This is a genomic window from Rhizobium sp. Root1334 (assembly GCF_001426665.1).
Classification (GTDB): domain Bacteria; phylum Pseudomonadota; class Alphaproteobacteria; order Rhizobiales; family Rhizobiaceae; genus Pararhizobium.
Map to the genome: position 1 here is coordinate 225620 of NZ_LMEY01000023.1, position 55768 is coordinate 281387.

The window sequence follows — 55768 nt, forward strand, 5'->3', positions numbered from 1 at the left end:
GATGCCGCCGCCGCGCTGGTTCTTCTCGACATAGACGGAGTGCTCAACCGTATGGCGGTAACCGTCGAAAGCGCGCCAGTCGCCAAACGAGGCATAGCCGGCAATGGTGCCGTCATCCGTAACCGCGACAAGAACCGGATAGCCGAGGCGTTTTCGATCGGCCAACCATGTGGCGCGATTGACAAGATCGACCTGTGTATCGTTCCAGATCGCCGTCGTGTTGAGCACGGCATCATTGTAGATGTCGCGGATGGCAGGCAGGTCGGTTTCTTCGGCGTCGCGCAGGTGCATCAGTGGTCTCCAGCAGTTTGGCGAAGCTCTAAGCCGCGATAGAGGCGTTGTACAGCCGGTAAATCCTGCCCTTGCGCAAACTGCTTATGGATTACCGGCAAGCTCCGCCGCTGCAATTTCGGCAACGCGAAGCGCCGGTGCCGGATCGCCGCCATCTTCAAGAAACCACGCTGCGGAAAGTCCGGCATAGGCGACGATCCAGCGCAGCAACCGCTCCGGCGCAAGGCCCGATTCTTGTGCCACGATGGGAAGCTGGCGTCGCAGTCTTGCCGGCTCCTGTGTCGATGGCAGGTCGGGATTGCAGAACAGGTTGGCATAGTCATAGCCACGCTCGCCAAGCAAACCTTTCGGGTCGATGGCCAGAAAACCGCGGGCTTCGAAATCGAGAATATTGCTGTGATGGATATCGCCATGCAGCGCGCCGATCTCCCGGGGTTCGGCAAGCAACGCTTTTGCCACGGTGGCAGAGGTGCTGAACTTGCCGCCATGCGCCAGCGAGGCCAGTTCCAAGGCGCGGAACCAGATATTGAGAGGAACAAGCTCGGGATAGGGTTTTGCGGATGGCCTGTGCAGGGTTGCGACGGTTTCGCAGATGATCCGGCTCGCAGCCTCGTCTTCGCCCGTCATGGCCATGGACAGCAGAGAACGCTTGCCTTCAGCTCTCTCGAGCAAGATGGCGTCATCCTCACTGGCATAGACCTTGGCTGCACCTTGGCCGTTCCACCATTGCAGCAACAGGCCGCCGCGTTTCTCTTCGGCAATGGTCGCCACCTTCAGCATTGCAGGCAGACCTTGCCAGCGGACGGGCAGGAGGAGGCTGGACGGCGTGACGACTGGCACGCCATCAGGCTGCAAGGCCCATGCCTTGATGAAATGGTCGAACATTGCAGGCACCTTCACTCCGTGATTTCCCCAATGAGAGAAACGGTGGTTCGCGTCCTCTTCTCCCCTATGGGGAGAAGGTGGCCCGTAGGGCCGGATGAGGGGGCGGCTGGCTCCGAAATCACGGCCGTACCCCCTCATCGCCTTATCTCACTCGGCACTCTCGTGCCGACCCTCCCCCTCAAGGGGAGGGTGGATAGTCAAGCAACCTGCTGTTCAAGCACCGGATAATCCGTATAGCCCTTGGCGCCGCCGCCGTAGAAAGTCGCCTGATCCGGCATATTGAGCGGTGCATCGTCTTTGAGGCGTTCAACCAGATCCGGGTTGGAGATAAACGGCTTGCCGAAGGCGACGAGGTCGGTCTTGCCGTCCTTGACCGACTGGATGGCGAGGTCGCGGTCGTAACCGTTATTGGTCATCCAGGCGGCCTTGCCGCCGGCCTTTTCATAGGCCTGGCGCAGCGCCGCATAGTCGAACGGCTTGTCGCCCTGCTGGAAGTCGCGTGGGCCACCAGTCGCACCCTCGATGATGTGGATGTAGGACAGCTTGTACCTGGCCAGTCCTTCGACGACATAGGTGAACAGCGCCTGCGCATTCGGATCGGAGGAATCATTGGCAGGCGTCACGGGCGAAATGCGGATGCCGGTGCGGCCTTCGCCAATTTCCTTGGTGATCGCATCGACAACCTCGAACAGGAAGCGGGCGCGATTTTCGATCGGGCCGCCGTACTCGTCGGTGCGGACATTGGAACCCGAGCGGAGGAACTGGTCGATCAGGTAGCCGTTGGCGGCATGGATTTCGACACCATCGAACCCGGCATCAACAGCAGCTCGGGCGGCCTTGCGGTAGTCTTCGATGATGCCCGGGATCTCGGAGAGTTCCAGCGCGCGCGGTTCGGACGTTTCCGCAAAGGTGCCGGTTCCGTCAGCGTTGATCAGATAGGTCTTCGACTTTGCCTGGATGGCCGAGGCCGATACCGGCTTGCCGCCATCCGGCTGCAGCGTCGTGTGCGAGATACGGCCGACATGCCACATCTGCACGACGATCTTGCCACCTGCCTTGTGCACCGCGTTGGTCACTTGTCTCCAGCCGTCGAGCGCTTCCTTGGTGTAGAGGCCGGGAACGTCGGCATAGCCCTGGCCCTGATGGGTGATCGCAGTCGCCTCGGTGATCAGCAGGCCGGCGGAGGCACGCTGTTCGTAATAGGTGACGTTGAGCGTGTTCGGCACGGCGCCCGGCGAGCGGTTGCGCGTCAGGGGAGCCATCACGATGCGGTTGGCAAGCTCGATATCGCCGATCCTGATCGGGTCGAAGAGGGAAGTCATGGGAAGTCCTTTTCGTTTGCTGCGGGGTGTTTATCTTGGGAGGATAAAATGTTGGGCAACGTTGGCGGTCAGAGCGTGTTGCCGATGTCCTTCAGGAACGCTGCGATTGTGTCTTCGTTCCGCTTGTAGAAAACCCATTGGCCAACACGTTTGGTGCTGACGAGATCGGCGCGCTGCAGGATCGACAGATGGCCGGACACGGTCGATTGCGACAGGCCGCAGCGCTCGAACTGGCTGGCACAGATACCCATATCCAGCGGATGATGCTGGCTGGAAAAATGCGCTTCCGGTTCTTTCATCCAGCCGAGCATTTCGATGCGCTTGGGATGCGCCAGGGCTTTGAGAATTTCGTCCTTGTCCATCAGTCTACTCTGTATCGCTAAATTCCGATATAGCGATACGTAAATCGGTATTTTCCGATATTCAAGTCACGTCTTCGTGAAAAATGCCTGGAGGGGAAATCCGGGCAAAAAAAGAGGGCCGCTGACGAACAGGGCCCTTTTAGATGTGAAGGTTATAGAACCTCCAGAGGGGAACAGCTGCTGCGGTGGTACTGGGAGGAAAAGACCACCATGTGCATCAGCTGAACTGGATATGGGAAAGGTGCCTAAAAACTTCAATGCCGCTCGGCAAGAAATATTGCAACCTTAGGGATGTCTTTGAAATCTGGGCAAAAAAAGAGGGCCACAAGAAAAACTTGGGCCCTTTATAGTTATGAAGGTAATTAAACCTCCAGAGGGGAACAGCTGCTGCGGTGGCACTGGGAGGAAAAAAGCCACCAAGATGCATCAGCTGCAGTCGGTATGATGGTTTTTTGGGCTGTTCGCAATGATTTAATCTGCATGACAGCCATGTGCCGGACGCACCCCTGCGTAATTTTCAGGCGGTTTCTATTCCTTGCATCCCTTATAAAGCAGAGGATTTGGCAAAAAATAAGTTAAAACAACAGTTTGTCTAGGAGAAAGGTAGAGAGTGTTTTTTGTGCAGGTGCGAAGGCTGCATCAGAAGGCCCAGTTACGTGCCTTCGCAACGATGAAATCACGGAAGACTTTCAGCTTGGCGGCGTTCTTCATCTCGTCCGGATAGCAGAAATAGGTATCGAAGGACGGAATCTCGGCACCGATCGGAAGTTGAATCAAGCCGGGATCGCGGCCGACGATGTAGTCGGGCATCATGGCGATACCGATGCCGAGCAGGCAGGCGCGCTTGATCGAGGTCTGGCTGTTGATCTGCAGATGCGAGGGGCGGGGATTGTCCGAATCCCGGCCGGCGATCTCCAGCCAGTTGACGTCGAGCAGGTAGTTGGGCGCCGGCTCGCCGAAGGTGATGATGCGGTGGTTGTCGAGATCCTCGATCGACTGCGGCTCGCCATACTTGTTGATGTAGGAGGGGGCTGCGTAGACGTGCATGTGCACGGTGAACAGTTTGCGCTGGATGAGGTCGGACTGCTGTGGCTGGCGCAACCGGATGGCGCAATCGGCATGGCGCATGTTCACATCCAGTTCCTCGTTGTCGAGGATCAGCTGAACCTGCATGTCGGGATAAAGCGCCAGGAATTCCTGCACCTTGTCGGTCAGCCAGCCTTGGCCGAGACCCACCGTCGTGGTGATACGCAGCTTGCCGGATGGCTTGTCGGTGTTCTCGGTCAGCTGGACCTTGACGCTTTCCAGCTTCATCAGCACTTCGTGTGCCGTGCGATAGAGGATTTCACCCTGTTCGGTGAGGATCAGGCCGCGGGCATGGCGATGAAACAGCTTGATGCCGACATCCTGCTCCAGTGAACTGACCTGGCGGCTGATGGCCGATTGGGACAGATGAAGCTTGTCGGCTGCATGGGTGAACGATCCCGCTTCCGCCGCCGCATGGAAAATACGCAGTTTGTCCCAGTCTAGCGGCATGCCGTCCCCCAATAAATGCTCGTGGCGGAAAACGGCCTCGTGTTTTCCGCCATAAGGCTAATTGTCTGTTCCCACTCAGGAACGGTCTTCGACCGATCCCATTCTTCGCGGCTTCTATTCGGCCGCAATTGCGACAGGCATATGGCCCGCCAGATATTTTTCCGCTTCAAGAGCCGCCATGCAACCCATTCCGGCGGCGGTAATGGCCTGGCGATAGATATCGTCGGTCACATCGCCTGCGGCATAAACGCCCGGCACATCCGTGGCCGTCGAATCCGGCGCCGTCCAGAGATAGCCGTTCGGCTTCAGGCGTAGCTTGTCCTTGAAGAGTTCGACCGCAGGCGCATGGCCGATGGCCACGAACACGCCGTCGATCGGCATGTCGCTGACTGCGCCCGTCTTGGTGTTGCGCAGCTTGACGCCGCTGACCGAGGCCGGCATTGGGGGCTTGGCCGCCGCACCGGTATATTCGGTGACTTCATGATCCCAAACGACCTTGACGTTTTCCTTGGCAAACAGCCGCTCCTGCAGGATTTTCTCGGCGCGGAAGTGATCGCGGCGGTGAACGACCGTCACGGTCTTGGCAAGGTTCGACAGGTACAGCGCTTCCTCGACGGCAGAGTTGCCGCCGCCGACAACAATCACGTCCTTGTTGCGATAGAAGAAGCCGTCGCAGGTGGCGCAGGCCGAGACGCCGAACCCCTGGAAGGCTGGTTCGCTCTCGATGCCCAGCCACTTCGCCTTGGCGCCGGTGGCGATGATCACCACGTCGGCCGTCCAATCGGTGCCGCTGTCGGTTTTCAGCTTGAACGGGCGCACCGACATATCGACATCGGTGACGAGGTCGTTGACGATCTCGGCGCCGACATGCTGCGCCTGCTTGAGCATCTGCTCCATCATCCACGGTCCCTGGACCGGATCGGCATAGCCCGGATAGTTCTCGACATCCGTGGTAATCATCAGCTGCCCGCCCTGTTCCATGCCGGCGATCAAAACCGGGTTGAGCAGCGCGCGTGCCGAATAGATGGCGGCGGTATAGCCGGCCGGGCCTGAGCCGATGATGAGAACTTTGGTGTGTCGGGCAGTCATGGTCCGGGTCCTTCGATCGCTATGACGGTATAATGCCGCCCAGCTTCGTCCTGGGTTGAGAAAATCCTCTCTAGTCTAGGGATTCCCCCAGCCCTGTTTCAAGGGCGAGGCTGCTGATACACACAGATGTGTTGCTCCATTGCCCCGGTTTTACGAGGTTTTTGTGCATGACACACAAACTCTCTCTCGTTTTTCCATCCTAATACGTGTTACCGACGAGCCTTGTGACAAGTGGCCGATCGGGATCGAACTGGCAGTGAAAATACGGCAATCCTCATATCCGTTCAAAAACCCGGACGATTTCGATTATAGCCGTACGCTGTTTCACCGGCTCCGGACCTGGCTCGATAGTCGCCGCGTCTCCGCCCGGCTTAAAAGCAGAGCCGAAACGGTACCGCTCGCGCTTTTGTCGCCTGTCACCTTCTGGCCGCTGGCGGATAGCGACGTGCCTTTGCTTTTCCTGGCGCACAACGACCTCAAGTTCATGCGCTCGCTGCTTGCCCATTACCGCGCGCTCGGTGTCACCCGTTTCATCTGCGTCGATGATCAATCCGACGATGGCACGCGCGAATTGCTATGCGCTGAGCCCGATGTCGATGTCTGGACCTCGACGGTGCGTTATGGCGAAGCCCGCCGCGGAAAGCTCTGGCGCGAAGCGCTGTTTGCCCGCTATGGCAAGAACCGCTGGTATCTGAATATCGATGCGGACGAGTATCTCGTCTACGACCGCTGTTTTGAAAAGCCGTTGCCGGACCTGATTGCGCAATTGGAACGTCTCGGGCTTCGCCGGTTTGCGGCGCCGATGATTGATATGTATCCGGGTGGCAGCGTCAGTGCTTTCGCTTTCGACGGTTCGACGGACGTCATGCCTTGGGCGGTTGCCGGCTGTATCGATGGCAACGGCTACATTCTTGAGAAGACAAAGCGCTTTCTCAGTCTCGCCGGTGGCCCGCGCCGGCGCAAGTTTGCAGCAGAAGCTGAAATGATGAAATATCCATTGATGTATTGGGACGACGAGTGCAGTTTCGGCATCAGCATCCATCAGCCACTGCCTTTCGATCGCAATTTCTCGGCCATTTCAGGCGTGCTGCTGCATTTCAAATTCTTTGCCGATTATCATGAGAAGACGCGGGCTGCGGTGGAGGACAAGCAGTATTTCGGTGGCGCTCGTGAATATCAGCGCATTCTCGACACTGTCGAGGCCAGCGGCGATCTTGATTTTGTCTATGACGGAACCTTGAAATATGCCTCGCCGGAGCAACTGGTCGAGCGTGGTTTCATGCGGTCGATCTGGTCCACCGGCCAGGGCGGGGGGATTTAACGGCGGATGCGCATCGGATCGCTGACCCATTGTTATTGGCTGCTTCGCGGATTTCTGTTGCCGGGACATTTGCGCATCGGCCGCAGAGCCCAGATTCGCTCGGGCGCGGCCATCGATGCCTATCGCGGCCGCGTTGTCATCGGCGACCGGTTCAAGATTCACAAGGGCGGGTTCATCGACGCGCAGAAGGGAAGCATCGAGATTGGCTCGAACGTCTCGATCAATCCCTATAGCATTCTCTATGGTCTTGGCGGGATCAAGATCGGCAATGATGTGCGCATCGCTGCCCATGTCGTGATCGTTTCCTTCGACCACCGTTATGACGATGTCTCCAAGCCCATTACCATGCAGGGTGTCATCGCCAAACCGATCACCATCGAGGACGATGTCTGGATCGGGGCCGGCGCGAAGATATTGGGGGACTCGCATATATCAAAAGGGTGTGTCATCGGCGCGAATGCCGTCGTCAAAGGCAAGACGGAGCCCTATGGAATTTATGTCGGCAGTCCGGCGAGGCTTGTGAAATATCGCGGGCAGTAACAAGAAAGGGTCTGCTCAGAGCGGACCAAGAAGAACAACGGGAAGCTCAACCATGGTGATACGCGTCGAACTTGATGCTATCGATATGAAAATTCTACGCGAACTCCAGAACGACGGGCGGATGACGAATGTCGAGCTTGCCGAACGCGTCGGAATTTCGGCGCCGCCCTGCCTGCGGCGTGTGCGAAAGCTGGAAGAAGCCGGCATCATCCGCGGCTATCGCGCTCTTTTGAATGCTCCGGCGCTTGGTTACGATCTGGTGGCCTTTTGCATGGTTGGGCTGAAGCATCAGTCCGACGCCAACCTGAAGGCATTTGCCAAGCAAACGGCCAAGTGGCCGCTGGTGCGCGAGGCCTGGATGGTGTCGGGCGAGTCCGATTTTCTGTTGCAATGCGTCGCCGAAAACCTTGCAGGCTTTCAGGATTTCGTTATTGAGGAGCTTACGGCCACGGAGAATGTGGACACGGTACGCACCATGCTGACCATTCGCCAAGTCAAGGATGTCAGCCTTATCGAGATCTAGATCTCCTGATTGGTCTGTTGCCCGAGATTTCCGCTTACCACGATAGGATCAGGTATTTTGAAAAGATTGCTGCGTTCGCTGCGCAAAAGCTTCCGGTACATGTTCAAGGTCCGTACCGTTCGGCTGGGCGGGGTGACGATCGATACGACTATTGGCCATATCCCGGAAAACGTCCGTGAGCTGATTTTCCGCGAAATCTACGAGGATACCGAGCGTGACCTGATCGGTAAAATCCTCAAGCCGGGTATGCGCACGCTCGAAATCGGCACTGGTATCGGCTTCGTCAGTCTGGTTGCGGCCCGGATCTGTGGAGTGAACAACGTGTTCTGCTACGAGGCCAATCCGGAACTGGAGCCGACGATCAGACGCAATTTCGCGCTCAACGGCATGGCGCCCAACCTGACCATGCGGGCGGTCACCGTCGATGGCGCCCCGATCACGTTTTTCAGAAGCGACAACATCATCTCGTCCAGCCTCTACGACCGCAAGCGCGATGATCAGCAGATCGTGGTGGAGAGCGAAGCGCTGTCCGATGTCCTGGCAAAGCACGATCCGTCGGCCTTGATCATGGATGTGGAGGGTGCCGAGATTGAGTTGCTCGGTGATGTCGATCTGAAGAACATCGCCCATATCATTGTGGAGCTGCATCCGCATATCGTTGGTGAAGCTGCGATATCAACGCTGGTTTCCAGTCTGAAAGCGCGCGGTTACGTCATGCGCAGCAGTAATCGCAAAACCTCCCATTTTGCCCGTGCGGCCTGAAGGGCGCCCTTTGATGCCAGCGAAACTCCCGCTCTCCGCCTTCATCATCTGCCAGAATGAAGAGGCCTATCTCGGCAATTGCATCGAGAGCCTGGAAAGCTGCGCCGAGATCGTCATCGTCGATTCGGGATCGACCGACGGTACGGCGGCGCTGGTGCAATCCTATATCGACAAGGGCTGGCCAATCCGTTTCCTGTTCGAACCCTGGCGCGGCTATGCCGGCCAGAAGCAGTTCGCGCTCGATCAGTGCCGTGAGCCCTGGTGTCTGAATATCGATTCCGACGAGCGGCTGGACGAGCCGCTTCAAGCCTTGCTGCCGTCGCTGCTGGAGGCTCCCGTAGATATCGTTGGCTGGCGTATTGCCCGCCGGCCCTATCTGATCGGCTATGGCTACACGCCTGATAAGGTACGCGAGCGCAAGAACCTGCGGCTGATCCGCAAGGGCAGGGGCGCCTACGATCTTTCTCAGAAAGTTCATGAAGGCATCGTCCCTGATGGCAAGGCTGGAGCGGCGGCGACCGGCAGCCTGTTGCATTACCGGCCGCTTATGCTGGACGAACAGATTCTCAAGGAAAACAAGTATTCTACCCTGAAGGCCGACCAGCAGTTTGTCGCTGGCAAGCCGCCACGGGCCTACAAGATGCTGTTCAGTCCCCCACTTTATTTTCTGCGGCTCTATTTTCGCAACGGGCTGTGGCGGTGTGGCTTTCCGGGCTTTATCGAGGCTGCGACCGGTGCCGTCTACGCCTTCATGACCGCAGCCAAGATCTACCAGCGGCACGCGTTGCAGCGGAAGCCGAATTTCGACGACATGGAGCGCGCACGCCGCGGCAAGTGAGGACGTCATGAAGGTTATGCACTATCACTTCGGCAAGGACGGCGGTGCCGAGCGCTTCTTTGTCAATCTCGTCAATGCCCTTCACGATCGTGGCGTCGAGCAGCGCATGCTGATCCGCCCGGACCGGAGCTGGCGCAAGGATCTGGAAGCGTGCGGGACTGTCTACGAGGGGGTCTTCCGGCGTATCTCGCTCTCGCGCTTTCTCTTGCAGGCTAGAATGAAGAGCGTGCTGCGCGAGTTTCAGCCCGACGTCATCATGGCATGGCAATTGCGGGCGAGCCGTTTCATGCCGAAATGGGATGCTTCGTTTCGCCTGTCGCGCCTTGGCGATTATCCCGAACATCTCGACTACTACAAGAACGTCCAGACCCTTGTCTGCATCACGCCCGATATGGCCGACAAGGTGCGGAAGATGGGCTGGACCCGCGACATCGAGGTGATTGCCAATTTCACCCGTGCAAAGCCGGTTGCTGCGGTTCAGCGCAGCGAGCTGCAAACACCAAACGATGCTTTCGTGGTGGCTGGCATGGGCCGATTTGTTCCCCGCAAGGGCTTCGACTATCTGATCCGGGCGATTGCCAATGCGCCCAATACCTATCTCTGGCTGCTGGGAGACGGCCCTGAACGCGACAACCTGATCAAGCTGGCCGCCGATCTCGGTGTCTCGGATCGTGTGCGGTTCCCTGGATGGAAAACCAATGCCTATGGCTATCTGGCCGCTGCAGATGCCTTTGCCGTCACCTCGCTGCATGAACCGCTCGGCAATGTCTGCTTTGAGGGATGGGGCGCCGGTAAGCCGACGATCGCATCGCGTGCGGAAGGCCCTTCATGGGTGATGACGGATGAGGCCGATGCGCTGATGGTCGATTGCGCCGACGCTGCGGGTCTCACAAATGCGATTGAAAGGCTGCGCGCAGATCCGGCTCTTCGCCAGCGCCTCAGCGAGGGCGGACAGGCGACATTGCGCGACCGCTTTTCCGAGGATGCGATCAGCGCCGCCTATATCGATCTCTTCAAGCGCGGGTCTGGCTTCCGATGAAGGTTTCGCACTTTCATTTCGGCAAGGATGGCGGGGCGGAGCGCTTTTTCGTCCATCTCGTCAATGCGCTAGCGCGCCGTGGCATCGAACAGACGGCGGTCATCCGGCCCAATCGCGTCTGGCGGCGGGATATCAATGCTGCTGTCGGGGTGACGGAGAGCCATTTCCGCAATCTGTCGCTTGATCGGGTTCTGTTGCCACGCAAAGTCCTGAGGATGGCGAGGAGCAGCAATCCGGACGCGCTGATGGCATGGGCGCCGCGGGCAAGCGAGCTGATGCCGGACTACAAGGGTTGCATCAAGGTTTCGCGGCTTGGCGATTATCCGACCCGGCTGCACTATTTCAAGAATACCGATGTGATCGTCTGCAACACGCCCGGCATTGCCGATCATGTGCGCAGTCTCGGCTGGACGCGCAGCGTCGAGGTCATCTCCAACTTCACCAGCACCGAGCGCGTCACACCGGTTGACCGCAGAACTGTCGACACGCCGGAGAATGCGCCCGTTGTCATGTCCATGGGACGTTTCGTTCCGCGCAAGGGTTTTGCGCTGCTGACCGAGGCCGTGGCCAAGCTGCCTGGCGTCTATCTCTGGATTGCCGGCGACGGTGAGGAGATGGAGAATGTCCGCAAGCTGGCCGCCGATATCGGTGTCACTGACCGCGTGCGGTTCCTTGGCTGGCAGAAGGATACCCGGCCCTATGTGGCCGCCTGCGATATCTTCGTCATGCCGTCGAGCCACGAACCGCTCGGCAATGTCATTCTGGAGGCCTGGGCACAAGGCAAGCCGGTCGTTTCCAGCCGTTCCGAAGGTCCGAGCTGGTTCATGCGCGATGGTGACAACGGCCTGCTCGCCGATATCGGCGATACCGATGGTTTCAGCCGGGCAATCGAGCGGCTGATCAACGACCGTCAACTGGCCGATCGTGTTATCCTGGGCGGCCAAAAGACCCTGATGGGCCAGTTCTCCGAGGAAGCGGTCGCCAACGCCTATATCGAACTGTTCAAGCGAAAACCTTAAGTCGCAGACGACAAAAGCTTTTCGTAGATTTCACCGATTTTTGTCGCTTCGCCCTTGATGCTGAAGCTGGCGATGGCGTGGGAAAGACCTTGTTCGCCCGCGCGCTTTGTCCGTTCCGGATCGTCCATCAGCGATGCCGCAGCGCCGGCCATCGCGGTCAGGTCGTTGGCGGGGACCAGGATGCCGGTTTCGTCCTCGCCCGTGACGAGTAGTTCGGAAAATGCGCCGACGTCGGTTGCCACTACCGGCACTTGCGTTGCCATAGCCTCCAGAGGTGTCAAGCCAAAACCTTCCCAGCGCTGTGGCGCGATGAAAAGATCGAGCGCGCGGTACCAGTCTGGAATATTAGTGTGTTCGCCGACGAACAGGATGCGTCCGGCAAGGCCTGCGGCTTTGACCTTTTCCTTCAGTTCTGTCTCGAACCCCTGATGCGATGGCGTGGCGCGGCCAGCGACCACGGCAATCCAGTCGGGCCGTTGTGGCAAAAGGCTGATCATGCTGTCGACGAACAGGTCGGTGCCCTTCTGATGGCGAACCCGGCCGAAGCAGCCGGCAATCCTCTTGTCTGACGGCAGGTTGAGGGCTGCCTTTGCTGCGGCCTTGTCATGTGCCGGGAAAAAGCGCTGCGTGTCGATGCCGTGCATGATCGTCGTACTCGGCACCTCCAGATAGGCGGCCGTACGGTTGCTGGTGGCGATCACCGCGTCCATCCGCCGGACGAGGAATTTGGTCCAGCCGGAATGTTTGCGCTGCGAAGCCGAGGTGAAGACGATCTTCAGTTTCATCCGCAGGATATCGCGCAAGACGATAGCGGGCAGCATTTCGATGTTGCGGCGGGCATGCCAGACGCGCAGCGCCCGGCTTTTCGGACGGCGCCAGAGGCTGAGAAGGGCTGTGTATCCGATATGTGGCAGGCTATCCGGCAGACCCGGTCCAAGAGCCGCCACTTTCTGGCCAAGTGCCCGCTGCACGGGGATCAGCTGGATGATGGTCGAGGTGACGCCGGAGAGGCGTTGCTTGAAGTTCGGTGCAATGATCTCGACGTCGCTGATATCTACCACTTGCCAGCCCTTGTGTGTGATTTGCAGTGCGCACCCTTCATGAGGCTCAAAGGTCGCTGTAGCGCTTTAAACATGCAGGAACAGAAAAAGCCCGGAGGCAGCTTTGCGCGCCGTCCGGGCTTTTCTATGGGCATGCCGGGGATCAGCCCCAGTTGATCGCGAGGATCTCGTAAGCCTTGGAGCCGCCGGGGGCGACGACTTCGATCGAATCGCCGACTTCCTTGCCAATCAGGGCGCGGGCAATCGGCGAGGAGATCGAGATGCGGCCCTGCTTCACGTCGGCTTCCTGGTCGCCGACGATCTGGTAGGTCTTGTTCTCTTCCGTGTCTTCATCGATCAGCTTGACGGTGGCGCCGAACTTGATCTTCGTACCGGACATCTTCGACAGGTCGATGACTTCGGCGCGCGCGACGTAATCTTCGACTTCGCCAATGCGGCCTTCATTGTGGCTCTGGGCTTCCTTGGCCGCATGATATTCGGCGTTTTCCGAAAGGTCGCCATGGGCGCGCGCTTCGGAAATCGCTTCGATGATCCGCGGGCGCTCTTCCTGCTGACGCCAACGCAGTTCTTCCTGCAACTTGGCGAATCCGCTCTGAGTCATCGGTACTTTATCGACCATTTCGCTGTCCTTCATAGTCCATGCTTGCCCGCTTCAAGCAGGGCTTAGCACAAAAGAAAACGGTCACCGGAGCGTTAACTCCGGAACCGTCGGAAACATTTGAATGACTCTTATAGCAGAAAGCGGAGTGAAAAAGCCAGATTAATCGGAGGCGGGCGCAAGCCGTGGGGTGTCCATCCAGCGCTGAAAATGGCTTGGAGGGAACAAATGACGGTAGTGCCCGTTGGGTGTTTGAGACGAGGACCAGATGATGCGAAACCAATCACCGGAACAGCTTGAAGGCCGGCTCAATGCCCACAGAAAACTCTTGGTCGCACTGGCTGCGTTTATCGCAGATGGCGCTGAGGGCCGGGCCTTTGTGGAGCGACTGAGGCGCGATGCCGAAACGGTTCTCGATCATGAGGAAGATCCTGGAGTGGAGCCCAATGGCAGTTTTGCAACTCAGCAGATCGCCGATGACGAGCTTCAGTCGATTGTCACTGCGGCGCTCCTGCGGGTGCAGGCGGTGGGACGTCAGGAACAGGCGCGCGGCGATGCCGCGCCGGAAAGCGAGGATCGATGATACAGGAAAACCACCGCCCTCTGGACAGGTTGAAGCTTTACCGGCTGGTTCCTGTTGCAAGGGCAGGGGATCCCAACTGGGACAATGCCGATAACCACGGCGAGGTGATTGTTCGCGCTTTTTCCGCCGCTGATGCCCGCGTCACGGCAGCGGAAGCAGAACTGGATTTTACCGAGATCGACGCTGCCCCTGCGGAGGGCAATTCGACGCGAGACGCCAGCGCTTTTCGCAACGAGCGGCTTTATGCCGTCGTTGAAATGCTGGACCAGTTGGGCGTTGCTGCGTCCGGACCGCGCGGCGTTGTCGATGGTGTCGTGTCCGTCGGCACGATCAAGCCGACACAGATTTCTTAAAAATCGCGAGGAGAGATACGATGGCCGCACGGTCGAGTCCAGCCGCCCGCACGGCGGAGAAGCAGCGTGATATCCAGGCTGAGGTGGCCAAGGCCGACGCCAGCGAAAAAACGAAAAAGCCTGCCAAACCGAAAGCCATGCAAGCTGGCGCGCGGGCTTATCCGGTCCCGCCCTTTCCCAGGCAGCACCAGCCGAAGCCGGGTGCCGAACACAGGCTCGACCCGGCCCCCTTCTATGAAGCGCCTTACTACAAAGGGTCCGGCAAGCTCGATGGAAAGGTTGCATTGATCACCGGCGGCGACAGCGGCATCGGCCGTGCGGTCGCAGTTCTTTTTGCCCGGGAGGGCGCCGATGTCGCGATCCTTCATCTTGCCGAAGGCAAGGATGCCGACGACACAGTGAAGGCGATCGAGGCGGAAGGACGGAAGGCCATGACCTTTCCCGGCGACGTGAAAGACCGGGCATTCTGCCGGAAGGCCGTTGCCGCCGTGGTCGAAGTCTTTGGGCGGCTGGATGTACTCGTCAACAACGCCGCCTTCCAGGTCCATTCCGCCGATGTGCTCGACCTTTCGGAGGAGCATTTCGACGAAACGCTGAAGACCAATCTCTACGGTTATTTTTTCATGGCACAGGCCGCGGTGCCGCACATGAAGGAGGGCAGCGCCATCGTCAACACGGGTTCGGTTACGGGCATCGAGGGCAGCAAGCAGTTGGTCGATTATTCCATGACCAAGGGCGGCATTCATGCCTTCACGAAGGCATTGTCCGGTCAACTCATCGAAAAGGGCATCCGCGTCAACGCCGTCGCACCGGGGCCGGTGTGGACGCCACTCAATCCTTCCGACAAACAGGCAGAGGACGTCGCCACATTCGGGGCCGACACGCCAATGAAGCGTCCCGCACAGCCGGAAGAGATTGCCCCGGCCTACGTCTTCCTCGCATCGCCCCAATGCTCCAGCTACATTACCGGCGAGGTTCTGCCGATCGTCGGTGGTTACTAGGCGTTCCGGCTAACCATCGACAGGATGGTCTGGTAAAGTTCGTCTTCGGCTTGAGCGGCGGTGATGTCGCCGGTCGCGGCGGCATAGGAGAGGGCTTCGGCGGCCCCAAGCATGGCCCAGAGACCGGCGGCGGCAATCGTGCCGGTGCCAGAGAAGGGGGCAAGAGCCGCCCGGCATTTTTCGGTGAAGACCGTCTCGTATTCGCGCTTGATCTTTTCCAGTTCGGGCGAGCCTGCCAGGGCTGCGCTGACGCCGGGAATTTCTCGCCCCTGCAGAAGAACGCATTCGATATAGGATGATGCAATCACCCGTGCCTTTCCGGAAAGGGTCGGCTCGCTGTCCTCAAGCGCCTTGTCCATCAGCGCCGTCTGACGCGTGTCGTATTCGCGGTAGAGCACTGCCAACAGTCCCGGCCGTGTGTTGAAATGGTCGTAGACCACGGGCTTGGTCACGCCTGCCTGTTCGGCCAGATAACCAAGCGTCAGTGCTTCGGTTCCCTCGGTGCGAACCACTCGCCATGCGACATCCAGCAACTGACGAAGCCGTTCCTCTCGCGACAGGCGCCGTCGTGTCGACGTGGTGGGAGCTGTGTTTTCCATGCTTGACACCGTTATGTACCAAAAGTAACTTACTAAAAGTATATAGCGTGCGACTTTCGCTCGCAACAGCCAAGCAGGAGTTTTCAACATGCATGCGCTTATCGTCGTCGCCCATCCCGACCAGGATTCGCTGACCCACACTATCGTCCGGCATCTGGCGGAGGGCATCGCCCAGCCGAATGATGATCATTCCTTTGAAATCGCTGATCTTTCAGCGGAAGGTTTTTCGCCGGAATTCACAGTGACCGACCTTGCCGTTCACCGCCGTGACGTGCCAATCCCGCCAGATATCGCCGCCGAGCAGAAGCGGATCGATCGTGCCGAAGCGCTCGTGCTGGTCTTTCCCGTCCACTGGTGGTCGATGCCCGCCTTGCTGAAGGGCTGGATCGATCGGGTGTTTTCCAACGGCTGGGCCTATGATGAGGGTGTGGGGATCAAGTCCGTGAAGAGGTTGCGTCATCTTAACGTTCATCTTGTCGGCCTCGGCGGCGCCAGCGCATCGACCTATGAGCGGCGGGGCTATCGCGATGCGATGAAGACGCAGATCGATCACGGCATCTTTGATTATTGTGGCGCTCCGGTGCTGACATCGGAACTGCTGCTCGGGTCGGAACCGGCGGATGTCGTCCGGCATCTGGAGGCCGCGCACACCATCGGCCGGGAGCTGTTCAATGCCCGTCCAGCCAAAGAAAATCAGGCGGCGTGAGGGCGAAAAAATCAGTTCTGCCGTAAAAATAGGGCTTTACCTCAACAGCGCTTGAGGTTGTATCAGTCTGGCTCCCTACTGGAGACGGAAGCATGACGACTGACAATATCCCTTACACAGACGAGCCGGTGAACAGCGCCTCCTCTGAAATGGCCGGAGGATGGGGTGAGCTGATGCAGCCGCGTTATCTCGTTTCGACGATAACGCTCTGCCTCGGCGTCGCCCTGTTCGCCTTCAACGAGTTCTTCATTTCCACGGCCTTGCCGACGGCGGTCGAGGAACTCGGTGGTGCCTCGCTTCTGTCCTGGGCCTTCACCCTCTATCTGGTCTTTGCCATCATCGGCGGCCTTGTCGCGGCCAATCTCAAGCGGCGGTTCGGTGCCCGCAACACACTGCTTGCCGCAGCAACCGTTTTCATCGCCGGCACGGTGCTTGCGACCACCGCTGCTGATATGAAAGAGGTTCTGGCCGGGCGGTTGCTGCAGGGGGCGGGTGAGGGTGTTGTCGCCGCTCTTTGCTATGCGCTGATCCCCGAGCTTTTCCCCTCCCGCCTCGTCCCCAAGGTGTTCGGCGCCGAGGCGATCGTCTGGGCCATGGCGGCGTTTTCCGGACCGCTGGTCGCCGGCGGATTGACCGAGCATTTTTCATGGCGGGCGGCCTTCTTCGTCAGCATCCCGGCGGCGGCCATCTTCATCGTCCTCGTTCTCGCCATCGTTCCGCGCGGGGTGTCCGGTGCCGGGAAAGTCTCGCCCATTCCGTTTGTGCGCCTCGTCGCAGCGGGGGCTGGCATCCTGATGATCTCGCTGTCCGGCATTGCTGGTGGAACAATGCCGATGACCGCATTGTTGATCGGCGCGGCCGTGGTTCTGGTAACCGTCGTTCTCTTCGACCGGCGTTCACCCAACCCGGTTCTGCCGAGCGCGGCATTCACCGCCCGCAAGGCACTGGGAACCGGATTATGGGTGATCCTGCTGATGCCGCTTTCGCAGGCAGCTGGCTCGGTGTTCCTCGTCTACAGCCTGCAGCATCTCTGGAATCTCGGTCCGACCGCAGCCGGCGCGCTGAGCGCAGTCATGGCGATTTCCTGGAGCCTGAGCGCCATCGGCGTGGCAAGTGTGCGGTCGCTGGCATTACGCAATCGGATCATGTTGACAGGCCCGGTTCTGCTTCTGGCGGGACTGGCCTCGGTGGTGCTTGCGATCAGTGCCGACATATTCTGGTTGATCCTGCCGGGGCAGGCGATGATCGGCGCAGGCTTCGGCGTCTCCTGGGGCACGCTCAGCCAGCTGATGATGGACGTATCCACCGATGACGAACGCGACCGGACCTCGGCCATGCTGCCGACCTTGCAATCGGCAGGGTATGCGATCGGCGCCGCAGTCTTCGGTCTAGTTGCCAATCTCATGGGGTTCGGCGGCACTGCAAGCGTTGAAACGATGCGCCACGCCATGCTGGTGGTTTTTGTCAGCGGATGTGTGATTGCAGCTGTCGCCGTCATTCTCGGTTTTCGAACCGTGCGCCTTGCGCGTGCGGAAATTGCGATCTGATATTTCGCAAAAGAGAAACGGCGCCCTCTCAGGCGCCGTTCACATGCATCAATCCTGGAAATAGCTCTGCAGCGTGCGCACTTCCAGGCTTCCGGCCTTCAAGGCCTTGATCGCCCGGGCAGCCGCTTCGGCACCCGCCATCGTCGTGTAATACGGCACCTTCTGCATCAGCGTCGCACGGCGCAGCGACTTCGAGTCCGAGATCGCCTTGTTCGAATCCGTCGTGTTGATGACGAGATGGACCTGGCGGTTGCGGATGGCGTCCTCGATATGCGGACGGCCTTCCTGGACCTTGTTGATCTTGGTGGCGGTGATGCCCTTTTCGGCGAGGAAGCGCTGCGTGCCGCCGGTTGCCATCACCTTGAAGCCGATGTCAGTCAGGATGCGGATGGCGGGCAGGACCCGTTCCTTGTCCTCGTCGCGCACCGAGACGAACACGGTGCCTTCGCGGGGCAGGTCGACGCCGGCACCGAGCTGGGCCTTGGCGAAGGCCAGCGCGAAGTCTGTATCGAGGCCGATGACTTCGCCGGTCGAGCGCATTTCCGGGCCAAGCAGGATGTCGACGCCGGGGAAGCGGGCAAACGGGAACACCGCTTCCTTGACGGCAATGTGGTTCAGCTTGCGCGGATCCGGCTTCTTGCCATAGGCGGAGATCGCATCATCAAGCTTTTCGCCGGCCATGATGCGGGCAGCGATCTTGGCGATCGGCGCGCCGATGGTCTTGGCGACGAAGGGCACCGTGCGCGAGGCGCGCGGGTTGACTTCGAGCACGTAGATCGTGCCGTCCTTGATGGCGTACTGGACGTTCATCAGGCCGCCGACGTTCAAGGCCTTGGCCATTGCCTTGGTCTGGCGCTCGAGTTCGTCGACGATCTCGGATGACAGCGAGTAGACAGGCAAAGAGCAAGCAGAGTCACCGGAGTGGATACCGGCTTCCTCGATATGCTCCATGATACCGGAGACGAACACAGTCTCACCGTCGCAGAGCGCATCGACGTCGACTTCGACGGCATTGGTCAGGTAGCTGTCGAACAGAAGCGGGTTCTTGCCGAGCAGGGTGTTGATCTGGCCGGTCTTGTCGTTCGGATAGCGCTGCTTGATATCTTCCGGCACCAGTTCCGGTACGGTGTCGAGCAGGTAGGTCTGCAGCATCGATTCCGAATGGATGATCTGCATGGCACGGCCGCCCAGAACATAGGACGGGCGCACGACCAGCGGGAAGCCGATTTCGGATGCGACGAGGCGGGCCTGTTCGACTGAATAGGCGATGCCGTTGTTCGGCTGGTTGAGGTCGAGCTTCATCAGAAGCTTCTGGAACCGGTCGCGGTCTTCGGCGAGATCGATCATGTCGGGGGCGGTGCCGAGGATCGGGATGCCGTTCTTTTCCAGCGCTTCGGCGAGCTTCAGCGGCGTCTGGCCACCGAACTGGACGATGACGCCGTGCAACTCGCCGTTTTCCTGTTCGGCGCGCAGGATTTCGATCACGTCTTCGGCGGTCAGCGGCTCGAAATAGAGCCGGTCGGATGTGTCATAGTCGGTCGAGACGGTTTCCGGGTTGCAGTTGATCATGATCGCTTCATAGCCGGCATCCTTCAGCGCGAAGGCGGCATGGCAGCAGCAATAGTCGAACTCGATGCCCTGGCCGATGCGGTTTGGACCGCCACCGAGGATGACGACCTTCTTGCGGTCGGAAATCTGCGCTTCGGAGCGTGCCTTCCCATCAAACGGCGTCTCGTAGGTCGAGTACATGTAGGCGGTCGGCGAGGCGAATTCGGCAGCGCAGGTGTCGATGCGCTTGTAGACCGGGCGCACGTTCAGCCGGTTGCGCAGTTCGGCCACTTCCTTCGGGCGGCTCTTGGAGAGCGTCGCAAGACGCGCATCGGAAAAGCCCATGGCCTTCAACATGCGCAGGTTTTCAGCGTCTTCCGGCAGGCCATGCTCGCGCACGCGGGCTTCCATGTCGACGATCGCCTTGAACTGGGCGATGAACCACGGGTCGATCTTCGAACCGTCATGAACGTCGGCTTCCGACATGCCCATGCGCAGCGCCTGGGCGACCATGCGCAGGCGATCGGGCGTCGGGGTGCCGATGGCGGCGCGGATGGCGTTGTGGTTGTCGCCACTGTCTTCCAGCCCCGGGATTTCGATCTCGTCGAGACCGGTCAGGCCGGTTTCGAGGCCACGCAGGGCCTTCTGCAGCGATTCGGCAAAGGTGCGGCCGATTGCCATGACTTCGCCGACCGACTTCATCGCCGTCGTCAGCGTCGTGCCGGCGCCGGGGAACTTTTCGAAGGCGAAGCGCGGGATCTTGGTGACGACATAGTCGATCGAAGGTTCGAACGAGGCAGGCGTCGCACCGCCGGTAATGTCGTTGTCGAGTTCGTCCAGCGTGTAGCCGACCGCGAGCTTGGCGGCGATCTTGGCGATCGGGAAACCGGTGGCCTTCGATGCCAGAGCAGAGGAGCGCGAAACACGCGGGTTCATCTCGATGACGACGAGGCGGCCGTTTTCGGGATTGACGGCGAACTGCACGTTCGAACCGCCTGTCTCGACGCCGATCTCGCGCAGAACCGCGATCGAGGCGTTGCGCATGATCTGGTATTCTTTGTCGGTCAGCGTCAGGGCAGGGGCAACGGTGATTGAGTCACCCGTGTGCACGCCCATCGGGTCGATGTTCTCGATCGAGCAGATGATGATGCAGTTGTCCGCCGTGTCGCGGACCACTTCCATTTCGTATTCCTTCCAGCCGAGCACCGATTCTTCGATCAGCACTTCGGTGGTCGGCGAAGCGTCGAGGCCGGAATTGATGATCTCGAAGAATTCCGAGCGGTTATAGGCAATGCCGCCGCCGGTGCCGCCCATGGTGAAGGACGGGCGGATGATCGCGGGCAGGCCAATGGTGTCGAGCGCCTGCGCGCCGATCGCCATGGCATGGCTCATGTAGCGCTGCTTGCGGTCTGTCTCGCCGAGATTCCACTGGTTTTCCAGTTCGTCCAGCGCCTTGTCCAGTTCGGCGCCTGACAGCTGCGCCTTCAGCTTGTCGCGCTCGGCGACATGCACCTTGCGGTCGGCGTCTTTGATTTCGGTGGCATTGGCCAGCAGCGATTTTGGAGTTTCGAGACCAATGCGCTCCATCGCTTCGCGGAACAGGGCGCGGTCTTCGGCCATGTCGATGGCGGCGGGCTTGGCGCCGATCATCTCGACATTGTAGCGGTCGAGCACGCCCATGCGCTTCAAGGAGAGTGCGGTGTTGAGCGCCGTCTGGCCGCCCATGGTCGGCAGAAGCGCGTCCGGGCGTTCCTTGGCAATGATCTTGGCGACGACTTCAGGCGTGATCGGCTCGACATAGGTCGCATCGGCCATATCCGGGTCGGTCATGATGGTGGCGGGATTGGAGTTGACTAGGATGACCCGGTATCCTTCCTCGCGCAGCGCCTTGCAGGCCTGTGTGCCGGAATAGTCGAACTCGCAAGCCTGGCCGATGACAATCGGACCCGCGCCGATGATGAGGATCGATTTAATGTCTTGGCGCTTTGGCATGGGTTCTATCCGCTTTTTCCGGCTGCGCAAAAAACCGGCCAGGGTGGGAGATCACCGGTCGGGTCGCGCAGGCTTGGTATTTTCAGGCTAGAAGCGGCTTATAGGGAAATGTGACGCAAAGCGGAACCCCGAAAATGCGGGAATCGACAGGAAAGTTCGCGTGTTTTCCCTGTCATGGCGCCTGTTGCGAGGTTCGGTTTGCCGGGAATTGGCAACCCGGCGGACGAGCGCTTACGGAATCGCGAAAATGCCGATCTCGCCGGTAATGCCGCGAAGGGCGACATTGTGCGATGCCGGCGTCACGCCGCGCTGTGTCAGCAGGTGCAAGGCACGCTGGTCTTGCAGGACAGAGCCGGTTGCGAAGATTTCGCGGGACGTGGCGAGATGCTGTACCCTTGAGGCGATGTTGACGGTCTGGCCGAAATAATCCTGCCGTTCGTTCAGGCTGACCGCAATGCACGGTCCTTCATGGATGCCAATCTTCAAAAGCAGGTCTTCGTTACCATGCTCCTCATTGAGTGCGCGCATCGCATCGCGCATCCGCATGGCGGCGGCTACGGCACGGTCCGGTGTCGGGAAGGTGGCCATCACCGCATCGCCGATGGTCTTGACGACGGCGCCTGCTTCCGCACTGACGATCTCGTTCAAAATGCTGAAATGCGTCTTCACCAGATCGAAGGCTGCGAGATCGCCGACGCGCTCGTAAAGCTCTGTCGAGCCACGCAGGTCGGTGAAGAGAAAGGTGAGACTGGTGATCTTCAGCCGCTGATCGACGTCGATCGTATCGGTGCGGTAAATGTCGCGGAACGTCTGATTGGTGAGCAGGCGTTTGGCGGTCAGGAAGGGGCGGCGCCGCCCGAGCAGATCGTGCAATGCGTCGTTGGCCAGGCACACGGACGGCAATGTCCGGACCCCGGTGTGATTTTCCACCATGATCCGCACCGGCCCGGGCCGCAATTCCAGCGTCTCGCGATGCTGAAAAGACCTGTCGAAGACAAGCGAAAGGTTCGTTCGCTCCTTGGTCGGCTCGCCCTTCACGTCAATGAACTGTGCCGCATGGGTGACGGGCTCAAACACCATCACGAACCCTTCGGGCAATTGCAGCGAGATGACCGCCTTTTCGCCGGATGGCAGTTCCAGCGCTTCGAGGACGAATTCATCGACCTTCGCCTCGTAATCGTCTTCCGGCATGTCGATGCCGGAGCCCCAGTAGATCTGACGGAAATATTCGAGCGGCGGCAGGTCGTGCGGATTATGCGCTTCGATGTGGCGCACCCGCGGATTGACCGTGAAGGTCACCTCGACCATCTCATCGAGCGTCGGCTCGTAACCGGCGGCACAGAGCGCGCAGATATATTGCTCGCTTTGCACGGTCTTGAGCGAGGTATTGGCATCGAGCACACCGCCGCACCCCGGGCACAGGACATTCCATGACATCTCGAACAGGCCGAGCCGCGACGCGTGCAGAAACCCGTTGATCGCGTGTTCTTCGTCAAATCCCGCGTTGGCGGCGAACGCCAGCGGGTTTACCCGGCCGAGTTTGCGGTCCGGCGCATCTTGAACGAGCCGTTCGATGGCATCGACAATGTCCGGCCTTGCCGATTGGCGCAACGCCGCGAAAAGGGGCTGGGTGTCGCTCATGCGCACAGTTTACACCAAATCCGATTTGCTGACAGCGGATTGCTGCTTCCCCATTGCACAGGGGCAGGCGCCCCGGTGCAAAAATGCGGCCGACCGTCAGGCCGCCTTGATCAGTGGCCTGCGTATCTTTGTTTCAACCGGTTCACCCCGGGCGCCTGCAGTGTCCTCCCACCAATCGCCGAGCGCGTCGATCAGCGGCACGAGCGCATAGCCCGAAGCCGTCAGGTCATAGTCGACCCGCAGCGGATAACCGGAAAAGGCCGTACGTCTGACAATGCCGGCTTTTTCCAGCTTGCGCAGTTCCAGCGCCAGCATCCGGTGCGACAGCGTCGGGTTGTCGCGCTGCAGATCGCTGAATCGCTTGGTGCCGTCCTTGAGATAATAGAGCAGCAATGTCGGCCAGCGGCCGCTCAGCACGCGCATGGTCTCTTCGATCGGGCATTTGGAGACGACGTCTTTCATCGGGCGGTCCTGGTTACAAAAGAGTGCGTAATTTACATGGGGGCGCCAATGGTTAGGGTCAACCATCGCTGCGCAGCGTCACCATCAACAACAACAAGAGACCCGAAAAATGGAACCTATTCTCATTCACGGCTTCCCGCTTGGAAGCTCGATGGGGCTTGTCGCTGCGTTCGAAAAAGTCGGCCAGCCTTACCGCCTCTGCCGCGTCGACATGCTCTCCGAGATGAAGAACGATGCCTATGCCCGGCTGAACGGCCGTCAGGAAACTCCTGTCCTGATCACGGACAAGGGCGCAGTCCTCACCGAAACCATGGCGATTGCCGGCTGGCTTGCAGCCCGCGATACCCAGCACCGCATCAGCTTTGAGCCCCGCTCGCCACAGGCAGACCGGATGTTGCAGTTGATGGCCTTCATCAATACCGGCTTCACCGGTGCTTTCGGGCCATTGTGGGTTGCGCTTGAGTCCGAAGGCGAGACGCCAGAGACACTTGCATTTCTGCGCGAGTTCGGCCGCAAATCCGTTGTGGAACGCCACGAAAAGCTGGAAGCTATGATCGGTGATACGCCATTTCTGGCTGGTGATCGCCTGAGTTTGGCGGATACGACGCTGATCGGTGTGGCGCGCTGGGCCGAATTCCATCAAGCCGTTGACCCCAAGGCCTATCCGAAACTTGCCGCGCTGCGCCGCCGGATCGAAGCCGAGCCGGTGGTGCAATATGCCCTGGCAGTCGAGGACGGCGAAACACCGGCTGGCTCCGGCGCCTGCGTCGGCCATGTGCCGCTGGCCGAGGTGATCGCCCGCTTCGCCGCTTGAGGTAAACAATGATAGCGGCATGACGAATCTGACCGATGGGAGGTGCGATGCACATTTCCCATCGGTCGGTCATTCAGACCTCCGTCAAGCGTGGGGCCTGCGGACATTTCCGTCAGGTCTGCCCGGTGTCGCTCGAATGCCGGCGAGCTAGGAGAAGGAAATTTCTATGACGGCATCGCCTGAAACCGCATCGGTGACACCGCGCTCCTCGCCCAGATCCTCCAGCGTATGGCGGAACGTGTCGAGATTGTTGATCATCTTTGGCCGCGCCGCCACCATATGATCGAAACTGTCCCATTCGCCGATCGAACAATAGGTGCCATCGGCGGACTTGATCAGCGAGAATTTCCGTAATCCCTCGAAGTTGCGCGAAAGGCTGCGAAACAGGTTTTCGAACTCGTCATGCAGGCCGGATTTCGGGCGGAACCGTACAACGCCAAATGCCGTCATCTTGCTTCCCCATAGCTTGAGATCACCGCAATTCTTGTATCACGATAGACCGGAAAATCTAAGAGGTGGCACGGCGATCGAATCAGACGCGGTTGCTTACCACCAGGACCTTGACTTCGCCTGCCGCCGGAGGATTGCGGATCACGTCCGGCGCTTCTTCAAGCGTGATTGTGCGGGAGATCAGCTTTTCCACATTGATCACCCTCGATGCCACCAGATCGGCAGCGCGGCGATGCGTGAACGGATTGATGAAGGAGCCGAGCACCCTGAGTTCGCGGAAGAGAATGTCGAACGGCTCGATCCGGACCGTCTCTCCCTGTGCCATCACGCCGAGGATGACGACGGTGCCGCCGGGTTTCGCAAGCCGGGTGGATTGCTCGACCGTCGCCGCCACACCAGCGCATTCGATCACTACATCGACACCGCCGGGAACAAGTCCGCCTGGTCCGGTAATGGCTTCGATCAGGTCGCCTTCCGACGGATCGATGCTGGCAGTCGCGCCCAGTTCTTCCGCCAGCTTCCGTTTTGCTTCTTGCCGGGTCGAGAGAATGACGGTCGTTGCCCCCGCCAGCCGCGCCAGCTGCACCGTCAAAAGTCCGATGACGCCGCCACCAAGTACAACGACCGAAGAGCCTGCCTTGATCTCAGCCATATCGACGCCGTGCAGGCAGCAGGCAAGCGGTTCGCAGAACGCGCCGTGGGTCGCGGGCATATCGAGCGGGATTTCGAACGCCTGCTTCTGCGGCACGATGACATAATCGGCAAAACCGCCATCGCGGCTGATGCCGATGGCCTTCAGGTTTCGGCAGAGATTGATCCGGCCTGCCTGGCATTGCGGGCAGCGGCCGCAGGAAATGTTCGGGTCGCCGGTGATGCGCGCGCCCAGCTTGAAGCCTTTCACGTCAGCACCCACAGCCTCGACGATGCCACAGAACTCGTGGCCGAGCGTCACGGGGGGCGTCGAGGGAAATTCGCCGTGCAGCAGATGGCGGTCGGTACCACAGATGCCGCAGGCCTCGACCCGGACCAGAAGGTCGTCCGGCCCCGGAACGGGCGTCTCGATCTCGCGCACGAAAAGTTTGCCGATCGATTCCAGGCGCATGGCTTTCATAGGCTCGTTCCTCCCAAAACAATGGCTGCCATACTGGCATGGCCTTTCACCGGCTGCCAACGGCCGGATCGAATTTTCGCGAGTGAAAAACTTTGTCATTTGGGTCTTGTACAAAATCGCGTCTGGCGCGTTATATGGTCTTGAAAAGCTTGAGGGCCTTGAGCGGCCAGCACGGGGAGATCAGATCATGGAATGGAAGGGCCGGCGTCAATCGGGCAATATCGAGGACGAGCGCGGAGCGGGTCCTGTGCGGGGCGGGATGGGCGGTAATCCGTTCGGCCGCGGCGGTGGCTTCCGCCTGCCGACCGGCGGTGGCGGCCGTGGCGGCGGCATGAGCATCGGCACGATCATCTTCCTCGTTGCTATCTATTTCGTCTTGAAGATGATGGGTATCGACATGCTGCAGGTGCTCGACGGTGGCCAGTCGCCCGGCCAGTCCGGCTACGAGCAGACCCAGTCGCAATCGCCGCAGGGCTCTGCCGCCGAGGAAGAGACCAAGGCGTTCGTTTCCACCGTTCTGGCCGAGACCGAAGACACCTGGAACGGCATCTTCCAGGCGAGCGGCGAAACCTATGTCGAGCCGAAACTGGTTCTGTTCCGTGACGGCATCAATTCGGCCTGCGGTATGGCGTCTTCCGCCAGCGGCCCGTTCTATTGCCCGGGTGACCAGAAGGTTTATCTCGACATGGCTTTCTTCGATGAGCTGGCGCAGAAATTCGGGGCATCCGGTGATTTCGCCGAGGCCTATGTCATTGCCCACGAAGTCGGCCATCACGTCCAGAACCTGCTCGGTATTCTGCCCAAGGTGAACGCGCAGCGCCAGCGCATGAGCGAAGCCGATTCCAATCAGATGTCGGTGCGGGTGGAATTGCAGGCGGATTGCTTCGCCGGTATCTGGGGCAAATATACCGAGCAGAAGGGGCTTCTCGAGCAGGGCGATCTGGAAGAAGCGTTGAACGCCGCCACGCAGATCGGCGACGATACGCTGCAGAAGCGCACCCAGGGCTATGTCGTTCCCGAAAGCTTCAACCACGGCACCTCGGCGCAGCGTTCGACCTGGTTCAAGCGCGGCTTCGACAGCGGCAAGCTTTCTGCCTGCGATACGTTCAACAGCAACATCTGAGTGGCATACGGCGCGTCCTTTCGCGGACGCGCCGTCTTTACGGCAAGCATTAAAAAATCTCGCGCGCCGCAGCATGGTGATCGCAAAAGCGGCGGGATAACCTATATCTCCTGAACAAGACGACACCGATGGCAAGCCCGGCCGGGTGGTTACTGAAGGAGAATAAGCATGCGGAAAATCCTCCCCCTGACATTTGCGGCTGCGGCGCTCGCCCTTTCGGCCGTGCCGCCCGCATCGGCGACCGAAACACTCGGCACCATCCTGTTCGGCCACCCCATGGAGCCCGGCATCGCCGTTGTCATGGTGAGGTCCGGCGATCGTGGCGGTGATCGCGCTCCGGCGATCTTCCGTGATCCGTCGGCAGAGACGCGCGCCCGGGCGCAGGCGGAAATTGCCTCGAATCGAGTCATCAGGGCATCTCTGGAACGGCGAAACATCCGGCCGCACAATGTCCTTGCCATTCAAACGGCGCTGGATGGTAGCAAGATCATTTATACACGATGATATCGGCCCATTGCGGTACGTGTGACCGCAAACGCCTGAAGGAGAAAGACAGTGAAGAAGATCGTTACGCTTGTTCTGGCTGCCGCCCTTTTAGCTCCGCTTGGTGCCGGGTTGGCAACGGGAACGGCCTATGCCCAGAGGGCGCCGACCGCTCGCCAGGCCGCCAACACCAATCCCCGCGTCACGGTGATCATCATCCGCGACTATATCGGCCCGGACGATTTCCAGCAAGTGCCGCGCACCTACCGTTATCCGTCGGCGCAGACCTACGCCAGGGGGCAGGAGGAAATCCGCAACACGCCCAACATCCGTGCGGCCCTACAGAAGCGCGGCATTCCGGCACGCAACGTCAATGGCGTCCAGACCGCCTTCAACGGCGGCAAGATTGTCTATGTGAAGTGATCGGGACGGCGGCGTCTGGTTTCATCACCGTGACTGCGCGCCGCCATGACGATCGCGCGCACCCGGTCCTTACCAGTCGCAGTAGCCGTCTGTGACAGTCTGCCGGCCGCTGGAAGCCGTCACTGGATCTCTGAGGAGAGAACAATGCGCAGACTCATCATGCTCACGTTTGCCGTGTTGGTCGCGGCCATGCCGCTTGGCGGCCTTGCCAGCGCCCGGGATGCGCGTTCCGGCCAGGTCAGCATCACCGTCATCATCATCAAGAATGAGGTCGATAGTGATGACGAAACACAGCAGGTGCCGCGCACCTATCGCTACCCCTCGCCACAGACGATCGCCAAGGCGCAGGACGAAATCCGGTCTGACGCCTATCTGCGTGGTTTTCTCCAGAAAAAGCGCGTCCAGTTGCGCAATGTCGTCGGCATCCAGACCGCGTTCAATGGCGGCAAGATCGTTTATGTAAGATAGTCACCGATTGGTCTGCGCCGTCTGCGTTTCCCGCGACATCTCCCGCTTATCTGCCTGTCCGATTTTTCTAATTTCCATAGTGCAGGTCGCGAGCATCTGCGGCCTCACTGTGGGTCTTCATGCGCTTTCTGAAGAGCATGCCGGGGGGCTAGGATTAAAGTCTGCGGGTTGCGCCATTCTGCCGATGTTTTGCGGAATATCGCTTCTCATGATTGCAGTATCCTTGCAACTTTTGCTGGCGGTATGTGCGGCCTTGTGATTTTAGTCGTGTCTGATATTTTTCGGTTTGGCGGTATTTCAGATTTTATTTATTGCGGAGGGAAGGATGAGCTATCAGACGTTTACGGTGGGCGAAATATCCGGGTATGTTTCGCTATTGTCCTCATTCGACTTCGCATCAGTCGACTGGAACGAAGTGATCGGCTACTTGCAGGATGCCGGCCTTTACACATCGGAGGTGGCTGATGTCATAAGCCAGTTTGCAAGTGGAAACTTTGACAGTCTGTTTCGTGGGCTTGAACTGGTTCAGACGATCGTTGATCAATATCCGCCGGACATGTTGTTCGAAGCCGCCGTCAACGACTATTTCTCCTCCTCGACGGATACCAGATTCGAACAATTCCTGCCGGATATGCCTTCACCGACTGATACCCATTGGGGAGAGGACTGGAACAACATCAAGGACCAACTGACGTCTGCGAAGATCGAGTTCGACAAGACGTTAGATCGGTGGAATCTTAGCGACCTTGTTCCGGGTGAATGGACCACTGATGGAATAAAACAATTCCTAGTCGCCAAAACTTACTCTGCTTTTTTCGATAAAGCTGACGGTTTCCTTGAAAATCTGGCGCTCAATCGCGGCGTACTAGGCCAGTATGAAGCTGCGAAAGAGAGCTTTCGGATCAAGGAGGCTCTGACCAACTTTCACACCAATCTGTTTTCCATCATCGATGACGGTGTCAACGAGCGCAGCAGTCCCGAAGACATGTTCCAGCGTCTGGATGACGTGACCAGCAAGGGGCTACTCGATGTGACAGGCATTAGTAATGGCTTGAAGAACGTGCTGAGTACTATCGGTTCCGGTATCTTGGATAAACTTGTCAGCAACAAGAACACGTTCGGTTATGGGGTGGCGCTGGCTACAGACAGCGGTTCTTTCAACGTGACGATAGCTCCGATCAAATCGGTCTTTGCCGGCACGGCGGGCAGGGATGCTCTGGTTGGCGGCTCCGCAGCTGATACGATCGACGTCAAGGCGGGCAACGATATCGCCTACGGCGCCGGTGGGAACGATACGCTGTTGGGCAATACCGGAAACGATATTCTTGGCGGTGGCGCGGGGAACGACAAGCTGATCGGCGGCGCCGGTGCGGATAAACTCTTCGGTGGTGCCGGCAAGGATATTTTTGTCTTCAAGAGTACAAAGGAATCCGCCAACAGCGTGGCCTTTCGGGATACCATCTACGATTTCAGCGCCAAGGAAGGCGATCGGGTCGATCTGTCGGCCATCGACGCCAATCTGAAGCTCAGCGGTAATCAGGCTTTCAGTTTTATCGGAACGAAGGCTTTTTCGGGCAAGGCGGGTGAGTTGCGCTATGACAAAAAGGTGTCTGATAGCTACATCTACGCCGATGTCAACGGCGACAAGAAGGCTGATTTCGCCATTCATCTCGACGACGCTGTCGTGCTGACTAAGGGGCTTTTCATCCTCTAGCCCCACCCCTTTCAGGCAACCGTTGTAACGGAACATCCGTCATCGTTTGGAACGGGAGCTATCCCTTGGGTATGTTGCGCCCGCTCATCAATGTTCCCGAAGCACTCATCACGAACAGTGAAATGTTCACGGATTGTTTCCGTCAAAATTTTCCGATACAGACGATTTGCCTGTCATGTTCGCGTTCTGTATCCGCGCGCCGCCGGATGCCCATTAAGGTTTGTTCGATGATCGATCCGAAATCAACGCGGCGTGGCCTGTTCCTGGTTTTCCTTATCCTCTTCCTGGATATTATGGGCATCGCCATCATCGTGCCGGTGCTGCCCGCCTATCTGAAGGAGCTGACCGGCGATACGATCAGCGAAGCAGCCGTTGATGGCGGCTGGTTGCTTCTGGCCTATGCCGGCATGCAGTTCATTTTCGCGCCCTTGATCGGCAATCTGTCCGACCGCTTCGGCCGCCGGCCAATCCTGCTTGCCTCGGTGCTGACGTTTGCGCTCGACAACCTGATTTGCGCGCTGGCAACAACCTACTGGATGCTGTTCGTCGGACGGGTTTTGGCGGGCATCAGCGGCGCAAGTTTCTCGACCGCTGCCGCCTATATCGCTGATGTCAGCGATGATACCAACCGGGCGAAGAATTTCGGCCTGATCGGTATCGCCTTCGGCACCGGCTTTGCGCTCGGTCCTGTGCTCGGTGGCCTGCTCGGCGAATTCGGCCCGCGTGTTCCCTTCTATGGTGCGGCGGCCCTGTCCTTCGTCAATTTCGTCGTCGCCTGGTTCCTGCTGCCGGAGACGCTGGAAAGCCAAAACCGCCGCCGCTTCGAATGGAAGCGTGCCAATCCGCTAGGAGCCTTGAAGCAGATGCGCAATTATCCGGGCATCGGCTGGGTGCTGCTGGTGTTCTTCCTGTTCTGGCAGGCGCATGCGGTTTATCCGGCCGTGTGGTCCTTCGTCGCCTCCTATCGTTATGACTGGAGCGAAGGGCAGATCGGCCTGTCTCTCGGCATCTTCGGGATTTGCGGGGCGCTGGTGATGGGCTTTGTTCTGCCAAAAGCCATTCCGCTGCTCGGCGAATGGAAGGCGGGAGCCGTCGGGCTGATCTTTACCGGACTCGGTCTGGTTGGTTATGCCTTGTCCTTTCAGGGGTGGATGATCTACGCCGTGATCATCGTCACCTGCCTTGAAGCGCTTGCGGATCCGCCCTTGCGCAGTATCGCGTCCGCCAAGGTGCCTCCGTCGGCGCAGGGCGAATTGCAAGGCGCCCTGTCGAGCATTTCCAGCTTCACGACGATCCTTGGGCCGCTGATGTTCGCGCAGATCTTCAGTCTCTTCACGGCCCCGCAGGCGCCCGTCACATTTGCCGGCGCACCATATGTTCTGGGTGCCATCTTTATTGTGCTGGCCATTGCCGTGTACATATTAAAAGTGCGGCCGGAGCCTGCCTCAATCGATGATGGTGGTGTGGCCGGACAGGCTGCCTGACCTGCTTTCCCGGATTGACGCTCGAAAAAAGATCAACTTCTGTGATCTTTGGATGAAAAAATAAGCACATTTGCCGTTCTGGCTGGTGCTTTTCAATCGGTTGTTCTATTTCAAAATCTTCCGTCTTGCGGCCCATACCGGTTGCGACGAAGCCAAAGGCCTATCCTCACATGCTGACTTCACCCCCTGTCGACACGGGCGTCCGCACCGATAATTCTTGGTCCGCGCATTATCGCGCCACCATTGCGCTCGGTGTGCCCTTCGTCGGCGCGCAGCTTGCGCAGTTCGCCATCCATGCCACCGACGTGCTGATGGTCGGCCGCCTCGGCACGACCGAGCTTGCGGCCATGGTTCTGGCCGCTCAGACGTTTTTCACCATCTTCATTTTCGGCTCCGGCTTTGCCAATGCCGTCGTGCCGATCGTGGCGCAGGCCGAAGGCCGCGGCGACCGTGTTGCCGTGCGCCGCGCCGTGCGCATGGGCATGTGGGCCGTGCTCGGCTATGGCGTCATCATGGCGCCGGTTCTCTGGCAAGCCGAGCACGTCCTGTTGCTGCTGGGGCAGAAGCCCGAAGTGGCAGCCCTTGCCGGAAGCTATCTGCATGTTGCGCTCTGGGGCATGTTCCCGGCGCTGCTGTTCATGGTTCTGCGTGGCTTCCTGAGCTCGCTCGAGCGTGCCGGCATCATCCTTTACGTGACGATCATCGTGCTGCTTGCCAATGCCGCACTCTGCTACGTATTCATCTATGGCCATTTCGGCGCCCCGGCGCTGGGCATCGTCGGTGCCGGTATTTCGGCGCTGATCGTCAACACGCTGAGCTTCGTGCTGCTCTACATCTATATCCAGGCGCAGCCGCAGACCCGGGCCTATGAAATCTTCGTGCGGTTCTGGCGGCCGGACTGGCCGGTGCTGAGGGATGTCGTCAAGCTCGGCCTGCCGATCGCGGTCACCATCCTTGCCGAGGTCAGCCTGTTCACCGTCGCCTCGCTGCTGATGGGCATGATCGGCACTGTCGAGCTTGCCGCGCACGGCATCGCCCTGCAGTTTGCCTCCGTCGCCTTCATGGTGCCGCTCGGGCTGGCGCAGGTCGCGACCGTGCGTATCGGCCTTGCCCATGGCCGCCGCGATGCGGAGGGAATCAGGCGCGCAGCGATCGCCGTGTTTGTCATCGGTTGCGGCTTTGCCTTCATCGGCAGCGCCGTCTTTGCGATTTTCTCGCATGAGCTGGCGGCGATGTATCTTGATACCAACCGGCCGGATGCGGCCGAAGTGCTCGCCTTTGCCGGACCGCTGATCGTCATTGCCGGCGCGTTCCAGCTGGTCGATGGGGTGCAAGCCCTTGCTGCCGGCATGCTGCGTGGCCTGAAAGATACGACCGTGCCGATGGTGCTGGCGCTGGTTTCCTACTGGCCGATCGGCTTTGTCGCCGCCTATCTGCTCGCCTTCCACTTCGGTTTCGGTGGTGTCGGCGTCTGGTATGGCTTCGTGCTCGGTCTTGCCGCCGCCAGCGTTTCGCTCACCTGGCGCTTCTTCCTCTTCCTGAAGCGGGAGCGCAAGCTGCTGGCCTTGCCGGCCGGAACCGTTTTGTGAGCCGCGGCATGCCGGAAGATGGCCTGAATCTTCAGCCGGAATTAAAAGGGGAGACGCTGCTACTGCGTCCTCTGACGGCCGATGACTTCGATGAACTCTACGCGGCCGGCAGCGATCCGGCCGTCTGGGCCGGGCATCCGGCGAAAGACCGTTACAAACCGGAGATCTTCCGCCAGTATTTCGACGCCCAGTTGACCAGCCGGAGCACGCTGGTCTTCATCGACCGGGCCACGGGTAAGCTGATCGGCTGCTCGCGCTATTATGTGGCACCCGATCAGCCGCAAGATATCTCGATCGGTTTCACCTTCCTCAGCAATGCCTATTGGGGCGGCGCCACCAATTTCGAGATCAAGCGCCTGATGCTCGACCATGCCTTCAAGAGTGTCGATGATGTTTGGTTCCACATCGACCCCACCAATATCCGTTCACAGAAAGCGACCGCCAAGCTCGGCGCCGTGCATGCCTATGATGCGGTGCTCGATATTTCCGGTTCACCCGTCAGCTGGATGTGCTACCGGCTGACCCGGGATGTATGGGCGAAGGTGAAGTCGGCACAGGGGCATTAAGCCGGAAGCTGCATTTCTTTCGTGTAATTTTGTTCTTTATTTGTTCTGGATTTTCGCTTAGCCTGCCGGTGATCAAAGGGAGGACGTGATGACGGCATATGCAACTGTTGGAACATTGGATCACGCAACGTCGGTGCGATTCTACGATGCGGCGCTAGCCACGATTGGCTGGAGCGCACATGCAAACTATCCCGGCTGGCGCGGCTACACCCTGGGCGGCAGCGGGGAGGGGTTTCTGCTCTGGGTTTGCGAACCGTTCAACCACGAACCGGCGACCCCCGGCAACGGCACGATGGTCGGCTTCATGGCGAAATCCCACGACGAGGTTGAGGCTTTTTACCACGCGGCACTCGCCAATGGTGGCAGCAGCGAGGGAGAGCCTGGGCCTCGTCCGCAATATGGCCCGGACTGGTACTCCGCCTATATGCGCGATCCGGCCGGCAACAAGCTTGCCATCGTCTTCAACGGCTGAATCGAAAAGCCCCGGTACTCCATTGAGAGACCGGGGCTTTTGGCATTTCAGGATGGTGGATATCAGCGTTCGGCCAGCGCCGGTTCGCCCTTCTTTTCGCGCACCAGATTGATGAAGCGGCGGAAGAGGTAGTGGCTGTCCTGCGGGCCGGGCGAAGCTTCCGGATGGTGCTGGACCGAGAAGACCGGCTTGCCGGTGACGCGCAGACCGCAATTGGTGCCGTCGAACAGCGAAACGTGAGTCTCTTCAACGCCTTCCGGCAAGGACTTCGAATCCACCGCGAAGCCGTGGTTCATCGAGACGATCTCGACCTTGCCGGTCGTGTGATCCTTGACCGGGTGGTTGGCGCCGTGATGGCCCTGGTGCATCTTCTCGGTCGTCGCGCCGAGTGCCAGGCCGAGCATCTGGTGGCCCAGGCAGATGCCGAACAGCGGGATGTCGCTCTTGATCAGCTCTTGGATCACCGGGACGGCGTATTCGCCGGTTGCTGCCGGGTCGCCCGGGCCGTTCGACAGGAAGATGCCGTCCGGCTTCTGTGCCAGCACGTCTTCGGCCGATGTCGTTGCCGGCATGACTGTGACCTTGCAGCCAAGGCCGGTGAACAGGCGCAGGATGTTGCGCTTCACACCATAGTCGAGTGCGACGACATGGTGCGTCGTGTCGGCGTCGGCCAGTTCGTCAAAACCCTCGTTCCACACCCAGGGCTTTTCGCTCCAGCGCGAGGTCTGGCCGGAGGAGGCGACCTTGGCGAGATCGAGACCTTCAAGCCCGCTCCAGGCCTTGGCTTCGGCCTTCAGCGTCTCGATGTCGAAAACGCCGTTCGGGTCATGGGCGATGACCGCGTTCGGCGCGCCGTTCTCGCGGATCCAGGCGGTCAGCGCGCGGGTGTCGATGCCGCACATGCCGATGATGCCGCGCGCCTTCAGCCAGGCGTCGAGATGCTTTGCCGCACGGTAGCTGGAAGGATCGGTGATGTCAGCCTTGAAGATGACCCCGACCGCGCCGTGGCGTGCTGCCGGCGTCAGGTCTTCGATGTCCTCGTCATTGGCGCCGATATTGCCGATATGCGGGAAGGTGAAGGTAACGATCTGACCGAGATAGGAGGGATCGGTCATGATCTCTTCGTAACCGGTCAGTGCGGTGTTGAAGACCACCTCGGCCTGTACCTTGCCGGTGGCGCCGATGCCTTTGCCTTCGATGACGGTGCCATCGGCCAGAACGAGCAGAGCGGTTGGTTTTGCGGTGGTCCAGGGGGCTGTCGCGGTCATTGTCTTCATCCCGTTCAGGCGGCGCGTCTCGGACGCTCCCCAAAGGAGCGCCGTCCGGCCTTTGTGGTTTGCAGGCGGGCAGATGCGGGCGATGGGCGCGCGCTGTCAGGCCTGGTCACGATGTTGGTGCAGGTGACGGTCAATAACTGCAGTGTCCGGCAAGGTCAATCTTGAAGACAGCGGGATCTGGCTTTTCCTGCAGCTTTTACTACGGAAACTCGCATTTCGTTTGCTCCGGCTCGTCCGGCTGGTTTATGAAACGCCATCAAACAGGAGAAGATAAAGATGCGCGATCAACTCGCTGCCGCCCTCAAGGATGCGATGAAATCAAAGGACGCACCGCGGCTGTCCACCATTCGCCTCATCCAGGCCGAGATCAAGACCCGCGATATCGCCAATCGCAGCGCTGGCAAAGGCGACGCCAGCGACGACGAAATCCTGCAGATCATGGCCAAGATGGTCAAGCAGCGTGAGGAATCGGCAAAGATCTACGAAGACAATGCCCGCCCGGAACTGGCCGCCAAGGAACGCGCCGAGATCGTTGTCGTTCAGGATTTCATGCCCAAGCAATTGAGCGAGGCCGAGATACGCTCGAATATCGCCGCTGCGATCACCGAAGCGGGCGCCGGCGGGATCAAGGACATGGGCAAGGTCATGGCGGTGCTGAAAGAGCGTTATGCCGGCCAGATGGATTTCGCCAAGGCGTCGTCCGTTCTCAAGGAACTGCTGACAGCTGGCTGACGGCGGGGTTGTCTGCCGTTTCTTCCGGCGCGGCCTGCGCATGAAAGGCCGCGTCGATAATCGCGAATTTTTCCGCCTGATAGGTCCGGTATTCGCGGATAAACCCTTGCGAAAGCCAGAGCATGTTCTTGCCGGCACCGCTATCATGGCCAAGGCTGCCCATCTCTGCCGCCTTGTCCATCAGCCGCTTCAGGTGGGTTTTCGAGATCCGGTAGCGCTGGCAGATTTCGGCCGATGAGATTGGCCCGATCCGGATGCGGGGCGCGTCCGGATCGAAATCCCTGATCAGGGCAATCAGGCAATCCATCACCACACCGCCGGAATTGGCCCAGGTAAACAGATTGAACGTCTCGCCGGGGTTGCGCACCGCGTGGTTTTCCAGAATTCCCTGCGCGATGGCGGGCTGTAGACTTGCAAACAGCGCCGGTTTTTCTGCCAGCGCCACAGCCCTTTTGCCACCGTCCAGCATGTCGAGAATGGCCAAATGCGTGTAGAGCCATTTGACGACGGATTCTATCGCGACATCGGTGGGCTCCAGCGGCCGCATACGATGATCAGGCGGATTGTCGGCAGGACGCGCGAAGCGATAGGCGAGCATTTCCTTGACGAAGGCGCCAGCGGTGTTGCGGCTGGCAATACCGTATTGCACGGCGTTCGCAACAAAACGCCCGGCATAAAGGCCCTTGTCCGGATCAGCGCGGCGGTAATGCAGCGACAGGCCCAGCTGCGCCATCAGCCAGCGCTGCTGCGAGGCAAAGATCGAGCTCAACCGCGGATTTTCCGCAAACTGCGCCGTCATCTGCCGCGCATTTTCCTGCATGGCGGCAAAAAAGACGCTGTTGGACACGAGATCGCTTGCGACAAAGGGCATCGGGCGGTTTCCGGAGGGATGCCAACAATTCATTGCCTGTTCTGCATCCGGCATCAATGGCCTATTCTGGGCAGGTCTGCCCAGATGCAAGGTTTCCTGGAGAGGCCGGGTGGCGGTCGGGGGCTATCCGTTCTTGCGGTTCTTCTGCTCCGTCATGAAATGCCTGAGCACCGCATTCATCCGCGTCTGATAGCCTTTTCCGCTTTTCTTGAAGAAGTCGATGACATCCTCGTCGAGCCGGATCGAAACGGCTTTCTTCGGGGTCGGGTAGACGATCGTCGCCTTCGACCAGTCAACATCCACGAATTCCGCCCAGTCGGGGTCGTCCCGCATGGCCGTCATGATATCCTCGTCGGTCAGGGCTGCAACGCGCGCCCAGTCGGTGCGGTCTTCGCCCTTGGCAATTTTTTCGCGGATTTCATCCAGCGAATATCTGACGATATTGTCTTCGCTCATGTTTGTGTGCCGAACGGGCTGAAATGATCCTGCAGGCCTCTTTCCGCATCGTATAGACTATTGCGATCAAGGTTCCCGACGAAGGGCAAATCGCCAGTGTGCGGACTTCTCCGTTCTTGTCGGTTTGGCTTTCGACATGTGGCTCGTTCAATGCGGCCGCTGCAATCAGAAAGTCGATACCGTGTTTGCGAATGTTAATAAGGCGCTTGTTTTCGTCCCATTCAAAAGATGGGAATTTGTTATCTGCGTGCTGCATTTCCGAACTCTCAACAATGACATGTCGCCTTGCCTACATATGTTTCCTTTCGGATAATGAATTTGCATATATAATTGTATATACGTATTCGAATTCCGTCAACCTGTGAATTGCGGGTATCATGCGTCCCCTCTTGTGGCGCGGGCGGCGATTGCCGCCTATATGGAAGCCAGCCCAGAGGTATCCATGCGATTTTCCAACACCTTCCTTGACGAGATCCGCGACCGCGTTCCCATTTCGGATGTGATCGGCAGGCGTGTCACGTGGGATCGCAAGAAAACCAATGCCTCGCGCGGCGACTATTGGGCCTGCTGCCCGTTCCATGGCGAGAAGTCGCCGAGCTTTCACTGCGAGGACCGCAAGGGCCGCTATCACTGCTTCGGCTGCGGCGTGTCGGGCGATCATTTCCGCTTCCTCACGGATCTTGACGGTATGGCCTTTCCGGAAGCCGTGCAGCAGATTGCCGATCTCGCCGGTGTCGCCATGCCGCAGCCGGATGTCGAGGCGGAAAAGCGCGACCGCCAGCGCATCGGCCTGCAGGAAGTCATGGAAGTGGCGACGCAGTTTTTTGAAGCCCAGCTGCAGACCGCAAACGGCGCCAAGGCGCGTGCCTATCTGCGCGACCGCGGGCTGACCGGCCGCACCATCGAAACGTTCCGGCTCGGCTATGCGCCGGAAAGCCGCAATGCGCTGAAGGAGTTTCTGGCCGGGAAGGGCATACCGAAGGACCAGATCGAGGCCTGTGGCCTGGTCGTCCATCGTCCCGACATTCCCGTCTCCTATGACCGGTTCCGCGATCGCATCATGTTCCCGATCCTCTCATCGCGCGAAAAGGTCATCGCCTTCGGCGGCCGCGCCATGTCGCCGGATGCGCCGGCCAAATATCTCAATTCGAACGAGACCGAGCTGTTCCATAAGGGCAACGTTCTCTACAATTTCGCTCGCGCGCGCCGCGCCATGTCCGGTGCCGACGGCGCAGGCACGATCATCGCCGTCGAAGGCTATATGGATGTCATCGCGCTGCATCAGGCCGGCATCGAGAATGCAGTCGCGCCGCTCGGCACGGCACTCACTGAAAACCAGATGACGCTGCTCTGGAAACTGACGCAGCAGCCGGTACTCTGCTTTGATGGCGACGGTGCCGGTATCCGTGCCGCAAATCGCGCCGTCGATCTGGCGCTGCCGCACCTGAAGCCCGGCTTCTCCGTGCGCTTCGCCATGCTGCCGGATGGCAAGGACCCGGACGATCTCGTCCGCAACGAAGGACGCGCGCCGTTCGACAAGGTCATGGCGTCAGCGCGTTCGCTGTCGGAAATGGTCTGGTTGCGCGAAGCCCAGGCCGGTGGCTTCGATACGCCGGAGAGCCGGGCCCAGCTGGAAGCGACGTTGAAACAGGTGGTTTCTGTCATTGCCGATGAAAATGTCCGCCGTCACTACGGCCAGGATATCCGCGATCGGCTCAACCAGTTCTTTCAGGGCGCCTCCCGTCAACAGAACGGCCAGCGCGGTTTTGACCGCAACCCGCGCCAGGGCGGCGGACGCGGCCAGGGGCAGGGGCGCGGTGGCCAGCAGGGCGCGCGCATGTCGGAGCGCACCGGCATTTCCGACCGGCTGGCGCGTTCGTCGCTGGTGAGCGGCCATCAGGCGCTGCCGCCCTTGCGCGAAAGCGTGCTGGCGCTGACCATCGTCAATCATCCGCAACTGCTGTTTGAAGAGTATGACGAGATTTCCGCGATCGAATACGACAATCGCGATCTGCAGCGCTTCTGGTCCTCGGTGCTCAATGCCGCCGCCGCCAAAGGTCCGCGCCTGACGCGCGAAGTCCTCGTCGAGCAGCTGGAGGCCGAAGGGTTCGATGCGCTTCTGAAAGCGCTTGACCAGCAGATCCGCTTCGCCCGCCTGTGGACTGCCACCACGGCCGCAGCGCCGGAGGATGCCCGCGAAGGTTACCTGCAGGCGCTTGCTCTCCATCAGCGCACCAAGGCTTTGCTCTGGCAGCGCCGCGAGCTGGAAAGCGAACTGGCCTACGCAACGGAAGAAGGTGATGACGACACCGTCAGCCAGATCCTGCGCAATCTGCAGGAAGTGCAGCTCGAAGTGACGCGGCTGGAAAACCAGGAAGCGATCGTCGACGGGTTTGGCGTGTTGTCGGGGCGCGTCAAGGGACCGGCGGGCAAGTAGGGCACGCTCTTTTGGTGACGAAACCGGTTCAGTGAGCCTCTTGCCACCTTGCAAGGCAATTGCAAGACTGCCCTTTCGATTGCGCCGCCGGCGATGCCGCTGCGCAGGTCCGGAGGAGGGGCAACCATGACCGAAATCACCTTGCTGGCTTTTGCATTCGTCTCGTTCATCGGTATCGCCACGCCCGGTCCAACCGTGCTTCTGGCGCTGACAAATGGTTCGCGCTTTGGTGTGCGCCGCGCGCTGATCGGCATGCTCGGTGCTGTCCTGTCCGATTTTGTCCTGATCGGTGCCGTGGCGCTCGGTCTCGGTGCGCTGCTGGCGGCGTCCGAATTCTGGTTTTCGGTGGTCAAATGGATCGGTGCGGGTTATCTCGCCTTTCTCGGCATCATGCTCCTGCGCTCGAAAGGCACACTCAATGAGACGCTGCACGGCGCGGCGCAGGCCGGTTCGGGATCGCCGCGCGCGATCTTTCTGAAAAGCTTTCTGGTCGCGGTCACCAATCCCAAGGGTTACCTGTTCTTCTCGGCCTTCCTGCCGCAGTTCATCGTGCCGTCCGAGCCGCAGTTCACCCAGTATGCGGTGCTTGCCCTGATCTTTGCTACCGTCGATTTCCTCGTCATGTTCGGCTACGCAGCCCTTGGTTCGCAGGCCGTCAAGGTTTTGAAAACGTCCGGCGCGCTCTGGCTCGACCGCGTCTGCGGAGGTGTTCTGTTGGCGCTCGCCGGGTCGCTGGCATTTTACCGGCGTGCGAGCGTCTGACGGCGCGTCCTTCGGCCGAGCGGACGAATGGACCGCTTAGCTGTTGCCAGCGGGATCCGGTTGTTGCGGCAATCCCAAACGGTCCGGTCAACCGCCTTCAATGAGAACTCGGCCCTCGCGCCCACAACCGTTCCTGTGCCATAGTCCGCTTTCTCCCACGAAAGCGATTCCATGCCGCAGACCCAGAACCGTATTGATCCCACCTTTGACACTGACGGTGCCAGAAATCCGCTGTCGGTGCTGAAAACGGTCTACGGCTATCCGGCTTTTCGGGGCAAGCAGGCTTCTGTGGTTGAGCGGGTCGTGTCGGGCGGTGATGCCGTCGTTCTGTTTCCGACGGGCGCGGGGAAATCGCTGTGCTTTCAGATTCCTGCCCTTTGCCGCGATGGCGTCGGCATCGTCGTTTCGCCACTGATTGCGCTGATGCGGGATCAGGTGGAGGCGTTGAAGCAATTGGGGGTCAGGGCAGCGGCGCTCAATTCCTCGCTCTCGCGCGAAGAATTCGTCGATGTCCGCCGGGCAATCTCCAATGGCGATCTCGATCTTCTCTATGTAACGCCTGAGCGCATCGTCACGCCGGGCTTCAAGGATTTGATCGGCAATGCGACGATTTCGCTGTTTGCCATCGACGAGGCGCATTGCGTCTCGCAATGGGGCCATGATTTTCGTCCTGAATACCGCGAGCTTGGCCAACTGGGCGATCTCTATCCCGGCGTGCCGCGCATGGCGCTGACGGCGACCGCCGATCCGCATACCCGCGAAGACATCATCGACAGGCTGGGCCTGCAGTCTGCCGAGGTTTTTACCACCTCGTTCGACCGGCCGAACATCGCCTATGAAATTGTCGAGCGCGATCAGCCGCGCCAGCAATTGTTGCGTTTCCTGTCGCGCCACAAGGGATCGAGCGGCATCGTCTATTGCCTGTCGCGCGCCAAGGTCGAGGAAACAGCCGAGTGGCTGAACGGGCAGGGCATTTACGCGCTGGCCTATCACGCCGGCATGGACCGCGCGGTGCGCGATACCAATCAGGATGCCTTCCTCAAGGAGGAGGAATTATGCCTGGTGGCGACCGTCGCCTTCGGCATGGGCATCGACAAGCCGAACGTGCGCTATGTCGCCCATCTCGATCTGCCGGGCTCGGTCGAGGCCTACTACCAGGAAACCGGCCGCGCCGGGCGCGACGGCCTGCCGTCGGATGTCTGGATGGCTTATGGCATGGCCGATGTCATCCAGCGCGGCCGGATGATTGATGGCGGAACATCGGGCGACGATGTCAAGCGCGTCGAGCGCGCCAAGCTGAATGCGCTGCTGGCCATCTGCGAGACACCCGGCTGCCGGCGTCAATCGATCCTCGCCCATTTCGGCGAGGCGCATGGCGGCGGGTGTGGCAATTGCGATACCTGCATCAACCCGGTCGAAACCTGGGATGGAACAGACGCCGCGATCAAGGCGCTGGCGGCGATCTACCGCACCGGCGAACGCTTTGGCACTGGTCACCTGATCGATGTGCTGCTCGGCACCGAGAATGAAAAGACCGAGCGCTTCGGCCATAGCAAGATGCCGGTTTTCGGGGCGGGCAAGGATATCCCGTCGAAAACCTGGCAATCGGTCTATCGCCAGCTTTTGGCCGCCGGCCTGATCAGCGTCGATCACGAGGCTTTTGGGGCGCTCAAGCTGCAGCCGGAAGCACGCGCCGTCTTCAAGCGTGAGCGCGAGGTCCGCTTCCGCAAGGATCGGCCGGTCAGCGGCAAGGGTAAAAACGCCCGGCAATCGGCGTCATCCAGCGCCAAATCGGCCTTGTCGGGTTCGGATGCGGAACTGTTCGAAGCCCTGCGCCGGGCACGTTCCGGCATTGCCAAGGAACTGGGTGTTCCGCCTTACGTTGTTTTCCCGGATACGACCCTGATCGCTTTCGCCACCGCCCGCCCGCACAATCACGACGCCCTTCTCGGCATCTCCGGCGTCGGCCAGTCGAAGCTGGAGCGATACGGCGACGCGTTCCTGGATGTTATTCGCGGGTTCGATTGACGGGCTGGCTCCCTCGTCTCCCCACCGGGGAGAAGGTGTCCGAAGGGCGGGTGGGGGGCGGTGAATTCTGAAATCGCGGCCCCTCATCGCTTCGCTCGCATTGCTCGGCATTTCTCCCCGCCGGGGAGAAGAGTGAGAGCCGCTACATCCTGACCGTCATGCCGCCATCGACCGTCAGCACATGGCCGTTGACAAAGGATGCGGCGTCGCTGGCGAGGAACAGGGCGGCACCGGCGATCTCGTCGGGCCGGCCCCAGCGCTGCGCCGGGATGCGCTGGCGAACGAACGGCATCAGGTCTTCGTCAGCGGCCATCGCTGCGTTGGTCTCGGTGGCAAACCAGCCGGGTGCGATGGCGTTGCTGGTGATACCGGAGGGGCCGAATTCGACCGCCATCGAGCGCATCAGGCCGGTCAACCCCTGTTTGGCAAGGGGATAGATCCCGTCGCCCGGCATCGCCACATAGCCGTTGATCGAGGTGATTGCGATCAACCGCCCGTACTCGTTCCGCTTCATGATTGCCGCCGCATCGCGCGATAGCGTGGTTGCGGCAATGAGGTCCGTCTGGATCAAGGTGAGAATGGCATCGTCGTCGAACTCGGCCAAAGGCCTGCGGTCGCGGGCGCCGACATTGTTGACGAGAATATCGAGCCGTCCATGGCGTCGTTCAATACTGGCAAGCGCGTCTCGTTGCGCGGTACGGTCCGCGACGTCAAAAGCCATCGCCTCGGCGCTGCAACCTGAGGCCCTGATCGAGTTGACCGCGCCTTCAAGCGTCGCAGCCGTGCGGCCATTGATGACGACATGTGCTCCGGCGTCTGCCAGCGCCCGGGCAATCTCCAGTCCCAGCCCGCGCCCGCCACCGGTGACAAGCGCTACACGGCTCTTGAGCGAAAATCTGTCGAATCTAGTCATGGCTTCCTCATCGCATTAAAAGCGTTGTCTATCGACATCAAAATAGTGGACTCAGTCAATTAATTTTTGCAGTTTTCCGTTTTTTGGTGCAGAAGCTCAAGGGCTGGGGTGGATAGCCTGTTTGAAACAGTCAAGTCGCAATCAGGCAAGACCCGGAACGATCCTGTCGTGCAAACGCCGCCCGCTGGCGCCGTCTTTCGCTGTCATATCAAACGGAATATGATAGGAATTCATCGCAAACCGATCTCAGATCCTGGAAAGCGGCCTTCATGACGTCAGCCTTCATCACTCACCTTTCCTCCGAACTCGAAGGGCTGAAATCCGCCGGGCTTTACAAGTCGGAGCGGGTGATCGTGTCCAAGCAGGCTGGCGAGATCGAGGTTGCGTCCGGTGCGAAGGTTTTGAACTTTTGCGCCAACAATTATCTCGGGCTTGCCGACAATGCCGAGCTGATTGCGGCGGGCAAGCAGGCGCTCGACCGTTACGGCTACGGCATGGCCTCGGTCCGTTTCATCTGCGGCACCCAGGAAGAGCACAAGCAGCTTGAGGCGCGGATTTCGTCGTTTCTCGGACTGGAGGACACGATCCTCTATTCCTCCTGCTTCGATGCCAATGGCGGTCTGTTCGAGACGCTGCTCGGCGAAGAGGACGCGATCATTTCCGATGCGCTCAACCATGCCTCGATCATCGACGGCGTGCGGCTCTCCAAGGCCAAACGCTTCCGCTATGCCAACAACGATATGGCGGCGCTCGAAGAAGAGCTGAAGAAAGCCGAAGGCGCGCGTTTCAAGCTGATCGCCACCGACGGCGTCTTTTCGATGGATGGCATCATCGCCAATCTGCAAGGGGTCTGCGATCTCGCCGACAAGTATGGCGCCATGGTGATGGTCGATGACAGCCATGCCGTCGGTTTCGTCGGCAAGCATGGCCGCGGTTCGGCCGAATATTGCGGCGTCGAGGGAAGGGTGGATATCATCACCGGCACGCTCGGCAAGGCGCTTGGCGGCGCCTCAGGTGGCTATACGTCGGCAAGACGTGAAGTGGTCGAGTGGCTGCGCCAGCGCTCGCGGCCCTATCTATTCTCCAACACGCTGGCGCCGGTGATTGCGGCTGCCTCGCTGAAAGTGTTCGACCTGATCGACAATGGCGACGCGCTGCGCTCGCGGCTTGAAGCCAATGCGACGCTGTTCCGCAGCGAAATGGGCAAGCTGGGCTTCACGCTCGCCGGTGAGGGTCATCCAATCATCCCGGTGATGCTCGGCGATGCGTCGCTGGCACAGGCTTTTGCTGCCAAGATGCTGGAAAAGGGCGTCTATGTCGTCGGCTTTTCCTTCCCCGTCGTGCCGAAAGGCCAGGCCCGCATCCGCACCCAGATGTCGGCGGCGCACAGCGAGGCGGATGTGCGCCGTGCAATCGCGGTGTTCGAAGAGGTTGGCCGCGAGCTGGGCGTGATTTGAGGGCGTCTTTCTCCCTCTTCTCCCCAGCGGGGAGAAGATGTCCGAAGGACAGATGAGGGGGAGCGATGCTTCGAGCGCAAGCGAGAGGCAAGTATCCGGGAATTGGAAGCGGTGCCGTGTCGGCCCCCTCATCCGCCCTACGGGCACCTTCTCCCCGCTGGGGAGAAGAGGGGGATAGCAACGCCGGCGCAACCAAAAGATCAAAAGAAGGAATGCTGAATGACAAACATGATGAAGGCGCTCGTCAAATCCAAAGCTGAAACCGGCCTGTGGATGGAGCATGTGCCGGTGCCGGTGCCCGGTCCCAACGATGTGCTGATCAAGGTGAAGAAATCGGCGATCTGCGGCACGGACGTGCATATCTGGAACTGGGACCAGTGGGCACAGAAGACCATTCCCGTGCCGATGGTCGTCGGTCACGAATTCGTCGGCGTGATTGCGCAGATCGGATCGGCCGTCACCAAATACCATGTCGGCGAGCGGGTATCGGGCGAGGGGCATATCGTTTGCGGCAAGTGCCGCAACTGCCGGGCGGGCCGCGGGCATCTGTGCCGCAACACGCTGGGCGTCGGCGTGCATCGCCCGGGTTCCTTCGGCGAATATGTCTGCATTCCCGAATACAATGTCGTTGCCATCCCCGACGAGGTGCCGGATGAGATCGCCGCGATCTTCGACCCGTTCGGCAATGCCGTGCATACCGCACTCTCCTTCGATCTGGTGGGCGAGGATGTGCTTGTCACTGGCGCCGGCCCGATCGGCATCATGGGCGCGATGGTTGCCAAGCGCTCCGGCGCGCGCAAGGTCGTGATCACCGATATCAATCCAGTGCGGCTGGCGCTGGCCGAAAAGATGGGCATCGATTATGTCGTCGATGCGTCGAAGGAAAACCTCGCCGACGTGATGAAGCGGATCGGCATGACTGAGGGGTTCGATGTCGGGCTGGAAATGTCGGGTGCTGCCCCTGCCTTCCGCGACATGATCGACAAGATGAACAATGGCGGCAAGATTGCCATTCTCGGCATTGCGCCGACCGGCTTTGAGATCGACTGGAACAAGGTGATCTTCAAGATGCTCAACCTCAAGGGCATCTACGGCCGCGAAATGTTCGAGACCTGGTACAAGATGATTGCCTTCGTGCAAGGCGGCCTCGACCTGTCGCCGATCATCACCCACCGCATCGGCATCGACGATTTCCGCGAGGGTTTCGAGGCGATGCGCTCCGGAAACTCAGGAAAGGTTGTCATGGACTGGTAGGGGCTTTCCCGCACCGCGTTGACCCAGTGCGGGCCTGTTCTACTCTATGACTTCCCTTGGGTAGACGCCCCAGAGTTTCGTCTGGGCGACGTAACCGCTGAGCCGTGGCCGCTGGATGGCGACGTGGCACCAGGAGCCGCTACAGTCGATGATCGTCACAATCACGCCCGGTTGCATGAGGGCGGTGACCTTAGGGGACTGGCCCGGGCTGCGCTGCAGGCTGGCGCCCTCCTTCAGCCATGGTGCGATCATGGCGGTACGCTGGCCCGACAGAAGGGCCGCGTGCATCCAGCCGGATGATCCATCGTGATCGCGCACCAGCCGCCAGTTGCCCCATTCCTCGATCAGTTCCATCGGCAGGCCTGCGGCCATGTAGACGAACCGCACCGCATAATCGGTGGAAGGGCCAACGCGCATGCGCGCATTGTCGCTCTTCAGCGAGACGAAACGCGGCAGTTTCAGCCCCGTCACACGGCCGGTATTGCGGCCGGGCGCCGCGATGGTGTCGCCCGACGCTACCTGCGTGGTCGCTGCCACTGCCGGCTGCGCCATCGCTGCACAGGCGGCAAGAAACACGATGGCAGCCTTCATCTGTCCCGTCTCCGGCCCCTGACTGTATCTGCCGTCGGTAGCCTGTTCATTGGCATGCACTTGCCCTTTTCAGCGCGGCCGTGATGCCATCAAGCGAAAAGGCGTATTGGGTATCGGTGCCGCGGCTGGAGGTTGCCTGAAGCGTCAGCGTGGCTCCGGACTTCATGGCGGCGACCAGCGCGTTGTCGCGGGTTTCGCGGATCGGCCATGCGACGTTTCCGCGCGGGGTCAGGGTAAAGACGTCGTTGCCGACCTTGACCGTGACCTCGGACCCGGCCTTCAGGGTATATCCCATCTGGGCCTGCGGCATGTAACCGCCGGCACCTTTTGGCGCGACCAGCAGGAAGTTGTTGCCATGGTTGACCCCGGCCGGCTCCATGTCGCGTGGCATGGTCAGCGCGTAGCAGGCGGTCTTGCCGTTATCGGCGTAGGAATAGACACCCCAGTGGCCGAAAGTCTTGACCATCACCGGCTGCGCCTGGGCTGGAAGGATGGTGCTGGCTAGGGCCAGGGCGGCGAGGATATGCCGGTTGAAGGACATCTGATCTCCGTCGTTAAGGGGGAATGGGCCTGTCTGGCAGGCGCTCAATGCGTCCTTAATGAAAGGGCCGAAGGGTTATCAAAAGGTAAATTTCGTCCCGCAGGAAGCCGCATGCGGCCGCTTGAGACATGCCGGATGGGCGTGGGCGTCACCGTTCTTAAGGGCATCCGGGGAGGTCCGCTCACCCCATCAAAACCTGTTCACGTTTCCGTTAAGTGGGTTCCATTGGCTGCTTGCGCATGGCAATCCCATGGCCTTGGACAAGCAGATGAGGTTTCCCCGATTGATTGATTTGAATGTGTCCCGCCGAACCTTCCTTCAGGCGGGCGGCGCCTTTGCAGCGCTCGGTCTTGCCGGTTGCGCCACCACGGCACAGCCCGTCGCCGTGCCGGTCAAGGCCGAACCCATCGTGCTGCCGACCGCCGAAAGCGAGATGTACAGCGCCCGGCCGGAGGAGCAGTTTCCGCTGCCGGCTGTTCCGTACCAGAAGATTCCAGTGCGCTTCCGCCGCCAGTGGGTCGACAACACGACCGGCGAGCGTCCCGGCACGTTGGTCGTCGATACCGCCAATCATTTTCTCTACCTCACCTATGAAAACGGCAAGGCGATGCGTTACGGCGTCGGACTTGGCCGTGCGGGCTTCGAGTGGTCGGGCCGCGGTGTCATCCAGTACAAGCGCAAATGGCCGCGCTGGACGCCGCCCGACGAGATGGTGGCGCGCCGCCCCGATCTCGAACCCTACAGCATTGCCAATGGCGGAATGGACCCGGGCCTGAAAAATCCGCTGGGCGCTCGCGCTCTTTATATCTTCAAGGACGGCGTCGACACGATCTACCGCATCCATGGATCGCCGGAATGGTGGACGATCGGCAAATCGGTGTCATCCGGCTGTGTGCGCATGCTCAATCAGGATGTGATCGATCTTCATAGCCGGGTGCCCAACCGGACAGAAATCCTGGTCACCGGCACGGCGATGGGCTAGCCGCGCACGGCCCTGGCACGTGTGCCTTTTTGGGTGGCGATGCAGGCAAGACCTTGACATTGCCACCCGCAACATCATCTCTCAAGCAGCAGGCTTGGGAGGGTTTGATGATCTATTCTGGAAGTTGCCATTGCGGTGCCATCGCCTTTGAAGTCGAGGCCGATATCACGCAGGCGATGGACTGCAACTGTTCGATGTGCCGCCGCCGCGGCGGTCTTCTCGCCTTCGTGCCGCGTGAAAATTTCAGGCTGCAGACACCGCAGTCGGCGGTATCCACCTATCAGTTCAACAAGCACGTCATCCAGCATCATTTCTGTGCCACTTGTGGAATTGCGCCCTATGCCGAGGGCGAGAGCAAGACCGGCGCGATGACGGCGGTCAATGTCCGCTGCCTGCCGGATGTCGATCTCGAAACCCTGACGATCACCAAGGTCGACGGGCGAAGTTTTTGATGCGGGAGGAAAGCATGAAGGGTTGAAGCCGGGCCTCATCTGCAAGCGGAGATTCCTTTGGCTCTTGTCTTTCCATCAACAGTTCCTACATTTCGGCCATGGAACTGAATCTTTGAAGCACTCTGCTAGATTCAGTCTTTTTTGCCGATTTGAACGGTTTTTCACCGGAAATGCTTGACGGGACCGAAAATTGTGGGAATCACCATTTCTAATACAGTGGGTGAAATAGGTACGGCGGACAGATCCATCATGCATGTGATGCCAGAACGGCGCTGCTGTCGCAGTTCGCCGGTTTAACTGCGGTGAGTGGCGTGGTTAATCAGGAATTAAAGATCATCCCGTTACGTCAGGGGTAATGATTCGCGGTGGGAGCGATTGACGCACCCGAGCTACGAAAAAGTTTTGCACCGCGCACGCGTTGAGTGCTGTCCAAGGAAAGCGACGATATAAATGGCAACCAAAGTCAAAGAGAACGAAGAAGCAGAAGCCGAACGCGAAGGCGCACCCGACGGCCCGCTTCTTGACCTCTCGGATGACGCGGTCAAGAAGATGATCAAGGCCGCCAAGAAGCGCGGCTATGTGACCATGGACGAGCTGAACGAGGTTCTGCCGTCCGATCAGGTTGATCCCGACCGGATCGAAGACATCATGGCGATGCTCAGCGAAATGGGCATCAATGTCGTCGAGGACGAGGAAGCCGACGAGGGCACCGCAGCCGCCGAGGAAGAGGATAGCGATTCCGACGGCGAGAGCGAAGGCGGCGAACTGGCCCCTTCGGGCGGCACGGCTCTTGCGACCGCCAAGAAGAAAGAACCGACCGACCGCACCGATGATCCGGTGCGCATGTACCTGCGCGAAATGGGCTCGGTGGAGCTTCTGTCGCGTGAGGGCGAAATCGCCATTGCCAAGCGCATCGAGGCTGGCCGTGAAACGATGATCGCCGGTCTCTGTGAGAGCCCGCTGACGTTCCAGGCCATCATCATCTGGCGTGACGAACTCAACGAAGGTAACACGCTTCTGCGCGAGATCATCGATCTCGAAACCACCTATTCCGGTCCGGAAGCCAAGGCTGCACCGCAGTTCCAAAGTCCTGAGAAGATCGAGGCCGACCGCAAGGCTGCCGAGGAAAAGGAAAAGAACCGCAAGCCGCGTGCTGGTGACGACGACGTGACCAATGTCGGCGGTGAAGGCCTGCCGCCGGAAGAAGAGGAAGAGGACGACGACGAGTCGAACCTTTCGCTCGCCGCGATGGAAGCGGAACTGCGTCCGCAGGTCATGGAAACGCTCGACATCATCGCCGAGACCTACAAGAAGCTGCGCAAGCTGCAGGACCAGCAGGTCGAAGCCCGCCTGGCTGCGACCGGCACACTGTCGCCTGCCCAGGAGCGCCGCTACAAGGAGCTGAAGGACGAGCTGATCACGGCGGTCAAGTCGCTGTCGCTCAACCAGAACCGCGTCGACAGCCTTGTCGAGCAGCTCTACGATATTTCCAAGCGCCTGATGCAGAACGAAGGCCGTCTGTTGCGTCTGGCCGAGAGCTATGGCGTCAAGCGCGACTCGTTCCTGGAACAGTATTCCGGCGCCGAACTCGATCCGAACTGGATGAAGTCGATCGCCAATCTGGCCGCCAAGGGCTGGAAGGAATTCGCCAAGAACGAAGGCACGATGATCCGCAACATTCGCGGCGAGATCCAGAATCTGGCCACGGAAACCGGCATCTCGATCTTCGAATTCCGCCGCATCGTTTCGATGGTGCAGAAGGGCGAACGCGAAGCCCGCATCGCCAAGAAGGAAATGGTCGAAGCGAACCTTCGCCTCGTCATTTCGATCGCCAAGAAGTACACCAACCGCGGCCTGCAGTTCCTCGATCTGATCCAGGAAGGCAACATTGGCCTCATGAAGGCGGTCGACAAGTTCGAATACCGCCGTGGTTACAAGTTCTCGACCTATGCGACGTGGTGGATCCGTCAGGCGATCACCCGCTCGATCGCCGACCAGGCCCGCACGATCCGTATTCCGGTGCACATGATCGAGACGATCAACAAGATCGTCCGCACGTCGCGCCAGATGCTGCACGAGATCGGCCGCGAGCCGACCCCGGAAGAACTGGCCGAGAAGCTCGCCATGCCGCTCGAAAAGGTCCGTAAGGTCCTGAAGATCGCCAAGGAGCCGATCTCGCTCGAAACTCCGGTGGGTGACGAAGAAGATAGCCACCTCGGCGATTTCATCGAGGACAAGAACGCGCTGCTGCCGATCGACGCCGCCATCCAGGCGAACCTGCGCGAAACGACGACCCGTGTTCTCGCCTCGCTGACGCCGCGCGAAGAACGTGTCCTGCGCATGCGCTTCGGCATCGGCATGAACACCGACCACACGCTCGAAGAAGTCGGCCAGCAGTTCTCGGTTACCCGCGAACGTATCCGTCAGATCGAAGCCAAGGCGCTGCGCAAGCTGAAGCACCCGAGCCGCTCGCGCAAGCTGCGTTCGTTCCTGGACAGCTAAGAACGAACTCCTTTCGATTGAACAAGTGGAACCCGGTCAGTGAAAACTGGCCGGGTTTTTCGTTGGGCGGCCGGAGTTTACCGCGTGCGCCCCTCCGCGCTCACAGCCTTTCCTTGTCTGTTTGAGCCGCCGAGACTATAATTTAGTAATCGCTAAAACTTCTGAGCTGTCATCGTACGCGTTCTGTTGACTGAGATCGGCTGTCCGCTTTGCCGGATAGTGTGTCCGATGAGGCGGGAGGCGGAGGCATCAATCGCGGCGCCATCTTCAAGGTCGTGCCGTATGGGAGGTGTGCTATGACCATGTATATCGTGTTGATCAACTGGACAGAGCAGGGTGTCAAGAACGTGCGCGAGTCGCCCAAGCGTCTCGACGCGGCAAAGAAGCTGCTGAAGGATATGGGGGGCTCGTTCAGGGAGTTCTATCTGACCATGGGCGATCACGATATGGTGGCGGTGTGTGAAGCGCCTGATGATGCGGTGATGGCGCGGTTTGCGCTTTCACTCGGAACGGGTGGTAATGTGCGCACCAAGACATTGAAGGCATTCCCGGAAGCCGCCTACCGGGAACTGATCAGTTCGCTTGGATAGAGGCGCGCAATCAGGCTGAGCGGGCTAAACCGGTCAGGGCATCCGTTTGGGGGGCCGCATCCTCTTGATTCTTTCTCGTTGCGGCCCAATGTGAAGGGAGCAAAACTCGCTTCAAACGCTTGGAGTTTTTCATGCTCGACAAGCCTGCCAAAATACCCGGTCCGGATCACCCTATTGTCATCGCGCCCAATCCCGGCCGTGTCGTTGTCCGGTTGGGCGATATCGTCGTTGCCGACAGCCGCCATGCCCTGACATTGCGTGAGGCGTCCTACCCGGCGGTGCAGTACATTCCCCGTGCCGATGTCGACATGGCGCGGCTGCAGCGAACGGACCATGCCACCTATTGCCCCTACAAGGGGAATGCGTCCTATTTCAGCATGACCGAGGGTGGCCCCAGGCTCGAGAATGCCGTCTGGTCGTATGAAGCGCCGTATGATGCCGTCGCCGTCATCCGCGATCACCTGGCGTTCTACCCCGATCGCTTCGTGATCACGGACGCTTGAACGCTTATCCACCACGCTAGGAACAGCGTTGCGCGCATGCTAGGAAGAAAGGGGCTCGCCCCTGGTCTGCCTGTCCCCATTTCCCGCCGGTCACGATCCGGTCAGTATCCGGTTCTAATCACCATCCATGCAGCAGAATTCGGAAAAATGGTGGGGCACATTCAAGGCGGGGCTGCTTGCTTCCGCCGCCCTCCATGTCGTTGCCGCTGCGTTTCTGATCTTCGATATGCCGGTGATACCGCCACAGCCTGAAGAGCAGGAAGTGGTCAAGGTCGAGATGGTGCCCGAACCGGAGAAGAAACCGGAGCCTGAGAAGAAGCCGGAACCTGAAAAAAAGCCGGAGCCTGAGAAGAAACCTGAACCGGAGACGAAACCGGAACCGAAACCGGAGCCAGCGGAAGAGGTCAAGCCGGTGGAAAAACCGGTAGATAAGGCCGAGGAGAAACCGGCGGAAAAAGCTGAGCCACAGGCAGCAGACAAACCTGCGGCAGGGCAGGCGGATGCGCAGAAGGCTCCAGCCGGGAAAACGGAAGTCCAGAAGGCCGAAGCAGAGAAAGCTGCAGCACAGCCGCAAGCCTTGGAATCGGCCGCCAGGGAGGGGGGGGAAGAAGCAGGTGGCGACCGTCCTTCGGAACCGGAAAAACAAGCCGAGCTCGAACCACGCGCCGAGCGCGCGGCTCCACTTACGAGCGAGCAGGCGCCGGACGAGATTGAGCCGCAATTGCGCAAGCCCTTGGATACGCCTGCCGAGACGGCGGCCGCTGCCAAGCTGCCGGAGCTCGATCTGCCCGAGGCGGCCAATGCCAACCCGCTGCTCAACGAAGGCGAAGCCCTGATCGAGAGGGTACCGATCCCGCAGGTCAAGCCGCAAGACCGGCCGGTGGATGCCGCCGTGTCCGATCCGCAGAAGCTGGCGTCGGCTGATGGCGCTGACAAAAGACCCAGCCGTCCGCCCGCCGAGTTGAAGCGTGCAAAGGAACTCTATTCCGCCGATACGTTGTCCGATCCGCGTGTCCGTCAGGCGCTCGGGAAGCTGCCACGGGATCGGCGGATCGTGCAGATGTGCATGATCGAGACGCTGGAGCAGGTGCGCCGCACCCGGGAGGATACCGTCCCGCAGGGGCTGTTCTTCGATCCGCGCAATGGTTCGCCCATCGCAGGCCAGGTGATGACGGCCAATGGCGCTGCCTATAAGACCGCGCAGGGCTGGATCGATGTCGATTTCAAATGCACCGTCAACGCGGAAGCCGACGGCATCACTGCGTTCAGTTTCGCGGTCGGCGGCTCGGTTCCAAAAAGCCAATGGCAGGCGCGGCGGTTCCCGAGGAATTGAGCCGCCACGCCCATTGCTGGATTACTTGTAGAAGCCTTCCCGCAGGTTGATGCCGTGCTCCAGCCAGGCCTTCATGGCGCAGAGCGCGCCGGTCCAGCCCTCGCAATTGCCGTAGGAGCCTTTCAGCCCGCCCGGCGTCTGGCGCCAGCCTTCCTCGGCAATCGTCACCAGTGTGCGGCCATCGTCGGTGGGCTCGAACAGCATGGTGACGGTGGTGTCGTATTTGGGTGTGTCTGAGCCCGGTCCTTCATAGGCAACCCATTGGAAGACGATCTTCTGGTCTTTCATCACCTCGATGACCTTGACCGGGAAGGCGCCAGGAAAATCGTGGAAATCCCAGGTGACGGTGGCTCCCGTTTCAAGTCTGCCCTTGGCGCCGCCGGTGGTAAAATAGCGCGACAGCTGTGCCGGATTGACCACCGCCTCGAAAACCTCCGAGACCGGCTTGGCGATGCGTCCGGCGACCCTGAATTTTAGCTCCATGTTTTTTCCTCCTGCCTTTATACTTGCTCCGACTCTTATTATGTTATAAAAAAACAACATGTCAATCGACGAGAAAAACGACAAAATCTTCAAGGCTTTGGCCGCCTCCAGCCGCCGGGCCATGCTGGATATCTTGAAAGATCAGCCGCAAACGACAGGCGATCTTTGTGCACGCTTTCCCGCCCTTGACCGCTGCACGGTGATGCAGCACCTCAAGGTTCTGGAGGCGGCGGATCTGGTCATCGTCAAGCGCGAGGGGCGCGAGCGCTGGAACTATCTCAACGCCTTGCCGATCAAGGATATCCATGACCGCTGGATCGGTCCCTACGCCGCCCATGCCGTTGGCCTGCTCGGCAGGTTGAAGGATGATCTGGAAGGGTAGGCTGGTTCAGCCGGCGGCGGCTTTCTCCAGACCCGCCACATCGATCTTGACCATCCGCATCATCGCGTCACGCACCCGTCCGGCTCTGGCCGGGTCCGGATCGCTCATCAGCCGCATCAAGGCATCCGGAATAATCTGCCAGGTGACGCCGAAACGGTCGGTGAGCCAGCCGCATTGCTGTGCCTGTCCGCCGTCCAGCAACCTCTCCCAGTAATGATCGACCTCCGCCTGGTCGGCGCAGGCGACGAAGAAGGAGACGGCTGGGGTCAGCTGGTAATGCGGCCCGCCATTCAGCGCCATGAATGCCTGGCCTTCCAGTTCGAAGGCGGCCGTAAACGTTTTGCCGTCCGGCCCCTTGTGCTGATAGGTCACCGTCGCCTGCTTGAAAATGGAGAGATAGAAGGCGATTGCCTCGTCGAGATTGTTGTCGAACCAGAGAAACGGCGTGATCTTTTGCATGAGCTTTCCTCCTGTTTGCGTGAACATTACCTGCAATGACGAACGGTCAGGTCCGGATTCGACACCGTCAGTGAAATTTTCTGAAAGAGCGAAGGAAGCTGGCAGGCCTTGAGAGCACGGCTGCGGGCAGCAAAAATGCCCGCAGCTACCCGCCTTTTGCCAGTCACATGCCCGGTATTGTGAACAATCCAACAGAATTCAATGGCAACTTTTTACGAATTGCCGCCGTAGCATCGGGACTGTAGTCAGGTCTTTGAGGAATTGTGGAGCGCATCTGGATGCGCCGGCGCAAGGAGAGAAGTGCTCATGGCGGCTGTACGCGCATTCGGAAAATCATCCGCTGAGACGATCCAGCGGGAAATCGACCGGCTGGCGGCGCTGGAAGCCTTCGATCTTCTCGATACGCCCCGCGATGAAGGCCTGGACCGTATTGTGGGCCTGATCAGGG

59 protein-coding genes (2 of these 59 cut by a window edge) are annotated in these 55768 nt (G+C 59.8%); 36 read left to right on the forward strand and 23 right to left on the reverse strand.

Features of this window, described 5'->3' with window-relative positions; all coding sequences use genetic code 11:
- The 6 genes from ASD36_RS19595 to trxB form a co-directional block, all read right to left on the reverse strand.
- Window positions 1–291: the 5' portion of a GNAT family N-acetyltransferase gene (locus ASD36_RS19595; RefSeq protein WP_060505715.1), read on the reverse strand. Its footprint begins 213 nt before the window's first position; the window shows 291 of its 504 coding nt (coding positions 1–291); the start codon lies at window positions 289–291; its stop codon lies beyond the left edge, outside the window.
- A gap of 84 nt (window positions 292–375) precedes the next feature.
- Window positions 376–1176 (reverse strand): aminoglycoside phosphotransferase family protein, encoded by an 801-nt coding sequence (locus ASD36_RS19600; protein ID WP_060505714.1) that lies wholly within the window; start codon window positions 1174–1176, stop codon window positions 376–378.
- Between the two features lie 197 nt (window positions 1177–1373).
- Window positions 1374–2498: an alkene reductase gene (locus ASD36_RS19605; protein WP_060505713.1), complete on the reverse strand. Its 1125-nt coding sequence runs from the start codon at window positions 2496–2498 to the stop codon at window positions 1374–1376.
- Between the two features lie 68 nt (window positions 2499–2566).
- On the reverse strand, window positions 2567–2860 hold the full coding sequence (locus ASD36_RS19610; protein ID WP_060505712.1) for a metalloregulator ArsR/SmtB family transcription factor: 294 nt from the start codon (window positions 2858–2860) through the stop codon (window positions 2567–2569).
- A gap of 639 nt (window positions 2861–3499) precedes the next feature.
- Window positions 3500–4396 carry a LysR family transcriptional regulator VtlR gene (locus ASD36_RS19615; protein WP_060506051.1) on the reverse strand — a complete coding sequence of 299 codons (897 nt, stop codon included), beginning with the start codon at window positions 4394–4396 and terminating at the stop codon, window positions 3500–3502.
- A 114-nt stretch (window positions 4397–4510) separates the two neighbouring features.
- Window positions 4511–5485, reverse strand: a complete 975-nt coding sequence (gene trxB, locus ASD36_RS19620) for a thioredoxin-disulfide reductase (protein ID WP_060505711.1) — start codon at window positions 5483–5485, stop codon at window positions 4511–4513.
- Window positions 5486–5741: 256 nt separating this feature from the next.
- On the opposite strand from trxB, the gene ASD36_RS19625 reads away from it, so the two are divergent.
- The 7 genes from ASD36_RS19625 to ASD36_RS19655 are packed head-to-tail and all read left to right on the forward strand — an operon-like array spanning window position 5742 to window position 11527.
- Entirely contained in the window at window positions 5742–6806 is a 1065-nt protein-coding gene (locus ASD36_RS19625) for a glycosyltransferase family 2 protein (RefSeq protein WP_082562844.1), read from the forward strand.
- A 6-nt stretch (window positions 6807–6812) separates the two neighbouring features.
- Window positions 6813–7346 (forward strand): acyltransferase, encoded by a 534-nt coding sequence (locus ASD36_RS19630; protein ID WP_082512255.1) that lies wholly within the window; start codon window positions 6813–6815, stop codon window positions 7344–7346.
- A gap of 52 nt (window positions 7347–7398) precedes the next feature.
- A complete protein-coding gene (locus ASD36_RS19635) occupies window positions 7399–7869 on the forward strand; it encodes an Lrp/AsnC family transcriptional regulator (RefSeq protein ID WP_082512254.1) in 471 nt (156 codons plus the stop codon).
- Window positions 7870–7926: 57 nt separating this feature from the next.
- Window positions 7927–8631, forward strand: coding sequence for an FkbM family methyltransferase (locus tag ASD36_RS19640; RefSeq protein ID WP_060505710.1), 705 nt, complete (start codon window positions 7927–7929; stop codon window positions 8629–8631).
- 13 nt (window positions 8632–8644) lie between these two features.
- Window positions 8645–9469 carry a glycosyltransferase family 2 protein gene (locus ASD36_RS19645; protein WP_060505709.1) on the forward strand — a complete coding sequence of 275 codons (825 nt, stop codon included), beginning with the start codon at window positions 8645–8647 and terminating at the stop codon, window positions 9467–9469.
- A gap of 7 nt (window positions 9470–9476) precedes the next feature.
- Entirely contained in the window at window positions 9477–10508 is a 1032-nt protein-coding gene (locus ASD36_RS19650; protein ID WP_060505708.1) for a glycosyltransferase, read from the forward strand.
- Window positions 10505–11527 carry a glycosyltransferase gene (locus tag ASD36_RS19655; protein ID WP_060505707.1) on the forward strand — a complete coding sequence of 341 codons (1023 nt, stop codon included), beginning with the start codon at window positions 10505–10507 and terminating at the stop codon, window positions 11525–11527. The genes ASD36_RS19650 and ASD36_RS19655 overlap by 4 nt, the downstream gene beginning before the upstream one ends.
- On the opposite strand, the gene ASD36_RS19660 is transcribed toward ASD36_RS19655, so the two are convergent.
- Together ASD36_RS19660 and greA are read right to left on the reverse strand one after the other, a co-directional pair.
- Window positions 11524–12588 (reverse strand): glycosyltransferase family 4 protein, encoded by a 1065-nt coding sequence (locus ASD36_RS19660; protein ID WP_060511753.1) that lies wholly within the window; start codon window positions 12586–12588, stop codon window positions 11524–11526. The genes ASD36_RS19655 and ASD36_RS19660 overlap by 4 nt on opposite strands.
- A gap of 142 nt (window positions 12589–12730) precedes the next feature.
- On the reverse strand, window positions 12731–13207 hold the full coding sequence (gene greA / locus ASD36_RS19665; protein WP_060506047.1) for a transcription elongation factor GreA: 477 nt from the start codon (window positions 13205–13207) through the stop codon (window positions 12731–12733).
- A 247-nt stretch (window positions 13208–13454) separates the two neighbouring features.
- On the opposite strand from greA, the gene ASD36_RS19670 reads away from it, so the two are divergent.
- Genes ASD36_RS19670 through ASD36_RS19680 form a run of 3 tightly spaced genes read left to right on the forward strand, consistent with a single transcriptional unit; the run spans window position 13455 to window position 15123 of the window.
- A complete protein-coding gene (locus ASD36_RS19670) occupies window positions 13455–13769 on the forward strand; it encodes a hypothetical protein (RefSeq protein ID WP_060505705.1) in 315 nt (104 codons plus the stop codon).
- Window positions 13766–14122, forward strand: coding sequence for a hypothetical protein (locus ASD36_RS19675; RefSeq protein WP_060505704.1), 357 nt, complete (start codon window positions 13766–13768; stop codon window positions 14120–14122). The genes ASD36_RS19670 and ASD36_RS19675 overlap by 4 nt, the downstream gene beginning before the upstream one ends.
- Window positions 14123–14142: 20 nt before the next feature.
- Window positions 14143–15123: an SDR family oxidoreductase gene (locus ASD36_RS19680; protein ID WP_060505703.1), complete on the forward strand. Its 981-nt coding sequence runs from the start codon at window positions 14143–14145 to the stop codon at window positions 15121–15123.
- Here ASD36_RS19680 and ASD36_RS19685 read toward each other — a convergent pair.
- Window positions 15120–15722 (reverse strand): TetR/AcrR family transcriptional regulator, encoded by a 603-nt coding sequence (locus tag ASD36_RS19685; RefSeq protein ID WP_112834489.1) that lies wholly within the window; start codon window positions 15720–15722, stop codon window positions 15120–15122. The two genes, ASD36_RS19680 and ASD36_RS19685, sit on opposite strands and share 4 nt — an antisense overlap.
- Window positions 15723–15810: 88 nt before the next feature.
- Here ASD36_RS19685 and ASD36_RS19690 point away from each other — a divergent pair, with 88 nt between their 5' ends.
- Together ASD36_RS19690 and ASD36_RS19695 are read left to right on the forward strand one after the other, a co-directional pair.
- Window positions 15811–16428 (forward strand): NAD(P)H-dependent oxidoreductase, encoded by a 618-nt coding sequence (locus ASD36_RS19690; protein WP_060511755.1) that lies wholly within the window; start codon window positions 15811–15813, stop codon window positions 16426–16428.
- Between the two features lie 149 nt (window positions 16429–16577).
- Window positions 16578–17975: an MFS transporter gene (locus tag ASD36_RS19695; RefSeq protein WP_060506046.1), complete on the forward strand. Its 1398-nt coding sequence runs from the start codon at window positions 16578–16580 to the stop codon at window positions 17973–17975.
- Between the two features lie 48 nt (window positions 17976–18023).
- Here ASD36_RS19695 and carB read toward each other — a convergent pair whose 3' ends face one another.
- The 3 genes from carB to ASD36_RS19710 all read right to left on the reverse strand — a co-directional run bounded on the left by carB (window position 18024) and on the right by ASD36_RS19710 (window position 23618).
- Window positions 18024–21515 (reverse strand): carbamoyl-phosphate synthase large subunit, encoded by a 3492-nt coding sequence (gene carB / locus ASD36_RS19700; protein ID WP_060505700.1) that lies wholly within the window; start codon window positions 21513–21515, stop codon window positions 18024–18026.
- A gap of 231 nt (window positions 21516–21746) precedes the next feature.
- Window positions 21747–23156, reverse strand: coding sequence for an adenylate/guanylate cyclase domain-containing protein (locus tag ASD36_RS19705; protein WP_060505699.1), 1410 nt, complete (start codon window positions 23154–23156; stop codon window positions 21747–21749).
- Window positions 23157–23252: 96 nt separating this feature from the next.
- A complete protein-coding gene (locus ASD36_RS19710) occupies window positions 23253–23618 on the reverse strand; it encodes a helix-turn-helix domain-containing protein (RefSeq protein WP_060505698.1) in 366 nt (121 codons plus the stop codon).
- A 109-nt stretch (window positions 23619–23727) separates the two neighbouring features.
- On the opposite strand from ASD36_RS19710, the gene ASD36_RS19715 reads away from it, so the two are divergent.
- Window positions 23728–24432 carry a glutathione S-transferase family protein gene (locus tag ASD36_RS19715; RefSeq protein WP_060505697.1) on the forward strand — a complete coding sequence of 235 codons (705 nt, stop codon included), beginning with the start codon at window positions 23728–23730 and terminating at the stop codon, window positions 24430–24432.
- A gap of 147 nt (window positions 24433–24579) precedes the next feature.
- Here the strand turns inward: ASD36_RS19715 and ASD36_RS19720 are convergent, their stop codons facing one another.
- Entirely contained in the window at window positions 24580–24882 is a 303-nt protein-coding gene (locus tag ASD36_RS19720; RefSeq protein WP_060505696.1) for an antibiotic biosynthesis monooxygenase, read from the reverse strand.
- Between the two features lie 82 nt (window positions 24883–24964).
- Entirely contained in the window at window positions 24965–25993 is a 1029-nt protein-coding gene (locus ASD36_RS19725) for a zinc-dependent alcohol dehydrogenase family protein (RefSeq protein WP_060505695.1), read from the reverse strand.
- 187 nt (window positions 25994–26180) lie between these two features.
- Between ASD36_RS19725 and ASD36_RS19730 the strand changes: the two genes are divergently transcribed.
- The 9 genes from ASD36_RS19730 (at window position 26181) to ASD36_RS19770 (ending at window position 34315) form a co-directional block, all read left to right on the forward strand.
- Window positions 26181–27116: a neutral zinc metallopeptidase gene (locus ASD36_RS19730; protein ID WP_060505694.1), complete on the forward strand. Its 936-nt coding sequence runs from the start codon at window positions 26181–26183 to the stop codon at window positions 27114–27116.
- Between the two features lie 168 nt (window positions 27117–27284).
- Window positions 27285–27620, forward strand: coding sequence for a hypothetical protein (locus ASD36_RS19735; RefSeq protein ID WP_060505693.1), 336 nt, complete (start codon window positions 27285–27287; stop codon window positions 27618–27620).
- Between the two features lie 51 nt (window positions 27621–27671).
- The gene (locus tag ASD36_RS19740; protein ID WP_060505692.1) at window positions 27672–28022 is read left to right on the forward strand and encodes a hypothetical protein; all 351 of its coding nucleotides are present in this window, start codon (window positions 27672–27674) and stop codon (window positions 28020–28022) included.
- A 144-nt stretch (window positions 28023–28166) separates the two neighbouring features.
- The gene (locus ASD36_RS19745; protein WP_060505691.1) at window positions 28167–28490 is read left to right on the forward strand and encodes a hypothetical protein; all 324 of its coding nucleotides are present in this window, start codon (window positions 28167–28169) and stop codon (window positions 28488–28490) included.
- 325 nt (window positions 28491–28815) lie between these two features.
- On the forward strand, window positions 28816–30204 hold the full coding sequence (locus ASD36_RS31725) for a calcium-binding protein (protein WP_060505690.1): 1389 nt from the start codon (window positions 28816–28818) through the stop codon (window positions 30202–30204).
- 227 nt (window positions 30205–30431) lie between these two features.
- Window positions 30432–31688, forward strand: a complete 1257-nt coding sequence (locus ASD36_RS19755) for a TCR/Tet family MFS transporter (protein WP_060506045.1) — start codon at window positions 30432–30434, stop codon at window positions 31686–31688.
- Window positions 31689–31858: 170 nt separating this feature from the next.
- Window positions 31859–33277, forward strand: a complete 1419-nt coding sequence (locus tag ASD36_RS19760) for an MATE family efflux transporter (RefSeq protein ID WP_060506044.1) — start codon at window positions 31859–31861, stop codon at window positions 33275–33277.
- Window positions 33274–33843, forward strand: coding sequence for a GNAT family N-acetyltransferase (locus ASD36_RS19765; RefSeq protein ID WP_200963816.1), 570 nt, complete (start codon window positions 33274–33276; stop codon window positions 33841–33843). The genes ASD36_RS19760 and ASD36_RS19765 overlap by 4 nt, the downstream gene beginning before the upstream one ends.
- Before the next feature lie 88 nt (window positions 33844–33931).
- A complete protein-coding gene (locus tag ASD36_RS19770) occupies window positions 33932–34315 on the forward strand; it encodes a VOC family protein (protein WP_060505689.1) in 384 nt (127 codons plus the stop codon).
- A 62-nt stretch (window positions 34316–34377) separates the two neighbouring features.
- Here ASD36_RS19770 and carA read toward each other — a convergent pair whose 3' ends face one another.
- Window positions 34378–35583: a glutamine-hydrolyzing carbamoyl-phosphate synthase small subunit gene (gene carA / locus ASD36_RS19775; protein ID WP_060505688.1), complete on the reverse strand. Its 1206-nt coding sequence runs from the start codon at window positions 35581–35583 to the stop codon at window positions 34378–34380.
- A gap of 285 nt (window positions 35584–35868) precedes the next feature.
- On the opposite strand from carA, the gene ASD36_RS19780 reads away from it, so the two are divergent.
- On the forward strand, window positions 35869–36324 hold the full coding sequence (locus ASD36_RS19780; protein ID WP_060505687.1) for a GatB/YqeY domain-containing protein: 456 nt from the start codon (window positions 35869–35871) through the stop codon (window positions 36322–36324).
- On the opposite strand, the gene ASD36_RS19785 is transcribed toward ASD36_RS19780, so the two are convergent.
- The 3 genes from ASD36_RS19785 to ASD36_RS30310 form a co-directional block, all read right to left on the reverse strand.
- Window positions 36299–37195, reverse strand: coding sequence for a hypothetical protein (locus ASD36_RS19785; RefSeq protein ID WP_060505686.1), 897 nt, complete (start codon window positions 37193–37195; stop codon window positions 36299–36301). The genes ASD36_RS19780 and ASD36_RS19785 overlap by 26 nt on opposite strands.
- A 123-nt stretch (window positions 37196–37318) precedes the next feature.
- Window positions 37319–37651, reverse strand: a complete 333-nt coding sequence (locus tag ASD36_RS19790) for a BrnA antitoxin family protein (protein WP_060505685.1) — start codon at window positions 37649–37651, stop codon at window positions 37319–37321.
- A complete protein-coding gene (locus tag ASD36_RS30310) occupies window positions 37614–37907 on the reverse strand; it encodes a BrnT family toxin (RefSeq protein WP_082512252.1) in 294 nt (97 codons plus the stop codon). Before ASD36_RS30310 ends, ASD36_RS19790 begins: the two co-directional genes overlap by 38 nt.
- A gap of 186 nt (window positions 37908–38093) precedes the next feature.
- On the opposite strand from ASD36_RS30310, the gene dnaG reads away from it, so the two are divergent.
- From dnaG to recQ, 3 genes are all read left to right on the forward strand, one after another.
- A complete protein-coding gene (gene dnaG, locus ASD36_RS19795) occupies window positions 38094–40088 on the forward strand; it encodes a DNA primase (protein ID WP_060505684.1) in 1995 nt (664 codons plus the stop codon).
- Window positions 40089–40214: 126 nt separating this feature from the next.
- Window positions 40215–40850 (forward strand): LysE family translocator, encoded by a 636-nt coding sequence (locus ASD36_RS19800; RefSeq protein WP_060505683.1) that lies wholly within the window; start codon window positions 40215–40217, stop codon window positions 40848–40850.
- A gap of 171 nt (window positions 40851–41021) precedes the next feature.
- Entirely contained in the window at window positions 41022–42878 is a 1857-nt protein-coding gene (gene recQ, locus ASD36_RS19805; RefSeq protein WP_060505682.1) for a DNA helicase RecQ, read from the forward strand.
- A 142-nt stretch (window positions 42879–43020) separates the two neighbouring features.
- On the opposite strand, the gene ASD36_RS19810 is transcribed toward recQ, so the two are convergent.
- The gene (locus ASD36_RS19810; protein WP_060505681.1) at window positions 43021–43791 is read right to left on the reverse strand and encodes an SDR family oxidoreductase; all 771 of its coding nucleotides are present in this window, start codon (window positions 43789–43791) and stop codon (window positions 43021–43023) included.
- Between the two features lie 269 nt (window positions 43792–44060).
- Here ASD36_RS19810 and ASD36_RS19815 point away from each other — a divergent pair, with 269 nt between their 5' ends.
- A complete protein-coding gene (locus ASD36_RS19815) occupies window positions 44061–45248 on the forward strand; it encodes a glycine C-acetyltransferase (RefSeq protein ID WP_060641745.1) in 1188 nt (395 codons plus the stop codon).
- Between the two features lie 219 nt (window positions 45249–45467).
- The gene (gene tdh, locus ASD36_RS19820) at window positions 45468–46502 is read left to right on the forward strand and encodes an L-threonine 3-dehydrogenase (RefSeq protein WP_060641746.1); all 1035 of its coding nucleotides are present in this window, start codon (window positions 45468–45470) and stop codon (window positions 46500–46502) included.
- 39 nt (window positions 46503–46541) lie between these two features.
- On the opposite strand, the gene ASD36_RS19825 is transcribed toward tdh, so the two are convergent.
- Both ASD36_RS19825 and ASD36_RS19830 read right to left on the reverse strand, forming a co-directional pair.
- Window positions 46542–47093 (reverse strand): SH3 domain-containing protein, encoded by a 552-nt coding sequence (locus tag ASD36_RS19825; RefSeq protein WP_244482242.1) that lies wholly within the window; start codon window positions 47091–47093, stop codon window positions 46542–46544.
- A gap of 46 nt (window positions 47094–47139) precedes the next feature.
- The gene (locus ASD36_RS19830) at window positions 47140–47634 is read right to left on the reverse strand and encodes an invasion associated locus B family protein (RefSeq protein WP_060505031.1); all 495 of its coding nucleotides are present in this window, start codon (window positions 47632–47634) and stop codon (window positions 47140–47142) included.
- Window positions 47635–47920: 286 nt separating this feature from the next.
- On the opposite strand from ASD36_RS19830, the gene ASD36_RS19835 reads away from it, so the two are divergent.
- From ASD36_RS19835 to ASD36_RS19860, 6 genes are all read left to right on the forward strand, one after another.
- Window positions 47921–48616, forward strand: coding sequence for a L,D-transpeptidase (locus ASD36_RS19835; RefSeq protein WP_200954916.1), 696 nt, complete (start codon window positions 47921–47923; stop codon window positions 48614–48616).
- 107 nt (window positions 48617–48723) lie between these two features.
- Window positions 48724–49068: a GFA family protein gene (locus tag ASD36_RS19840; RefSeq protein WP_060505032.1), complete on the forward strand. Its 345-nt coding sequence runs from the start codon at window positions 48724–48726 to the stop codon at window positions 49066–49068.
- Between the two features lie 450 nt (window positions 49069–49518).
- The gene (gene rpoD / locus ASD36_RS19845; RefSeq protein WP_060505033.1) at window positions 49519–51570 is read left to right on the forward strand and encodes an RNA polymerase sigma factor RpoD; all 2052 of its coding nucleotides are present in this window, start codon (window positions 49519–49521) and stop codon (window positions 51568–51570) included.
- A 296-nt stretch (window positions 51571–51866) separates the two neighbouring features.
- On the forward strand, window positions 51867–52160 hold the full coding sequence (locus ASD36_RS19850; protein WP_060505034.1) for a GYD domain-containing protein: 294 nt from the start codon (window positions 51867–51869) through the stop codon (window positions 52158–52160).
- A 131-nt stretch (window positions 52161–52291) separates the two neighbouring features.
- Window positions 52292–52663, forward strand: a complete 372-nt coding sequence (locus ASD36_RS19855) for a DUF427 domain-containing protein (protein ID WP_060505043.1) — start codon at window positions 52292–52294, stop codon at window positions 52661–52663.
- 127 nt (window positions 52664–52790) lie between these two features.
- Window positions 52791–53996, forward strand: coding sequence for a DUF930 domain-containing protein (locus tag ASD36_RS19860; protein ID WP_060505035.1), 1206 nt, complete (start codon window positions 52791–52793; stop codon window positions 53994–53996).
- A gap of 21 nt (window positions 53997–54017) precedes the next feature.
- Here the strand turns inward: ASD36_RS19860 and ASD36_RS19865 are convergent, their stop codons facing one another.
- Window positions 54018–54479 (reverse strand): SRPBCC family protein, encoded by a 462-nt coding sequence (locus tag ASD36_RS19865; RefSeq protein ID WP_060505036.1) that lies wholly within the window; start codon window positions 54477–54479, stop codon window positions 54018–54020.
- Between the two features lie 58 nt (window positions 54480–54537).
- On the opposite strand from ASD36_RS19865, the gene ASD36_RS19870 reads away from it, so the two are divergent.
- On the forward strand, window positions 54538–54861 hold the full coding sequence (locus ASD36_RS19870) for a helix-turn-helix domain-containing protein (RefSeq protein WP_060505037.1): 324 nt from the start codon (window positions 54538–54540) through the stop codon (window positions 54859–54861).
- 6 nt (window positions 54862–54867) lie between these two features.
- Here ASD36_RS19870 and ASD36_RS19875 read toward each other — a convergent pair whose 3' ends face one another.
- Window positions 54868–55320, reverse strand: a complete 453-nt coding sequence (locus ASD36_RS19875; protein WP_060505038.1) for a VOC family protein — start codon at window positions 55318–55320, stop codon at window positions 54868–54870.
- Between the two features lie 306 nt (window positions 55321–55626).
- On the opposite strand from ASD36_RS19875, the gene ASD36_RS19880 reads away from it, so the two are divergent.
- A protein-coding gene (locus ASD36_RS19880; protein ID WP_060505039.1) for a sensor domain-containing diguanylate cyclase crosses the window boundary here: on the forward strand, window positions 55627–55768 show its start. The gene runs 1112 nt beyond the window's last position; the window shows 142 of its 1254 coding nt (coding positions 1–142); its start codon is at window positions 55627–55629; its stop codon lies beyond the right edge, outside the window.

Coding starts and splice junctions, on each gene's coding strand:
- ASD36_RS19600 (WP_060505714.1), bottom strand. CDS start 1,176: ATGTTCGACCATTTCATCAAGGCATGGGCCTTGCAGCCTGATGGCGTG.
- ASD36_RS19605 (WP_060505713.1), bottom strand. CDS start 2,498: ATGACTTCCCTCTTCGACCCGATCAGGATCGGCGATATCGAGCTTGCC.
- ASD36_RS19610 (WP_060505712.1), bottom strand. CDS start 2,860: ATGGACAAGGACGAAATTCTCAAAGCCCTGGCGCATCCCAAGCGCATC.
- ASD36_RS19615 (WP_060506051.1), bottom strand. CDS start 4,396: ATGCCGCTAGACTGGGACAAACTGCGTATTTTCCATGCGGCGGCGGAA.
- trxB (WP_060505711.1), bottom strand. CDS start 5,485: ATGACTGCCCGACACACCAAAGTTCTCATCATCGGCTCAGGCCCGGCC.
- ASD36_RS19630 (WP_082512255.1), top strand. CDS start 6,813: ATGCGCATCGGATCGCTGACCCATTGTTATTGGCTGCTTCGCGGATTT.
- ASD36_RS19635 (WP_082512254.1), top strand. CDS start 7,399: ATGGTGATACGCGTCGAACTTGATGCTATCGATATGAAAATTCTACGC.
- ASD36_RS19645 (WP_060505709.1), top strand. CDS start 8,645: ATGCCAGCGAAACTCCCGCTCTCCGCCTTCATCATCTGCCAGAATGAA.
- ASD36_RS19650 (WP_060505708.1), top strand. CDS start 9,477: ATGAAGGTTATGCACTATCACTTCGGCAAGGACGGCGGTGCCGAGCGC.
- ASD36_RS19655 (WP_060505707.1), top strand. CDS start 10,505: ATGAAGGTTTCGCACTTTCATTTCGGCAAGGATGGCGGGGCGGAGCGC.
- greA (WP_060506047.1), bottom strand. CDS start 13,207: ATGGTCGATAAAGTACCGATGACTCAGAGCGGATTCGCCAAGTTGCAG.
- ASD36_RS19670 (WP_060505705.1), top strand. CDS start 13,455: ATGATGCGAAACCAATCACCGGAACAGCTTGAAGGCCGGCTCAATGCC.
- ASD36_RS19675 (WP_060505704.1), top strand. CDS start 13,766: ATGATACAGGAAAACCACCGCCCTCTGGACAGGTTGAAGCTTTACCGG.
- ASD36_RS19680 (WP_060505703.1), top strand. CDS start 14,143: ATGGCCGCACGGTCGAGTCCAGCCGCCCGCACGGCGGAGAAGCAGCGT.
- ASD36_RS19685 (WP_112834489.1), bottom strand. CDS start 15,722: ATGGAAAACACAGCTCCCACCACGTCGACACGACGGCGCCTGTCGCGA.
- ASD36_RS19690 (WP_060511755.1), top strand. CDS start 15,811: ATGCATGCGCTTATCGTCGTCGCCCATCCCGACCAGGATTCGCTGACC.
- ASD36_RS19695 (WP_060506046.1), top strand. CDS start 16,578: ATGGCCGGAGGATGGGGTGAGCTGATGCAGCCGCGTTATCTCGTTTCG.
- carB (WP_060505700.1), bottom strand. CDS start 21,515: ATGCCAAAGCGCCAAGACATTAAATCGATCCTCATCATCGGCGCGGGT.
- ASD36_RS19705 (WP_060505699.1), bottom strand. CDS start 23,156: ATGAGCGACACCCAGCCCCTTTTCGCGGCGTTGCGCCAATCGGCAAGG.
- ASD36_RS19710 (WP_060505698.1), bottom strand. CDS start 23,618: ATGAAAGACGTCGTCTCCAAATGCCCGATCGAAGAGACCATGCGCGTG.
- ASD36_RS19715 (WP_060505697.1), top strand. CDS start 23,728: ATGGAACCTATTCTCATTCACGGCTTCCCGCTTGGAAGCTCGATGGGG.
- ASD36_RS19720 (WP_060505696.1), bottom strand. CDS start 24,882: ATGACGGCATTTGGCGTTGTACGGTTCCGCCCGAAATCCGGCCTGCAT.
- ASD36_RS19725 (WP_060505695.1), bottom strand. CDS start 25,993: ATGAAAGCCATGCGCCTGGAATCGATCGGCAAACTTTTCGTGCGCGAG.
- ASD36_RS19730 (WP_060505694.1), top strand. CDS start 26,181: ATGGAATGGAAGGGCCGGCGTCAATCGGGCAATATCGAGGACGAGCGC.
- ASD36_RS19735 (WP_060505693.1), top strand. CDS start 27,285: ATGCGGAAAATCCTCCCCCTGACATTTGCGGCTGCGGCGCTCGCCCTT.
- ASD36_RS19745 (WP_060505691.1), top strand. CDS start 28,167: ATGCGCAGACTCATCATGCTCACGTTTGCCGTGTTGGTCGCGGCCATG.
- ASD36_RS31725 (WP_060505690.1), top strand. CDS start 28,816: ATGAGCTATCAGACGTTTACGGTGGGCGAAATATCCGGGTATGTTTCG.
- ASD36_RS19755 (WP_060506045.1), top strand. CDS start 30,432: ATGATCGATCCGAAATCAACGCGGCGTGGCCTGTTCCTGGTTTTCCTT.
- ASD36_RS19760 (WP_060506044.1), top strand. CDS start 31,859: ATGCTGACTTCACCCCCTGTCGACACGGGCGTCCGCACCGATAATTCT.
- ASD36_RS19770 (WP_060505689.1), top strand. CDS start 33,932: ATGACGGCATATGCAACTGTTGGAACATTGGATCACGCAACGTCGGTG.
- carA (WP_060505688.1), bottom strand. CDS start 35,583: ATGACCGCGACAGCCCCCTGGACCACCGCAAAACCAACCGCTCTGCTC.
- ASD36_RS19780 (WP_060505687.1), top strand. CDS start 35,869: ATGCGCGATCAACTCGCTGCCGCCCTCAAGGATGCGATGAAATCAAAG.
- ASD36_RS19785 (WP_060505686.1), bottom strand. CDS start 37,195: ATGCCCTTTGTCGCAAGCGATCTCGTGTCCAACAGCGTCTTTTTTGCC.
- ASD36_RS19790 (WP_060505685.1), bottom strand. CDS start 37,651: ATGAGCGAAGACAATATCGTCAGATATTCGCTGGATGAAATCCGCGAA.
- ASD36_RS30310 (WP_082512252.1), bottom strand. CDS start 37,907: ATGCAGCACGCAGATAACAAATTCCCATCTTTTGAATGGGACGAAAAC.
- dnaG (WP_060505684.1), top strand. CDS start 38,094: ATGCGATTTTCCAACACCTTCCTTGACGAGATCCGCGACCGCGTTCCC.
- ASD36_RS19800 (WP_060505683.1), top strand. CDS start 40,215: ATGACCGAAATCACCTTGCTGGCTTTTGCATTCGTCTCGTTCATCGGT.
- recQ (WP_060505682.1), top strand. CDS start 41,022: ATGCCGCAGACCCAGAACCGTATTGATCCCACCTTTGACACTGACGGT.
- ASD36_RS19810 (WP_060505681.1), bottom strand. CDS start 43,791: ATGACTAGATTCGACAGATTTTCGCTCAAGAGCCGTGTAGCGCTTGTC.
- ASD36_RS19815 (WP_060641745.1), top strand. CDS start 44,061: ATGACGTCAGCCTTCATCACTCACCTTTCCTCCGAACTCGAAGGGCTG.
- tdh (WP_060641746.1), top strand. CDS start 45,468: ATGACAAACATGATGAAGGCGCTCGTCAAATCCAAAGCTGAAACCGGC.
- ASD36_RS19825 (WP_244482242.1), bottom strand. CDS start 47,093: ATGAAGGCTGCCATCGTGTTTCTTGCCGCCTGTGCAGCGATGGCGCAG.
- ASD36_RS19830 (WP_060505031.1), bottom strand. CDS start 47,634: ATGTCCTTCAACCGGCATATCCTCGCCGCCCTGGCCCTAGCCAGCACC.
- ASD36_RS19840 (WP_060505032.1), top strand. CDS start 48,724: ATGATCTATTCTGGAAGTTGCCATTGCGGTGCCATCGCCTTTGAAGTC.
- rpoD (WP_060505033.1), top strand. CDS start 49,519: ATGGCAACCAAAGTCAAAGAGAACGAAGAAGCAGAAGCCGAACGCGAA.
- ASD36_RS19850 (WP_060505034.1), top strand. CDS start 51,867: ATGACCATGTATATCGTGTTGATCAACTGGACAGAGCAGGGTGTCAAG.
- ASD36_RS19855 (WP_060505043.1), top strand. CDS start 52,292: ATGCTCGACAAGCCTGCCAAAATACCCGGTCCGGATCACCCTATTGTC.
- ASD36_RS19860 (WP_060505035.1), top strand. CDS start 52,791: ATGCAGCAGAATTCGGAAAAATGGTGGGGCACATTCAAGGCGGGGCTG.
- ASD36_RS19865 (WP_060505036.1), bottom strand. CDS start 54,479: ATGGAGCTAAAATTCAGGGTCGCCGGACGCATCGCCAAGCCGGTCTCG.
- ASD36_RS19870 (WP_060505037.1), top strand. CDS start 54,538: ATGTCAATCGACGAGAAAAACGACAAAATCTTCAAGGCTTTGGCCGCC.
- ASD36_RS19875 (WP_060505038.1), bottom strand. CDS start 55,320: ATGCAAAAGATCACGCCGTTTCTCTGGTTCGACAACAATCTCGACGAG.